This is a genomic window from Chitinivibrio alkaliphilus ACht1 (genome assembly GCF_000474745.1).
Lineage (GTDB): Bacteria > Fibrobacterota > Chitinivibrionia > Chitinivibrionales > Chitinivibrionaceae > Chitinivibrio > Chitinivibrio alkaliphilus.
Map to the genome: position 1 here is coordinate 57,672 of NZ_ASJR01000008.1, position 57,671 is coordinate 115,342.

The window sequence follows — 57,671 nt, forward strand, 5'->3', positions numbered from 1 at the left end:
ATATCCAACAAGTGAAGTCTTTTCTGCCGCACGAATAACCAGTACGGATATTCGTAAATTTATCCGATGGATATTTAAAAACCTCACACGATATCCTGAAAATATTCCCCGCGAGTTAGAAAAGAAATACACCCTTCCTCCCTTGGCCGACGCTCTCTACTTCTCTCATTTTCCAAAAGACCTTGCGGAACGAAAAAACAAATGGTTTTTCCGTATTCAATTTGAAGAATTATATCAAACAGCCGTGCAACTGCATTGGAATCGTCGGGAATACACCTTGCCGGGGAGGTCTTTCACAGCGGGGGATGATCTTCAAAAAAGGTTTATCGACACACTTCCCTTTGCCCTTACAGCGGGGCAAGGCCATGCGGTGGAAACCTTACGCCGGCTCAGTGCCTCTGAAACAAAAATGCACATTCTTCTACAGGGAGACGTGGGATGTGGAAAAACAGTGGTCGCCTTTATCGCCGCGTTAAAAGCCCTTGCCGCAGGATTTCAAGTGGCATGGCTTACTCCAACAACCGTCCTTGCAGATCAATCATACCGCACAATAGCCGCATGGCTCTCCAGTGTGGGATATACAGCCCACTGCCTTACGGCCCATACCCCTGCAACAGAAAAGCGCAACATACTCCGCGAAACACGGTTGGGAAACGTTTCATGGCTTGTGGGAACCCATGCACTCCTTAACAACTCCCTCGAATTTTCATCCCTTGGCATGATTATTATTGATGAACAGCATCGATTCGGCAGTGCACAACGCCTTACCCTGCAAAATAAAAACCCACAGGCAGATCTTCTCATGATGTCTGCCACACCAATCCCAAAGAGTCTTGCGGCAACACTCTACAGCGACTTAGAAATTCTTTCCATACCAGATCTTCCTAAACATCGTCGTCCCGTTCAAACCCATCTTGTGCCACCTCAAAAAGTTCTTCCTATGTATGGATTTCTGGAAGAGCGTATTAGCCAGGGTGAGAAGGTGTTTTGGATTATTCCCCGCATTGATGAAGACATACGCTCTTCACGCATGGATCTTGAAAAACGCAAGGCAATTCTACAAGAACAGCTTCCTCAGCAAAGGGTATCTTGGCTCCATGGAAAAATGCCGCCCCGTGAAAAGGAGGCCATTCTACAGGATTTTGCCACAGGCCCCGCGGGAATACTTCTGGCAACAACAGTCATTGAAGTGGGAGTTGATATTCCAGAAGCAACCGTTATGGTGATTGAAAATAGTGAATGCTTCGGCCTTGCCCAGCTCCACCAACTTAGGGGACGCGTGGGACGATCTTCACTAAAATCATGGTGCTTTCTCCTCTGCGGTGCAGAGACTTCTCCCACAAGTGTGGAGCGACTTCACACCTTTTGTTCCACCCATGACGGATTTACCGTGGCAGAGCAAGACCTTATGCTTCGCGGTACCGGTGAGGTGCTTGGCCACCGACAAAGTGGCTTTTCCGATATTATCTATTCAGATATCCTCACCCAGGCCCCTCTCTTTCAGGCCCTCCAAAAAGATATCGAAACCTTACTTATTCCTGAATGAGATCATCCTTCTGCAAGATCCGTACGAACTCATAAGCCGGCTCTTCATAGGGATGGCTCTCAAAAAGCGCCTCCATAACCGTAGCAACATGCTCTTGAGCAACCAAGGTCTCCACCCGATACTCTTCAACCACTTCCAGACGATCCGTTTCCCCTAAAAAAGGAGCGCTTCCCGAACCAGGACGAAACTGACCACATCCCCGTACTTCCCAACTACAACAGTCATAATTTCCCAATACACCGGCACCGGCAGAAAAGAGTGCCTCCTTCACGCGTTCCTTATATTCTGTTGGGACATAGACATACAGTTTATACATACATACTCCAAAAAAAGCGTTTTTTTACGTATGGCATACTCCTTGCTAATAAAATAGTACTTTAAAAAAGGAGTGTCCATGAAACATATCGTATCTCTACTTTTTCTTCTTCTATTAAGTACAATCACCTTGGGAGAACCCCATGAGCCAAAAGGTGCCCTTCTGTTTTTTATTAACCCCACGGGCCGTCCCTGTATCATTCAGGATAAGGAGATTCAAGAAAATCTCACCCTCCCGGAGCAATTTGACCTTTCCTATATCAGTACTGACGTTCCCGCAGATAGATCTTCTTTCATGCAGTATGGCGTGCGCGCCTTGCCACAGCTTATATTAGTAGATTCAGAAGGAGATATCCTGCATCGCTTTCCACCGGGGATACAATCTGCGGCACAAATAGAAACAGCCCTTGCCAACAGCGCGAAAGGAGATTCCCAATGACCCCTCTTGATATATCCCTTGTATCCATACTCCTTGTTTTTTTTGCAGGCGTTGCAAGTGTTGCGTCTCCCTGTGTGTTTCCCCTACTTCCCATCATTATGACAGGAACTGAGCAAGACAGTAAATACCGCCCCCTTCTTATTGTCCTTGGTATCACTCTTTCCTTTGTTCTTATGGGGGTGATTACTTCTGCCTTTAGCTCTCTCATACTGGGTCGCATGCGTTACATAGAAATTGGCGCTGGCATATTAATAATTATCTTTGGAGCTCTCCTTGCTGCAAATATCAACCTCTTTAAGCATATAACAATTCTACAAAAAATACCCACTCCAAAAGGAGGGGGCATTTCTGGTTTTTTCCTCGGGGTAACCCTTGGCATTGTATGGATCCCCTGCATTGGTCCAATGCTCTCTGGAGTGCTTGCCATGGTAGCCACGGAAGGAACCATGGCCGCTGGCATTCTGCTTCTATTCATATACTCCTTTGGACTTGCTATCCCCCTGCTTCTCGCGGGATACGCAACACAGGTCTTTCGAAAAAAGGTGGGGGCTTTTCAACAGCGCGGCACCATAATTCGAATTATAAGCGCGCTCATACTCATAGGGTTTGGCGTATATATCGCCCTGTAAATCAGGGCGATCCAAGGGGGGTCAAAGCGGTAGTCCTATGGATGTATATCATGCCATCATATCTATGTGGAACAAGACTGGGAACATAGTTTCCCTGCTCGTTATGCGGTTGATATACCACCCCAACAGCACGATGATTGATGGGGCTCATGAGGGGGCTCTCCTCGGAGATAGGGTGAGTAAAGTCAAGAAAGAAGAGGGAGTCTTCCTTCTGAGAAAAGAGGTTTTCAAGGCTTCCTTCCATGGGTTCAGGCATGGTCATCTCTTCCCAGGGAGCACCCCACTGCCTCCCCGCGATAACCTCTCCTTCACTGGTGGCAAAACCGAGAATACGAACCGCGGAATCTCCTAAACGCTCCCGGGCAACACTGCCAATATTCACCTGTCCCACCTGCGCCATAATAGTCGCTCGGGCATCTCCAACATGCGTATTATGTGCCCAAACAATACCACGAGACTCACTTCCGTGAAAATCTCGTAATTGTTCTGTGGTAGAAAAGAAGTGTTTTGCCCGACTGTTCCAAGATTCTGGGCCCTGTTTTGTCGAAAGACGGAAAAATCGCTCAGCCCCGTGTATTGCGCGAGCTTTCTGCACCGCTGAAAAATAGGCGGGATCGCTTTTACCCGCCTCTCTCCGTGCTTTTTTGACACACGCCACAAGGCTATCCATGGCGGAAGCACAGGAAGCACCCTGCTGAAAAACAGCACGGGCATAGGCTCGCTCATCGCGGTTATAGGGAGCAAAGCACCCCACATATTCAGCAACCTTATCGGATTTATCCGGGATATGTATATCAACAAAATCTTGCAGAGCATCCATGGCCTCCCACTGCCCGTACACATCTACCCCGTAGAGCCCAACGTGCTCTTGAATAGGGCGAGATTCATTATACTCCCGCAGCCACTTGACAAAAGAAAGGAATTCTTCATTTGCCCACATCCATTGGGGCCATCGTTCAAAATCAGCTATAATATCCCGGGCTGAACTATCGGTCTTTCCCCGGACAAATCGATTCAAGCGATGGAGAGGAACCCAATCACCCTCTACAGCTACAAAGGATATATCTCCAGATTCAATCAAACGTTTTGAAATTCCCGCACGCATGGTATAAAACTCCGCCGTTCCATGGCTTGCTTCTCCGAGAAGAATGAGTTGCTCATCTTCAAAAAAAGTATCTACAAAGGAAAAATCATCCTCTCCTTCAAGGGGAACCACGGGAAAAAAGTCTTCTGACTTTCCTAAGGTACAGGAAAGACATACTAAAACGAGAAAAGAAACAAGACAAATACTCTTCATAGGCCCATCCTTACTAGGGTATACCTGCAAGATATATGGAAAACACCGATGTATGCAAGGGATCACCCCAAACGGAAGTGTTCCACCATCCCCTTCAGAACATGCGTTTGCGATGCAAGCTCTTCAGCGGTAGCAGCAGCTTCCTCTGAAGCGGCAGCACTGCTTTGAACAACCTCATCGATAGATTCAATTTCTTCCGAAATATGACGCACCGATTCCACCTGTTTCATACTTTCCGTATCAACCTCAGAGAGTGTGTCAGCAATATCTGATACAGCAGTGGAAATCTTTTGAAACTGTTGTACCGTTGTATCGGTAAAGCTCCGCCCCTCATGTACAGAATCGATGGTTGTCTGAATTAGTTCTTCCGTCTGCCCTACTGCTTTTGCACTACGCCGGGCCAAATTACGAACCTCTTCAGCGACAACGGCAAAGCCTTTTCCATGTTTTCCTGCACGAGCAGCCTCTACACTGGCATTTAAGGCAAGAAGATTTGTCTGAAACGCAATATCCTGTATCATTTGAATAACTGACCCAATCCGATTTGAAGCCTCTTCAATTCGCCCCATGGCAGAAACGAGTTCCTCTACCCGCTGTTCTCCCTGCTCTGCGGTATCAGATGTGGCAAGAGCGCTCTGCGAAGCAGAACGTACCTTTCCCGCAGTGGCATCAGACTGATCACGAAAATCGGTTATATTTTCTGTAATACGAACAAGAGACTCCGCTTGTTCAGACGACCCTGCTGCTAGGGATTGACTCAGCTCTGAAAGCTGATCTGCACCGGCATGTACCTGCACGGAAGAGTCGTTGATTCCATGAAGTGTCTCCAAGAGAGATTTCTGCATTTGCTGCAAGGAATTTCCCAGAGCATCCACCTCTGAATCACAGGTAATAGGCTCCGTAAGATCTCCCTCAGCAATACGCTGCAATGATTCCCCCTTGCCTCGTAAGGAGTCAACCATACGTGAAAGGGCCCGTACCAGCAACCCTATTTCATCTTCACTGGTGGCTGTAATTGATACAGATAAATCTCCAGCTGAAACCCCGTCGGCAAGGGTCACCGCAGAGGAAATACTTTTTATGAGAGGACGAAGAAGAAATTGTGTCAAAAGCAAGGCGACACCAATTGCAATAGCCCCCATCAACAGAGAAATACGAAGCCCTCGTTGTAGGGGAGCCAAAAGCTCTGTTCTACTTGCAGTGGTAATCAGAATCCAGTCAACCCCGTCTATGGCTTGACTCTGAACATAATACTCATCTTCCTCCGTTGACAAAAGAAAAGAGTGTTGATCTGCAGACAGTAAAGATGCGAGTTCAGCATCCCACCCAAGGGAATCACGTAATGATCCCTCTTCCAGAAGTTCCGGGTTGGAGTGAACAACAATATCACCGGTACTGTTTATCACAAAGGTTTCTCCAGAAGAGCCAATTGTATTGGAGGTCACCCGTTCTACGAGGTCTGCCAAGGGAATACTTACAGAAAAAAGGCCGAGAAATTCTCCATCAGCATCAACTCGATAGTTAATAAAGGCAATTTCCCCGTAAAGATGGTGGGTTGTATACACATTAATATTAAAATCATCACCGCTTTCTGCAAACTCAGTAAACCATTGATCATCCTCTGTAAGACGTCGTAACTCATACTCTCCACCAACAACATTGTAATAGTTTTCCGTGTGTGCTGAAACAAAATTAGCACCACTGGTGGAAAATTGATTTGATACGCGGGATAATTTGTCAACCAGATCGGGAATACGCTCTTCATTCTCACCACGAAGAATCCACTCTTTGAAAAAGGGGTCTTCTGCCATCGATCGGAGGCCAATCACGGCATTAAACAGGGATTGATGAATATCGTCTGTAATCGTGGCTACAGTAAGAGGAATCTCCCGCTCAAGGAGACTCTCCTCCATACTATGCCATGATGTACGAGTTATTACGGCCGTAACCGCTCCCACAGAAAGAAAAAGAATAGAACCAAAAAGAACCAAAAGTTTTGTTGATATACGCGACTGAATACGCACAGAACCCCCCTGAATAAAGACATATTTCAGTCTATCTTCATGGACGTATCCCGTCAAGATTTTATTTGTCTAATAGCCCAATTTGGACAAGTACTTCACGCCCCAAGGGACGCTTTTTTTCCCAGAAAGGGATAGCAATGTATATGTATAGCCGGATTGAAATTTGCTTCAATGATGGTATAATTATCCCGGTTCGCCGGAAGCGATATTCCCTGAATAATCATATCAATACCGCATATTTTTGCACCCAATGCGTGGGAACCCCGCAAGGCGATTTCCTTGTATGAATCATGTACCTCATCGGTATAATCAATACTATCTCCCCCCGTTGAGATATTTGAATTCTCCCGCAAAAAAAACTGTGTTCCCTGCGGAAGAATCGTATCTTTATTGTAACCCTGCCGTGCCAAAAAAGCCTGTTCTATCTCACCGAGAGTAATTTCTTCTAAGGGAGTAACGTACCCCTTTGAACGAAGGGGATCACGGTTTTTCTCTACCACTAACTCTGCAATGGTACTCTTTCCATCTCCCGTAACATTTGCAGGAATACGATGCAGTATTCCTGCAACGGTTCCGTTTATGATAAAAAAGCGATACTCTTTTCCCTCAAAAAATGGTTCAGCCAAGACAGTACTATCCTCTCGAAACGCTCGTGTAACCGCCGCATCATACTCACTTCGCGAAGGGCCTGTAGTAAAAATCTCAACGGCCGTACCAAAATTTGTACGATTCGGCTTTATTACCAAGGGGGTGTTCTTTACGGTTTCATAGGCAACTGCCGCCTCTGCAGAGGTTGAAAAAGCGTGCCCCCCAGGAACAGAGAGAGAGGCCTCTCGCAGAATTTTTTTTGTGACAACCTTATTCTCCATAAGCAGAGTGGAGATATAGGTGTCGGCAGATGTTTTTGTAGCCTGTTTTACATATTCCCACCCGGTTTTTCCCCGCAAGGCGATAATATTATCCTCCCTGTCCATAATGCGATAGGGAATTCCTGCTACAATGGCCTCTTTTAACACAATTTTTGTTGAGAGTTCCAAAGATTCTGCACCAAAAAAAGTAAAGAAATGCTGCGTATAATACTCTTGGGTTGCCGTCGATTGTGCAGAGGAAAAATCACGAAATCCCTTTGCCAAAATCTCCTCGCGACACCGCCATGCCAAGGTTTTTTCAGGGTGTTCAAACACGGCCTTCATATTGCGTATAGAGTCTGCGTAGACCGAAGAGGGGCAAATACGGGAAAAGACCTCCTCCATTTCAGAAAAAATGTCCATGGCGTATTCACGAAGAGGCACCTCCTTGCCCGTTGCTGTTGCAAGGCGAAGGGAAGGATCTAGGCCATGGAGACACACCCGATCATAATTTACGGCATCTGCGGAAGAAGGGGTTTTATCAGGACAAACGAGTAAATAGTGCATGAAGAGGTTTATCCACTCTGCCTGTTCAAGATCCAGTCCGTTATGAGAAAAGGGATTTATGTCAATACAGCGAATCTCAAGATATTCAATCCCCTTTTCTGCAAGTTCACGGGGAGAACGGGCTGTACTGTTTTTAAGACGAAGGGCCGTGTAGAGCTCATCGGGAAAACGAATTTTCCCCGTAGAAATAAAGGATTCTACTTGTGCAACATAGCCTGAAAGAGTGTCGAAGGAGAGCTCATCAGGAAAATCATTTCGATATCCGCACGGTCCGTTTCGCAAAGACATGGCATATTCACTCGAGTAGGAACAAGCTCCCTTACACGAACAAAAATCCTGAGAAACCACATCCCGTACCGGAGTTGCACCCGTGAGATACACAAGCATCCATCGAAGCACAGAAAAATTTCGTGCCACCCGCATATACACCTCGTCTTGAAACACACGAAAGCTTTTTTCCGTCCCCTCCGCTTCATACAGATGAGTAAGGAGTTCCGGGGCGTAGGAAAAATTATAATGAAACCCTGAGATAAGCATTCGTGCAGACCCATACCGCTGTGCCAAATGCTCACGATATGTCTCCAAACGAATCCCCTCTTTTGAGGTATCAAAACGGGAAATCGGAATTGGTTCTGTCACAGCAGGAGGCATACTTTGATTCCATAGAACATCTGCAGAATCCTGTATAACAGCCATAATATTTTTTAGCTCATCATAGGCAGCAGCAACACCTCTTTTCGGTGTACTAATCAGTTCAAGCTGGATATCAGAAAAGTCTGTTTTAATGTATGGATGAGATATTTTATTTACGTAGGGATGTTTTTTCTTTGACGGTTCGAGAGTATCCGTAAGACGGAGAATTTCACGCTCAAAGCCAATGGTTGCTTCTGTAAGATACGTGTGCGGAATTGAGGAAAATCTATCCATGGTCTGTCCCGTTTTTTCTATAAAATATACAGAGGAGCACATAAAACCAGCATTTCTCTGTGAAAAATATAAAAAACTTTAGTGTTCTGATTGCCTATTTCTCCTATAGATACAAAGTGCATTCCGCGCAGAAGAGCGTATTCTTTGTTATGGAAAGAAAAAGAGAGGTTCTTATTTTGTATCAAGTTCTTAGGAACGCCCCATCATTCCAGATCCATCTGTGAAAAGTATTATTACGGCGTTAATCTCTTTTCTGCTTGTAATAAACGTAATATATTTTAAAATTTTGTCGTATACCATACTTCTATACGAGGAGTTTTTTCCGTGAAAACCTATGTCATACTTTCCTGCATTCTTGTTCTTTCCGTGTTTCTATCTGCTGCTGAAGAAGCCGGGCAATATACGCGAAGATCCGTGACACACATGAACACCCTGTGGCTTATGGATAACTCCGTACAGCAGCTTTCTGCAGCACAGGTCAACATGGTTCTTTCGGCAGTAAAAAAGGAAATTGCCATTCCCCGTTTTGATTTCAACCCCATTCCTGAACCTCTCAAAAGAGAGTTTATTGCCGAGGCAAACCGTTCCCTTGTCGGGTTTGACGGAGATGAGGATGAAGCCATGAATGCTATTTCAGAGGTAATGAACAAAACCGTGGTGCCTGCGGTGGTTGAGGTAGTGAAAACGGAAAGTGAAATGCGGGCAAAAAATCTCCGCACCGAGCAGGAGCGAAACTCCTTTATCACAAATAAGGCCCGAGAACTCGGTATTACGGCAGAACATATTGAAGAGGTGATGAACTCCGCCTATCTCTACATTCCCTTTGCCATGAATTATACCCAGCATACTGATGGTACCCGATACCGCGAAACCATAGACCTTGGCATTATCTGGTGGCAAATAACCACCACAGAGGATACCGCTTTTGCGGAAGTGGTACATAAGGATGTACGAAGATCCATGGGTAACGGACGGGTCGGAAATAGATACAGCGTTAATGATCAACGCTTAAATCATCAGGAATATGCCTTTCACTCCATGGCAGAAAACGGTGCCCGAAACCTTGGCGTGGCAACGCGGGAAATAGAAGATTTTGTTTTATCAGGGCAGGTTATTTCTGGAAACCCCATGCGCATGACCTTTAATCTTGGCGACGAAGAGGGGCTAACCGTGGATGATACATATCTTATCATCCGTGATATTATTCACGCCGATGGCAGTCGTGAAAGCCGTCGTGCCGGCTGGGGTATTGTAAAGAATGTCGGCGACAGCCTTGGCGATCGGGGCTATCAATCGCGGGCGCAGGTGATATCGGGAAACCCCCGTATTGGTTCGGTGGTGCGCGAATACCCTCGCCTCCCAATCGATGTGAGTTTTGGGTATCGCTACTTTCCCTATTCCGCGGAAGCAGAAGGAGCGAGAGACTTTTCTGTTGACGGAGGACATGGCTTTGAAGCACGCGCCAGCTATAATATCGGCCGTCACGCAGGCATCTCTCAACTCTATTTCGATTTTGGCTTTGCCATGGGATGGGGCGGAGCAGATGGAGTTATTAATTTTCCAAGGCATGGAACACATGAAGTTAATTTTGTCGAAAACCACTCCTTCGATTTTGCCCTCATGAAAAAATTCTATATCCGCCGCCTGGGTCTTGTGTTTACAGGGGGAGCTACAAACTCCACCATTCGCTCAGGAACTCCCAGTCACACCTTTAGAATAGAAGATCTCTTTTATGATCGTCTTGCCGTGGAAAACAGCCAGTGGGGGGGCTTTGCTTCCGCCGGGGTGGAACTGGCCCTCTCGCCCGCTCTGAATCTTGGGGTGAAGGGACAGTATCTTTTTATGAATGAAACCGATCGCTGGGACTATGTGGGAGAACGCAATGATGACTGGCATTATCTGGGAAGCTATCGCGATGCTACGGTGGATCACTCCGACGGAATCTCCATTCAGGGGTATTTTACCTGGTCTCCCCCCAGCCTTCCCTTCGACCCTATTTCTTGGATACGGGGAAATATGTAATATGAATACAACTATATTTTTTACAGGGAGCATTCTATGAAAAAAAATGCGATCATTTCCATTGTATGTGTTCTGGGCTTATATATAAGCCTTTCAGCGTCAAATCTCCCCCTTTCAAAACAGGCAAGTTTTGTGGAGAATTACTCATCCTCAGAGGTCACAGTCCAGGCAACCGGCATGGGTCGGCGAGACCGGCACGCCTTGGTGGATCTGCGCAAAGCGGCGGTACATTTTGTCCTCTACGGAGGAACCGATCCGCTTCTCAGTTCACCGGAAGCACAACTGAAGTTTCAAGAAATTGAGGAATCCTTTTTTGAAGACAGTAATGTAGCCTCTTACATCACGTGGGAAGCAGACCGTGTTATCTCCTCTGCTGATACACGACTTCCCGATGGTGGACGTGGTGTATCTATTACAAAAAATGTACGGGTACATCGACAGCAACTATATGAATACCTGGTAAGCCAAGATATTATTCTATCCAGACAAGATCTGGTAGAACAGATTGGACTTCCCATGATAATGGTTCTTCCTGAGGTTCCACAAGGACAAACCCCCTTAGAAGTATTTGATAAGAACCCCCTTGCCCGTCAAGCTGCCGGTGCTATCGAAAGCCATCTTACTGCCCAGCGATACGATGTTGTTGTCCCCCGAGCACAGGAACAGCTCAGCGATCTTGCCACGGTGCAGGGAGCTCTTCAAGGAAGTGATGAAGATATAAGTTACCAGCTTGCCCTTTCCTTGGGAGCCGATGTATACATTGTCTTTTCCGGAGAAGTAGAAAATGATCGGGCTACCGTTGTACTTCGCGCATATGAAACAACCACAGCACGTCTTTTGGGTACCGAAACAGGATATAGTGAACGACGTCCAGGAGCATCACAACAAGCTCTTACAGAAGAAGCGGTAAACTCTGCTCTCAGTAATGTTCTCAGCCGTGTTCAAAACTACTGGCGCGATGATATTGAACGCGGATTGCAGTATAAAATTATCTTCCAATTTCAAGACGGCTTTGATGAGTACGACAAGGAAGATGTTCAGTTTGCAATCATGGACGCCATGGAAGATATGTTCACTCGCTTCAATGAGAACATTGTGGCAGATAACACCATGGACTACTTGGTTTGGGCAACAAAAGATGAGTACAGCAGAGCTTCATCTATTTATCGGGATTTTCGTAATACTCTTCGTGACTATGCCCGTGTAACCAGAATCACTCTCAATAGGAAATTTATTGTTATGGGCATTGAACCCCTACAGTTCTAATCACCCGGGGGGAGTAGTACTCCCCCTTTTTTTATAAGGAGCATTTGCATGAAACGCATTTATATCACCATACTCGTTTCTCTATCTCTTGTTTACGGCGGTATTGGACAGAGCGATTGGATGGAAACTGGACAAATAATTCGCTACCCTGCAAGTCGGTACTTCTATGCTGTTGGATCAGGATCATCACCGGAAGGAGCACGAACCTCCGCTATTGCCGAAGTTCGCAAACAGATTTCTTCCACCATATCCACAGAAGAAATTTCCGCCATATCAGATATGTACGGTACCGATGGGCATACCCATGAAACACGATATCAACAACGCACCCGCATTACCTCTCATGGTGATATTCAGGGTGTAAATATTATTGCTACGGATGAACGTGATGGACTCTACTACGCCTTTGGAGTACTTGAAAAAGAAAATTTCAAAGAAACAACTCGGGCAAAAATTCAAGAACAACAAGAGAAGTTACGCGATGTATACTCCCGCGCACAAAGCGCCATGGATCGTTCTAATTTTCCTACGGGATTACGTTACGTAGGTACTGCCCGAGATATCTACTCTCGCCTCGAGGCAAATCGTGTACTTCTTACGGCAGTTACCCCACTTACCGATGCAGAACGACTTGACATAGCTCTTCACGATATCGAAAGCCTCTATGCAAATGCCCTTGAATCACTACGAACAAAGAAAATAAGCGGTGATCGACAGGAAATAAGTACGGGTAACACCTTGGAAGAACCCTTTGGTATTGTCGTGTCAGCAGATGGGCAGGGCGTTGCGAATATCCCCTTTGCTCTGGTCGATCGAGAGGGAAAAGAAGTGATGCGAGCTTATTCTGATGATGAAGGAGAGGTGCTTTTCTTCCTTTCTGATCGTGCAAAAATGCGCCGGGGTGTACATCGATATCGGGTACAACCGGCACTCCGTGGCGTATCAAGAGACATGGTGGAACGACTTGAAGAATCCTTCGCATATCGTGTTATTGAAGCACCAGCCTATGCGAGTATCACCGTTGAACCCATGGAGGGAATCTCTCCGGAACAGCTCTCAAAACGCGTACAATCACTCTTAGGAGAATATGATATTCGTCATGAAGAGTGTAATTGCTATCATTTTAATATTGAGCTTTCTGCCAAAAAGGGTGAGTATATTCAAGGAGTATCCCGACAACGTACATTCCAGCAGGTAGAGGTTGATGCCACATTCATCCTGCGAGATGCAGAAAAAGAACGGGAAATCACGCGATTTTCTCGTTCTGCCTCAGGCATGGGAAACGACTTGGAAAGCGGTGTCTTTGCAGCTCTTGAATCCATGCGACTCGGTGATGATATGAGACTTTTAAAAGAGGATCTTGAACCTACAGAAGACACCCATAGTGAAACAGAGCTTCCGCGGGTTATTGTATTCCCCTTTACGAACAGTGAATATATATCAAACTGGCGCAATATCTCAGAATCTCTCTACAATATGATTGTTACCCAGCTTATTAATTCTGGCGGGGTAACCGTCTTAGAACGACAAGAAATCAGCCGCCTTATCGAGGAACAGCAATTCAGTTCTGAATCTATTGACATGGCACAGTATTTGGGCGCTGATCTTGCCATATTTGGAGCAGCATCACTCACAGGTGGAACCATTGAAATAGATGCAAGAATTGTTGATGTGGAAACAGCAGTATCCCGCGGTGCTGTCTCTGCAAGCGGCAGAAACCTTGCGGAACTTCGAACCATTGCAAATAGCCTTGTTGAAGAGATGGAAATAGACGGTCGTTCTCTTTCTGGCTCTTCCCGAAAACGTTCCTGCTGTCGCTAACCCGTAGTATGTACATAGGAAAAGGGGTGATAGATAAATATCTATCACCCCTTTTATTTTAAGAATATACTGGAAATAATTATTTATTGAATATTTACCCGATGCGGTGTTCCATTTATCTGTAATATATAGGCTCCCGGTGTAAGGGAGATATCTGGATTCCACATAAAAGAACCACTCTGAACATCGACAACATCTTGAGTTATCCGTCGACCCTGTACCGTATACAAGGATATATTGATTCGTGTAGTAGGTAGAGATGCGCCGTGATTAATATGGAACCCTTCAGAAACAACCTCTGCAGAAATAGATCCACTTTCACGGAAAGACTCCTGTGAAACCGATGTTTCAAAATCACCTTCTAATGGTACAGGATTCCGCATCCATGATATAATATCTATGGGGCGCACAACTCGCACTTCAGGATGGCTTAAAGCATATTCAAGAAAATCTTCAAACACTTTTTGTCTTCCCCGTGTATCGGAAGCATTCTCACATGAACCGTCCTTATCATGATGAAAGTACTCAGAGTGTGCACCAATCATCAAAGGAGCCCTATTACCTTCCATACGTCTATCGAAGGTAAATTTCATAATAGCAAGAACTTCTTCATTGTTTAATCCCGCCTGTGCCCAAAGATTATAGTCAAACATGGTAATTTTTTCAGTATCAGGGCTCACCCAGCTAATATTATCAGCAATAACTTCTGAAATAGAGTAATCAATACCATATTTTTTCGCTTCTTCCGCAGAAGGTATCATGGCAACATGGTTTGGTAGCTGCCAAAAACCGGGCACCGCAGGAACCTCAAAAAAATCAGGATTATCAGGGTTTCCACTCCACCCTTCTTCATGTCCTGGACTTCCATAATCAAGAGTATAGGGCCAGCGGAAATTGCGTCCATCATGTTCCCAATAATTTCCTTCTTCAATGGTACAATCATAAATTAAACCCTCTTCTTTTAGGGTTGGAAATAGGGGACCTCCATAGGCAAGAAAGGGAGTTCTAAATCCTATAATATGTTCTTGAGGTATACCCGAACCAAACTCATCACTTTCTGCCTGTTGCCAGAGTGCTAAACTATCCGGTGCCAAGGGTTTTGTCATCCACTCATTACACGTTTGTACCTCTTCTCGCCACTGTGCCGCATCAGCACTCTGCAAGTTTTCACTGTGAGTATGGGTGTGATTTCCAATTTCATGCCCATCTTCATAGAGTTCATTCCAAATTCTCCGAATCAAAGCCGGATTATCACCATTGTACCCAGATGCATAATAAGATGTGTTATAAAAGGCTACACGGACAGGAGTACCGTCATAGGTCGCTGCATTTCCTTCTCCTTCAGGGTTAGTAAGGGTTCTAAAATATTTGAGCGCCCATAACATTCCCTCAGGATAGTCATATTCAGTAGGTCGAGAACCAACCGTATCTATACCGGAACGAGAGTTATCATCAAATCCAATGGTAATAAACATGGGAACTTCCTCAGGAGATAATCCTCCCGGTGGATCCTGTGAGGGGGGGAGATAATCGGAATAATCATAGTCATAAATCCACTCATGCCCATAGGCAAAAACAGAATTAATTCCCAAGAAAAGCAAAATAATCATGGCATATTTCATAATAACTCCTATTTGTTTTTAGTATAAAAGATATACGTAATTCTTTTTTTTCTGTTTTTTTTGTAAATTTAAGGTTATTATCAATACTATCCATACATAAAGAAAAGGAGTACTATGCATAGAAGAGTTATGGCTGCAGCCGGTGGTGGCGCAAAGGGTATTGCACAAGTTCAAGTACTTAAAGCCCTTGAGAAAGAAGCGCAATGTCCCTTGTATACACAGTACGATTTACTCATTGGCTCTTCAGTGGGAGCAATTGATATGGCGGTCTTGGCAGCAGGAAAAATAAGTATGGAAGAATACGCCAAGAATTACCGAAGATATCTCACCACCATTTTTAAAAAACGGCGACTCCCCTTTTTCGGACCCAAATACTCAAAGAAAAATTTTATATCTCTGTGGAATGAAATAATTGGAGATGATATTCCCTTTGGCGCAGTTAAAACAAAACTAATGATAAGCAGTGTAGACCTTATCGAAAACAAAAACTACTATTTTAAATCGTGGAAAAGGGAGCATGCGAAACTCTCACTCTGTGATATTGTAGTTAAAAGTTTTTCCGCGCCCTATTACTTTGGCTATACCATTGATAAAAAAGAGAAGAAAATATGGGCTGATGGAGGGACAGGATCAGCAAATTATCCCATTGGTGAGTTAAAAAATCAGATAGAAGCATTAAAATGGTACCATACAGCTGAGTGTAAAAAAGGAGTAAATACCTGTCATATTGACATTGTAGGAGCCCTTTTTCCTGAAAATACAAATACCTTTAAAAAAATGAAACGATATCGAACTCTCCGGCAAACCCTTCACTTCTTCAATATCCCCGAAGGAGGCCTCGCACGGGCGCAAAGTAGAAACAACCAACTTGGTAAATTACTTCACATAGTTGAGAAAAACCCTACTCTTTCTCTCAAATATTGGGATAAATCTATTCCTGCTAAAATGGAGGGCATTGACAAATTACGGTATGTAGACACTTATATCCGTGCCGGACAGGAGATGGCAAAAAAACCCCTTATCGCACTGCATAGGAAAGAAACATAAATTATTTTACCTATATTATATAGTTCTACGTAAGGGATACAAATGAGTTCATACAATGCTCGGGAAATAATCCGTATGGGAGTTGAGATAGAAAAAAACGGCGAACAATTTTATCGTGAAGCAGCGCAAAAGCATTCAAACAGCACTATTCATGACATACTTCTTAATCTTGCGAATTGGGAAGTTAATCATGCACAGCTTTTTGAAAAACTTGCTGAAAAACTTCCTGCCGAACCAGAACGAGCTGATCATATATTTGATACTGAAGACCTAAGTTTTAAGTATGTGAAGGCTGCTGCGGATTCTCATATTTTTATCAAAAATTCAAATATGACAACTCTTGTAGAGACCTGTAATACCCCTGCGGATGTACTTTCCATGGCTCTTACCTTTGAAAAAGATTCTGTTGTTCTGTATCAATCAATGTTGGATAATATGAAACATTCAGATTATGAAGGAAAATCATATATCAAGGAAATAGCTCAGGAAGAGCTGAAACATGTTGCAATTATTCAAGAAAGCCTTGAACAATATACTACTTAACTAATACGGGTGTATTCAGAAATAACGAGGGTCATCCCCGTTGTTTCTGAAACTGTTCCCCGGATCATTTTTCCGTATAAATCATCTGTAGACTGAATAAATACTCGTTTTGCACCCATATCCTGTCCAATCCATCCACGGGATGATTTATAGGTTATCAATGCTTCAACTGTCTTACCCTTCATGGCAGCATACTTTCCCTTTGTTATCTCAGTTTGCAGGGATATTAATTCCTGCAGTCGCTCTTTTTTCACCTTCTCTGGCACCTGCTCAGGAAAATCAACTGCTGGAGTACCTGTACGGGGAGAATAGGCAAACATAAAGGCTGTAGTATATCCTACGTCTGAAAAGAGAGAGAGAGTATCCGCAAAATCAGATTCACTCTCTCCGGGAAATCCAACCATAACATCCGTGGTTATATCAATGGGAGAACAAGCCCTGCGTATTTTATCTATTGTCTCTAAATACATGGCTCGCGTATACTTTCGATTCATACGTTTCAAAACAGCATCAGCACCGGATTGTACCGGAAGATGAATATGCTTTGCAACCTTTGAAAGAGATGCCACTGCAGAAATAAGCTCATCACTAATATCCTTTGGATGAGAGGTAGTAAAGCGTATTCTATCTATACCAGGTACATCATTCACACGGCGAAGAAGTTCTGCAAAAGTAGTTTTTTCTGTTCCATAGGAATTTACATTTTGTCCCAAAAGGGTTATTTCACGAACTCCCCGGGCTACTTTTTTCTGAATATCATTGAGAATTTCTTCTACAGAAAGGGAGTGTTCGTCTCCCCGAACATATGGAACAATACAGTATGAGCAATAGTTATTACACCCACGCATAACCGGTATAAAGGCTGAACACTCCCCGTAGCTCCGCCCTTTTCCAGATACGGTATTGGCAGACTCCACAGTTTCAAGAAGAGTATCAATCTGTGTATGAATATACTCCATATCCATGGCACCAATAACGGCAGTCACCGAAGGAATCTCACGGCGTAAGGATTCGCCAACCCGCTGCGACATACATCCAACAACCCATAAAGCAGCATTTTTTTTCTTAATAGAACCATACTCTTTTATTTTATTTTTAGCAGTACGTTCTGCCTTTTCTCGAACAGAGCAGGTATTTACAATTAGTAAATCAGCCATGGATGGTTCATCCGCAGGGGTGCCACCACGGTCTATGAGCAGTTCTTGAAGGGTATTCGAATCTGAAACATTCATTTGACACCCAAAGGTTTTTATAAAAAATCGCATACTTAATCCAATTTATCTACAAGTAATGCCAGCGATACAGCTGATGTCATAATCCCAAGAAGAGATTGAGTAAGACGCATAATATCAACTCCACTCAACCCCTCTGTATCATCTTTTTTACTTACCACAATTCGTGACCCAGGATTAACATACCCACTTCGTCGTCGTACCCTGCGTACTTCTCCATTGGCACGGATAATATAAATAGAACGTCTATCTCCTTGTGGAGTCATTCCACCAGCACCGTCTATGTAGTGACGCACACTTCTTCCCGGTTCATACTTGACGGCTGAAGGATAAAACACAGCACCTTCAACCTGTACAGTACGAGGTCGAGTTGGGATATACAGACTATCTCCATCTTCAAGAACAATATCTTCTCGTTCGTTCTTATCACTTAGCAATGAATTAATATCTATGGATACAACACCAATACTATCTTTTCTTCTAATAAAACGAGCACCTTCAAGATATGCACTATTACGTACTCCCCCTGATCGATCTATCAGAGAAAGGAGCGTCTCATCTTGGGAAAGTTTTGCATACTTACCGGGATAAATAAATTCTCCCGAAAGAGTTATAACCTCCTGATCACGAAGGTATGAATTTTCACGCACAAAAATATAGTCTAAATGTTCTAGAACAAGTCCGTCATTTTTAAAGAAATCATCATCAACAGGTATTTTCTTGGGCGTACTTTTATTTCCCCCACGATGATTTCTCTCTGATATGCGGGAAACCTCTATGGTGTCTTTGTACGCTTTTTGAGAAAACCCCCCAGCCAATAATATCACATCCTGCACGGTCATATTATCCCGTAAAAAATATCTCCCTGGTCGCTGAACCTCACCCTTTACCACGATATAATCACGATATTCAACATCCCACCTTGAATAAAAACGAACCACATCCCACTCTTGTAACTCTACATCATAGGCTTCATTTCCCGAGAGAAGTTCTCCAATATTTGTAGCCAATACCTCTTTCGAAAAGTCTTTATTAGTTCGGAGAATTTCAATACGATGGTCAAAGAGATACTCCTCAACCCCACCGGCAAGATCAATAAGATCAGAAAGATGCATTCCCTCGTAGTATGAATATTTTCCAGGACGTTGTACCGGCCCCGATATTTCTATCGTATTATCATATTCACGTAAATACCCAACATGAATACTGTCACTTTTATGAAGTTGTACCGTATCAATCATATCCAAGGGTACAGTAAATACTCGCCGTCCTTCTCCCGGAATAGTACGGTATATGGTACAACTCCCTCGATACGCTTCGGGTAAAAAACCACCCGCATACTGAATAAGGTCTGCGAGATTTTCTTCATCGTAAAGTTCATATATCGCAGGACGATGAACAGCTCCACTCAAGGCAATAGTATTTTGCACAGGAGCAACTTCAATAATATCATAGTCGGCAAGACTTGCCAGGGGCTTTTCCTGAATTGCTGCGGTATCCAAAAAATAGCTATAAAGGTCTACCGTATCAACAATTTCTCCATCTCTACGAATATATATTGCCCGTAAAGATCCCTTATCCCGTACTCCTCCCGCATAGGATAAGGCACCCCAAATACCAGAAAGAGAGGGAATATTATATACTCCCGGATTTTGCACATCCCCAATGATAAACACCTGTTTTTTTCTCAAAGATCCCATGGATACATCAAAATGCGTACGTGCATTCGGTCTCCCATAATTTACCCCTGAATATACCCGTGAAAACTGACGTGTTAATTTTTCTTCAAGTTGGCGTAAACTCAAGCCTGCAACGGTAATACTCCCAATACCACGAGGAGAAATAGTACCCCCACGAGAAACCTCATAGGTCTCTTTAAATGTTACTTCCCCCCACATAGAAATAACCACTTCATCCCCCACACCAAGACGATAATCAGGATTTACAGGACCAAAAGAAAGCTCTTCCTCGCGCAGTGAAAAGGAGTAATTTCGAATAAAATCTATGCCAAAACGCCGGAGAGGACGTGTTTCATCGTCAGAAGGAGCAAGAGATACAACAAACTCCCGAATATCCTCAAGTTCATTATAAAAATCGATAGTATCTTTTTCTTCTTTCTCGCGTTCACTATCTTTTTTTGTTACCGTATCGGTAAAGTCCCGAAACTCTCTCTCCCTATCTTTGATTTCTTCACCCTCTTTTCGGCGACGTTCAAAAAGCTCACCTTCACGACGAGCTGTGTCAAACTTTTGTTGTGTATGTTCCTGAAAAAGGCTATCCATATCTTGAGAAGCAGAAACCGTTGATAGAAAAAAGAAGACTATAAGAATACCGAAGGCCATACACCCTCCTACAGGGATATAAGAAACGTGATTACTATTATTACGGGAATAAGCATTTTTAAAAGAAATACCATCCCGGAGTGATACTCTATATCATGTTGCATACTATTATACTCAGCAGCTCGTTTTACTTTTCGATACAGTTTATCCGAATAAATTGGCATGGTAAGGAGATCATCAACCCCTTCAGTTAGATAGGATAATACCTGGTCAGATCGCTCATTTCTATTAATAAGCAGGAAAACCGGTTTTTTTCGAGCTTCCTTAAAAACAGAAATAAACGTTTGCGGAACATCGGGGAGTAAATCAACATCAGCAATTAAAATAGAGTGCTTATAATTTACAAAAAGCTCTTTTGCCTCTTCTTCTGTATCTGCAAGATCAACAAGATACTCATGGGCTGAGAGAAGCATGAGGATATCATTGGTTACGTTTTTATTTTGGGAAAGGAGGAGAACCCTATGTCTATTTTTAACTTTTTTAACCATTTTCGTCACAACTTTCTATAGAAAGGGTACCTTCTATTATTCGTGAGCAATCAGCATCATACATTTTTTTCCCGATAATTTCCATATCATGAATTAAGTAGGGTATATCAACAGGTTTTTTAATAATGTACACTGTTGAGTAAAGAGATACAAGAGAATTCAATTCATCCCCCGAATCAATAATAAAAACCGGCTTATCATATTTCTTTGCGATATATGAAACACTCTTCTGTATGCTTTCCTTATTCATTGATTCATCGCGATAAATAATAAAAAAATCAAAATATTTTCGTTTAATATCTTTCACGGAAGTGTAATTTGCAACCCAATACCTATTCTCGGTGTAAAAACGGAGGGAATTTTCAAAATACGTGTTCGTACTTATTACGGCAATATTCTTCCGTACGGACGAGCTATCTCCGGGATCAAAAGAAAAAAGACTTTTTCCATATTCAAGACGTTTTAAAACCATAAAAAAGATGTACAGAAAGTATCCCATAAATAAAATTTTTATTCCCACAGATGGGCTAAATACAAGAATAAAGGATATTGAAGAAAGACAAAAACCAAAAAAACAAGGAAACGAAGAGCTTGTTCATGGGTCAAACCACGGAAAATAAGACGATGATGCATATGGAGATTATCAGGACTAACTACTTTTTTAAAACTATGTTTTAACCCCCTATTTTCATTTAATCCATACCAAAAACGCCGTATCATAGATACAAACACCTCAAGAACGGGGAGCCCCACTACAAGAAAGGCTGCAAAGGTTTCAACCCCTTTCCCGTTATGATACATATTGGCTACCTGAATGGAGTAGAGTGCTGCAATAAATCCAAAAAAGAGTGATCCTGAATCTCCTGCAAAAATGCGGGCTGGTGGATAATTATGAAATAAAAACCCCATAATAACAGCACATACGGGAATTGTTACCCAGAGGATTGTCGGGTCTCCTGCAAAAAAAAGTATTGTGGAAGCAATACATATTGATAAGAGAGAAAGGCTTGCCGAAAGCCCATCTATTCCATCAATAATATTAAAGGAATTAGTTACACCAATTATCCATAACACACTTATCACTGGACCAAGATACCCTAACTCCAAAGACGAACCGAGAAAATAAAGGGTATCTATATACATGTCATACCCGTATACTGAAACAAGGGCAACAAGGAGTTGTACAGAAAATTTTGCTCCAACTCCAACATTTATAAAGGTTGAATCATCTAAAAAACCAATAAAGAATATAATAGCGCTCCCTGCCACAAGAGGAGCAAATATAGCACTTTCACGCATATATAAAAGTACATTCCCATCGGTAATTCGAGAAAAAAATGCAACCACGCCCAAGGATATGAAAAAGGATATAATAAAAGCAAATCCACCAATTCGGGGAATGAGAAGCTGATGAATTTTTCGTTTATCCGGTATATCTACAAAAAAATGTTTTAGATTTGAGCGATACATGAGATATACTAATGAGGCACTTGCTGAAAAGAAAAGAAGGAAAAGAAGCAAGGCTGTTTTTATTTCATACATGTAATTCTCTCATACTGTTAAATTATCTGAAAATAATATTTTCTACCATCCCCTCCCCAATATTTTCCTCGATCCTCCCTAATATATTTTTTTCATAAAAAACAGTTCCATTTTCCACGTAGAATTTGTAACTTCAACGGTGAGAATGTTCCCTTTTAAAAAAACAGGAGTACTGACGTGGGATATATTTGATCCAACAATAGAACTCCACTCTCTCTGCAAATAGGCAAGATCATAGACATTCCTGTTCTTATTATTTTTTCTCATAGAAGTAAGGACATCGTCTAAGATATCACCAATTTTATATAGGGGAGGCCGTGGTTTAGGAGTATAATTCATACCACGCGTCCTTCTTCGACAGAGAAAACCGGGAGATCGTAATACTCTTTTTCCGCAGTCGTATGAATAGCCATAAAAAGCTGCCCTTTATTTTGAAGATACGAGAAACACTGCTTTTTTCGATATGCATCAAGATCAGAAAACGCATCATCAACAGCAATAATAGGAGAAGCTTCAGAGGTTTTTAAAAAAGATAGAGTGGCAAGCTTTAGAGAAAGTGCAACAGAACGAGCCTGTCCCTGTGAGGCATACTCCACTATCTTTTTACCATCACCATACAGGATAAGATCATCACGATGTATTCCTTGCAGCGTAAATCCGATACGATGCTCTTTTTTCCTATTTTGCACTAAACAGTTATAGATATCTTCGGAAGAGTCAACATCACGGAAAGATGATTTATACCGCATGGATACACAAATATCCTTGGTACTTATATCTTCATAAATATCTTGAAAAAACACCGCTATGGAAGATATAAATTTTTCTCGCTCCTGTATAACTTCATAGCTAGCGGTACTTATTTTTCTATCATAAATATCAAGGAATACCGAATCTGTAGACATACCTAAAAGAGCATTTCTTTCTGAAAGCATTTTTTTTAAGGAAATTAGGTTTGAAAAATACGAACGATTATATTGGCTAATAATCTGATCGATAAAACGACGTCGTTCTTGTGGTGCCCCTTGAACAAGTAATATATCCTCAGGACCAAAGTAAATAAACCGTTTTTTTTTGTCCCTATACAAAGCCCCAAGGGATGTATACATTTTTCCATCCATGGAAATATAAACAGAGCCATCACTATTAAACCCAACTGACTGCTCACTTGAGTTTGAAAAAAAACCATGTACATAGGCTTCACTTTTACCCTCTGTTATGAGACTTCGCACCTTATGCGTTCGAGGAGATTTACCCAAGAGAAGAAAAGAGAATGCCTCAAGGAGATTTGTTTTCCCCGCCCCGTTTTTACCGGAAAAAAGAGCTCCCTCCTGGGGAAGCTCCAAATCAAGGTAGGGATAATTTCTAAAATTAATCAACCGTATCTGACGAAAAACCATCTATTCAAATATTTTCAAAGGCATAATTAAGAAAATATCCTCACTCGTATCCCCCTCTTCAGTATCAGAAGAATTATGAGGAAGAAGAGTTACTGCCTTCAAATGATTATTCATATTCACAATAATTTCACGTGATTCCATAACAGAAAGAATATCTTGAAGATATCTACTATTAAAGCCTATATTTAAATCCTCATCCCCCGTATATGTGATTGGGATATTCTGCTCAGCAAACCCACCTATTTCCCGGTTTTGGGCAGAAATATTTAGATTTCCTTCAGTAAAAATCATTTTAATTAACTGATTTTTGCTGTTTGATACAGTAGAAACCCGTTTTATAGCTTCCAAGAGAATAGCTCTTTCCACCTGGGCACGCTTGGAAAACTCATGGGGAATACCCTTTTCATAATCGGGATAGGGTCCTTGAATCATTTTGGTACTTAAGCGAAAATGATCCATATAAAAAACAACATACTTGTCTTGTATAACAAATTCTAAATCTTCGGCATCTTCCAGTTCTGCAATTTTTAATACATTCCCAATACTTTTTGGTGAAAGAATGATAGAAGCATTTGTAGAAAAAGATATATCCGTAAAACTTGCTCCTAAGCGATGTCCATCTGTAGCTACCATACCTGTTCTCTTTTCCTGTATATCCCAAAAAAGACCGCACAGACACCCGCGAGATTCATCTCGAGATACAGCAAAAGATGATTTTGTAAAGAGAGATTTAAATAGCTTCGTGGAAATGGTATTTTTATCGATAAACTCTGTCTCAGGAAAAAGAGGAAATTCACGAAGACCAACCCCCGTTATGGAACAATTAAATCCGCTACCATTTTCTAAATAGAGAACATTGTTTTCAATTGTAAGAGAAATATCATCGTTTCCCATTTCCCTAATAATATCTGTAAATTTTCGAGCATCAACTGCAATCTCAATATCTTCGGTGGTAGAAACAGTTAAAGAAGCCTGAACGAAGTTATCCAAATCAGACGCATAAATAGTTAAAAGCCCTTGTGTCACAGATAGTTTCAGATTGGTTAAAACCTGTAGGGAGGTTCTACTGGGTACAATGGGAAATACCTTTTGTAGGACATCGTAGAGTTTTTTTTGTTTGACTGTCACATTCATAACACCCCCGCTGTAAAATATAATAGTGTATAAAAATATACTTTTACATCTTCTAAAACGGTATAAAGCTGTTCTTTTTCCACGGCCCTTAGTTTTATTTCTTTTTTTGTATTTAAATGTATAATAAATATAAGCATGTTTATACACATGTAAAACCATGTACTTCCGGCATCTATCCTCTTGTTTGAATGGGGAATCTTTTGTTTATGCCTTGTTAATAGACAGTTATTATTTATGTTTTTTTACTTATACACGTTTATACACAATCTCTTTTCATCATTTTGTTGACAAGTCTCTTCTCTTATTTTTTTTACAGTCCTTTCGATGGGAATGCCCACTTTTATATATAATAAGGGTGTGAATACGTATTAATAAACCTTGTATTCACCTGTATATAGTCTTTTTGAAGTTTGTATAACCATGTTTGTAATAATGTATATTAGCATATCAAATTCACATACCGACGGAGCAATTACTCATGCATACTGTAATGTTAGTACTTGCGAATAATGTACTCAGCGGAGATAAAAAAAAGTATCTTTCTCTTTATTTCGAAAGGGTTAGTAAGATAGTATCGCTATTTAAAGTGAGGACTTATGAAAAAATGTTCTGTTGTAATGAGTATTTTGCTTCTTATTCAAGGTGGTATTTTCGGCAATGATGTGGCCGATTTTCTTGGAATGTGGCGAGTTGAAGGTGAAGGGGTCTATTTAACGTTTTTAGATGAAGAACGGGTTGCCTATGATTCTGATGACGAAAGTTTTGCGGGAGAAGGTACCTATTCTTTTACAGATTCAACCCTTACAGCAGCTGTGAATATTGATGATATGGACATGGTAATTATGTATAATTACCGTTTTTCCTCAGACTCGGTTATGAAAGTTCAAACAATTTCTCAAGTAATGAACGGAGATACTATTCAGCATGATGATGAATGGTATCGAGTTGTACATATCGATGAAAAGGATGATGATAATGAGTAAAAAAGTTATTGTGACCGGTGGTTCTCGCGGGATTGGGAAGGCTATCGTTGAAAAATTAACAGACCTCTCATATTCTGTAGTTTTTAATTATAATGCAAGTAGTTCAGCTGCAGAAGAAATAGTTGAATCATGCAGTAAAAAGGGAGTAAAGGTACGTGCACTTCAAGCAGATCTTTCCGATTTTAATGCTGCTCAAACCTTTGTTCAGGAAGCACTTGATTTTTTTGAAGGCAGTCTTGACGGGGTTGTTAATAATGCGGGAATCACCCAAGATCAGAATCTTGCCATGATGAGCCCAGAGGAATGGAATAGGGTTATTAATATTAATTTAACTGGCTATTTTAATGTGCTCCGTGGTGCAGCCCTCGAATTAGTTAAGAGTCAAGGGGCAGTAGTTAACATATCCTCTGTAAGTGGTCTTACCGGAATAAAGGGCCAATCGAATTATTGTGCAAGTAAACATGGTATTATTGGTTTAACCCGGGCCTTTGCCAAGGAGATGCGTAAGGTAAATGTGAATGCCGTTGCTCCTGGGTTTATTGAGTCTGATATGACCGAAAAACTGGATAAAGCATATTTAAAGGAAATGAAAAAACAAATACCCCTTCGCCGTTTAGGAAAACCGGAAGAGGTTGCTGACTTAGTTGAATTTCTTCTTTCTGATAAGGCGAACTATATCACGGGGCAGGTATTTACTATTGATGGTGGTATGACAGCATGAAAATTGTATATATGAAAAGGAGAATGATATGCCGAAAGTAGGCTTTATTGGTTGGAGAGGAATGGTTGGATCTGTTCTTATGGATCGTATGCACCGTGAGGGTGATTTTTTGAAATCCTTTGATCCAGTATTTTTTTCTACATCGCAGGTTGGTGAAAAAGCTCCTGATATTGGCAAGGATATTCCCCTTCTACAAGATGCATACTCCTTAGATGAATTGGCAAAGCAGGATATTATTGTATCGTGTCAAGGTGGTGGGTATACGGAAAAGATACATGGGAGATTGCGTAAAACAGGATGGAAGGGGTATTGGATTGATGCAGCTTCGACCTTACGCATGAAGGATACTTCCCTTATTGTTCTTGATCCGGTAAACCGAAAAGGTATTGATGAAGCCTTGGATTCGGGGGTAAAAGACTTTATTGGAGGTAATTGTACTGTTTCTCTTATGCTTATGGGGCTTGGCGGGTTATTTCAACATGATCTCGTGGAGTGGCTTACTTCCATGACATATCAAGCGGCTAGTGGGTCAGGTGCACAAAATATGCGTGAACTACTAAAGCAGATGCAATTATTAGGACATGTCTCAGAGCCCTTTTTAGATGATCCTCGATCCTCTATTCTTGAACTTGATAAGAAAGTAAGTGAGTTTAGCCTTTCATCAAATATGCCCCGGGAGCATTTTGGCGGAGTCCCCTTGGCCGGAAGTCTTATTCCATGGATTGATAAACCAATGGATAATGGTCAGTCAAAGGAAGAGTGGAAAGGGATTAGTGAGACAAATAAAATTTTAGGTCGTTCCGATACTCCTATTCCGATTGACGGCACTTGTGTTCGTATTGGAACCCTTCGGTGTCATAGTCAAGCTTTTACCATAAAACTTAAGAAAGACGTTCCCCTTGATGAGATCGAAGATATTATTTCATCTCATAACGAGTGGGTGAACTATGTACCGAATCTTCAAGAAGAGACCATGAATACTCTTTCTCCTGCTGCAGTTACGGGTACTCTTTCAATTCCTGTTGGTCGGGTACGAAAAATGAGTATGGGAGGAGAATTTTTAAATGCCTTTTCTGTAGGTGATCAGCTTCTTTGGGGAGCTGCTGAACCAATTAGAAGAATGTTGGTAATTGCCTTAGATCACCTCTCGTAATAAATTCGGGCTTGGGAAAAACGATCTTTTTCCCAAGCTTGTATCATTCTAAAAAGAATTATTTTAAAGTGAAGAGTGTGTTAGTATGGACAACACCATGTATAAAGAAAGGGAGGATATTCCTCCGGGTATGTTTTTAGATATATTAAGGTGTTATTCGGTATATCTTTTTTGAAAAGTGTCACTGCATCCTTTTAAAAATGTATACCGAAAAAATGAACGGTAGTATTTTCCTAAAAGGAGCAGGTTTATGAATATAGATGTATTACACAGTAAAATAGCAGATGTTCTTCGGGGAGAAAAATCTCGTGAAGTACGAGATTTGCTAAATAGTCTTCACCCATCGGTGACGTACGAAGCACTTCGCGGTTTTTCTATTGATGAAATGTATGAAATTCTTGAATTAATGGATTTTGAGCCGCGTATTGACCTCTTTTGCTATCTTTCAATTGATGAGCAAACTGTTCTTATAGAACGGTTTGATAAGAATGAATCGGTTCGGGTTCTTAAAAAACTTCCTGATGATGAACGAACTGATATTCTACAGAAGCTTCCCCCGGAAGCTCATGATCGGTTACTTTTTTATCTTTCTGAAGAAGAACGTGAAGAGGTTATTTTATTGGAGTCATACCCTAATGAGTCGGTTGGTTCCATCATGACTTCAGCTTTTATTCGATTGGATGAAGGTATTACCGCCGGGGAAGCTTTGGAAGAGATTCGAAAACAGGAAGTAGACGCCGAGAGTATTTATTATCTCTATGTATGTAATGACCTCGATCATCTTTTAGGGGTTATTTCCTTACGGCAGCTGGTAACGACAGATCCATCGGTTGGGGTACAGGATCTATTGCAAGATAAGGTTATTACAGTGTCAGCCCTTGATACCAAGTGGTCTGCAGTGATTACCATGAGAAAAACGGATTTGGTAGTGCTTCCCGTGTTAAATAATGTGGGAAAAATGGTAGGAATTGTAACGCATGATGATCTGGAAGATGCTGCTGAAGAAGAAGTTACAGATGATTTTCATCGTATGGCAGGTGCTCCCGGGTTTAAAACGATGAATTTACGAACAGCTCATATCCCCCATATGGTAGTAAAACGGTTGCCGTGGCTACTTATTCTTGTTTTTATGAATGTTTTTTCCGGTGCTGGTATTGCCTATTTTGAAGAAACAATTGAAGCAATGGTTTCCCTCGTATTTTTTCTCCCACTTTTGATAGACAGTGGTGGTAATGCGGGTTCACAAGCGGCGACACTTATGGTACGTTCCCTTGCCTTGGGTGATGTACGAATGAAAGACTGGCTCATGCTTTTTTCAAAGGAAATTGTTATATCCCTTCTTATGGGAGTAGGTATGGCCTTTGCTGTGGGTGCGGTTGCCTACTTTCGGGCCCCTGAGATTATTCCTGTGGTAACTCTTACCATGGTGTTAACGGTTATGATGGGGAGCCTGATGGGAATGCTTCTTCCTTTTATATTTACACGGTTTAAAATGGATGCAGCCACTGCCAGTGCCCCTTTAATTACTTCCATTGCAGATATTTGTGGGGTATTGATATACTTTTCTATTGCCACTCGATTTCTTGGATTATAGTAACTACTCTCTATTTTTCATGTAAGAGAGAGGAGGGTATATGCCTGCATCTGAATTTTTACTCCGAATCGCAACGGCTTTTATTCTTGGATGTTTTGTTGGGTTTGAACGACAGTATCGGCAAAAATTTGCGGGATTGCGCACGCACACCCTTGTATCTCTGGGCTCAGCTGCCTTTGTTCTTCTTTCTGCATCTCTTGCAGCACAAGAGGGAGGAGATCCCGCTCGAATTGCTGCTCAAATTGTGAGTGGTATTGGTTTTCTCGGTGCAGGGGTGATATTAAAGGATGGACAGTCGGTACGGGGGTTAAATACGGCAGCATCTTTGTGGTGTTCAGCTTCTGTGGGAGCTTTAGCAGGCGCAGGTTTATATCTATATGCTGTGGTAGTTGCTATTGCTATTATTCTCACTCATACCCTATTGCGTCCTCTCTCTCTCTTTATCCACGGGCTTCCCTTTTCCTCATCCCGTTCAGGTTTTTGCGAATATACCTACACGATTAGGTCTGATGCAGAAAGTTAAAAGGATATTCGACTACGTTTTTTCTCTCTCATGCGGGGGAGAAAAATGGCGCGTCTTCGATCCTTTAAATCAAAAACTGATAGTGATAATAAAATTTGTTTTATGACGGTAGCCGTGGAAACACAGGGAGAATTGGAGAGTCTTGTAGAACAGATTGCGGAACGTATCTCTTTAGAATCGGGAGTGCGTGATCTTCGGTGGAATTTAACGAATACAGAGGAAGATTAGGGTATATAGAATTGTTCGTGCCATGTTTCAAAAATCTCTCTTGCCCGTATACCGTAACGTGAGACTTCATATCGTACGCGCTCTATAGATTTTGGTGTGGTAAGGTAGGCGGGGCGTTTTGAGAAAAAAAGATCACCATAGGCAATAATTTTCTCTTCCAGGGTTGTGGGGGTCATATCCTGCTGTGGAAGAGGAAGATTTTGATCGATAATATCTTGTACAGATATGGAAACTCCCACATGAGTGAGGGCTATCTTTGCTTCATAAAAGATCCCTTCCTGTTCCAGTAGTTTTTGTCCTTCTACCCCGTGTTGTATGTATGGGCGTGTACCAAAGCATCCCATGGAGGGGGCATCACAGAATATAGCCCCAATATCATGAAGGAAAGATCCTGATTCTACGAGTGATACTTCAGCACCATGAGCATGGGCTATGGGAATACAAAAATCACAAACAGCTTTACTGTGAAGGGTTACATAGTGATATGCCTTTGAGTGGGTGTTATAATATTTTTCGAATATCTTTTGTATGCGGGTATTCATAGATGCCTCTTCAATGTATTTTACTCAATAAAATACATAAAAAGGATACTGTTTTGGGTAAATCAATATTGGTAACCGGGGGCGCCGGTTTTTTAGGGTCTCATCTTTGTGAGAAGCTGCTGAAAGAAGGTAATGACGTCCTCTGTCTTGATAATTTTTTCACGGGTAGCAAAAGTAATATTTTACACCTTATTTCAAATCCCCGTTTTGAAGTAATTCGTCATGATGTAACCCATCCTCTATTTTTTGAAGTTGATCAGATTTATAATCTTGCCTGCCCTGCTTCGCCCATACATTATCAATATAATCCGGTAAAAACAACAAAAACATCCGTAATGGGAGCAATACACTGTCTTGGATTAGCTAAGCGAGTAAAGGCGCGAGTATTACAAGCTTCTACTTCTGAGATATATGGCGACCCTACCGTGCATCCTCAACCGGAAAGTTACTGGGGCAATGTTAATACCACGGGTATTCGATCATGTTATGATGAAGGCAAGCGTGTTGCAGAGACTCTTTTCTTTGATTATCATCGACAAAACAATGTGGATATACGTGTAATGCGAATATTTAATACCTATGGTCCGCGCATGCACCCTCAGGATGGACGCGTTGTTTCAAATTTTATTGTTCAAGCCTTGCTTGGAAAAGATATTACCATATACGGAGCGGGAAACCAGACCCGTTCTTTCTGCTATGTTGATGATCTTATTGAAGGTATGTACCGTTGTATGAATCGGGATAATTTTATTGGTCCGGTAAATATTGGAAATCCTTCTGAATTTACGATTCGTGAGCTTGCTGAAAAAATTGTTGTACTGAGTAATTCATCTTCAAAATTGGTGTATAAGGATCTACCGCAAGATGATCCTAAACAGCGACAGCCTGATATTACCTTGGCTCGGGAGAAGTTAGATTGGACTCCCCAGGTTTCCCTTGAAGATGGGTTATACAAGACAATCGCCTATTTTGATACGCTCTTACGTGAAAAACCGGAATATGCGGGGGAATAATGCAGTACAAAACTGACGATGTTAATATTGCTGAAATTAAGGAGTTATTACCTCCCATTGCTCTCTTAGAACGCTATGAAGAGACTGAAAAAACAGAGGAGTTAATCTATAAAACACGAAAGAGTATATGTAATATTATAGAAAATCGTGATTCGCGCCTCCTTGTAATTGTCGGTCCGTGCTCAATTCATGATCCTGTAGCAGCCCTTGTGTATGCAGAAAAACTGTGCAGTATGCGTGAGGAACTGAAGGATACTCTGGAAATTGTGATGCGTGTATATTTTGAAAAACCCCGTACAACCGTGGGGTGGAAAGGGTTGATTAATGATCCCTTTCTTGATAACAGTTTTCAGATTAATCATGGTCTTCGTACAGCTCGAAAGCTTCTTTTAGATATTAATACACTGGGGCTTCCCTGTGCTGTGGAATATCTCGATATGATTACTCCCCAGTATATTGCTGATCTAATCAGCTGGGGTGCTATTGGTGCACGAACAACGGAGTCACAGGTACATCGTGAATTAGCATCGGGTCTTTCTTGTCCCGTGGGTTTTAAAAACGGTACCAATGGATCTATTGATATTGCTATTGAAGCCATGAAGGCAGCAGCGGCTCCGCATCATTTTCTTTCTGTCACCAAGTATGGACATTCTGCAATTGTTGCGACTACGGGGAATAAGGATTCTCATATTATTCTCCGAGGTGGCAAGGGTACCCCTAATTATACAATGGAGTATATTTCAAAATACCGAGAAAAGCTCGCTACAGCGGGGCTTCCTGAAAAAATAATGATAGATTGCAGCCATGCCAATAGTAATAAAGTGTATACACAGCAACTTGTTGTTGGTGACTACGTGGGACGTGCGATTGCTCAGGGTGAAGAGTCTATTCTGGGAGTTATGATAGAAAGTAATCTTGTTGAGGGACGACAAAACCTCATCCCAGGAGAAGACGGGGTTTTTGGACAGAGCATTACTGATCCTTGTTTAGGGTGGAAAGATACAACTGACCTTCTCTACTCTCTTTCCGATTCGGTAAAAAGGGGACGAATACACACTGAGGTGTGATGCAACTGTTTTGTGTGCATTATATGAAACATTATGCATCATGCGTGGCGGTGCCATTCGCCTATAAGCGGGAATATATTTGGCATTCTCTTTGCTTAAGTGAGGAATTTAGCAAAGGGGAAGTTCATGGTCTACGGCGGAGTTGTTCTTTTTATTTTTGTGTTTATTGCCCACGCACGCGATGTAGATATTACTCGAAACCATATATGGCCACGTCTTACGGTTCGGCAGGAATATGAGCATGGTTTTGGGGCGCTCATATCTACGGGGTTTCGTCATAATCGGTTACGTGTTTTGGACCGCCAGGGAGAACCTCAGGATACCTTGGATACGCAAGAAATGTGGCTTCGGGAGGTATGGGGTGGTCCTACATGGAGGACACCCTTGGGCGAGCGTTCCCGCTATGGTACGTCTTTTCTATATCGACCACAATTCCAGTATGTCGCAGATGCACCACAATCTCCCTTGGTACGACATACCTTGCAAAGTAGTCACTCCTTAGTTACGTCTCTTACGTCCTTAGTTGCTATTCATCAGCGAATTATTCTTTGGGGATTATGGGATAATAGCAATCATGGAAAAGAGGTGGTTCTTCGGTATCTCTTGGGGCCCGAGTTTCATGTATCCCCTTTCTTTTCTTTGCATGTAAAGGGTGAATCCTTTTTTCGTATCTATCACACTGATGATGCCTTGGATGATGCAGGGATACTTCATCGTGTTATACTGTGGAGCGGAGTCACTCTTCGTCCCTTTGATTCAGTATCTCTATCTGTTGAATATGTTCGCAGTATAACTCTTCCCGATGATATCAGACGGATTCAAGATAACTATTTCCATATCCATACAACCTTTACACTATAATATCAGATTGGAGCATTATATGAAGAATACATTACTTCGCAAATCATCATGGATGGAGTGGTCGTGGGTGTTTATTATTGCCTTTTTTGTTCTTTCTATCTATAATCCTATTTTTGGAATTTTGGGAATTATCTGTATGGCAACTCCACTCTATTTTTCACTCCGTGGATATGGGAAAATTCATTGTTCTCATTATTGCCCTCGTGGGTCTTTTCTTGGTACATTTCTGAATGTGTTTTCATTTAAAAAATCTTTACCTCCCTTTTTCCGAAAGCAATATACGCGACACGTTATATTTGGAGCAATGATGGGATCTTTTATTTTTTCTCTATCTCAGAGCGGTGGAGATGTGCGTATAATTTCCTTTATACTACTTCGGATGATGACGGCCTCTTTTATTATGGCTATTTTTCTCGGAATATTTTTTAAGCCCCGCGCATGGTGTCAGGTATGTCCCATGGGTCATGCAACGGGACTTATTGAAACAATGCAGAAAAAGGAGAACCGATGAAACCTCTATCCATTGATATTAATCGTGATACCTGCATAGAATGTGGTTTTTGTGAGAAAATTTGCCCGAGAAATGCCATAGCCCCTCACCCTGAGTATGGGTTTGTAATCGGTGATGCTTGTGTTGGGTGTGGCCTCTGTGTCAAAAAATGTCCTGTTATGGCTATTTCTAAAAAATAAAATCTAAGTAATCTCAATAGTAATTATATTGTATTATAACCGTGGAGGTATATATGAATAAACGATATGTTGAAGAAGGCTTGTTGCTCATGCGTGTGTTGCTTGGTCTTGCTATGATAGCTCATGGTGTTCCAAAGCTTGCTGGTGGTGTTGAGCAGTGGGCTGGTTTAGGAAGTATGGGTATGGGAAGTGTGGGAATTCATTTTGCTCCGGCATTTTGGGGATTCCTAGCTGCACTGGCAGAAGTGGGGGGTGGTTTTTTTCTTGTTGTAGGAAAATATGTCCGTCCTGCCGCATTTTTTCTCTTTCTTACCATGGGTTTTGCTGCTCTGTTTCATCTTACAGAAGGACATGGGTTTAAGGGGGCTGCTCACGCCCTTGAGCTTACGGCAGTATTTCTTGCCTTAACCCTTATCGGAGAGCCCAAAAACGACACTATTTCTTTTATACGGAGGCGGCCATAGCTACGTTAAAAATTTGGGGTGCAGCGGTGAGAGCATACTCTTTCCCTGCCTCCCTCTTCCCACTCAGTATAGGAATACTATTTTCCATGCCCATCACTGATGAAGAAGTATATTTTCTTCCCTTTCTTATATTCAGTATGCTTTGTCTTCATGGTGGCACGAATTTAATAAACGACTATGTTGATTATTCCAAGGGACTTGATGGGAAACATCACCCTGGGGCAAGTGCTTTTATAGATCGAAAAATACTACAAAAAGGGCAGGTGCGAAAGGTGGCACTTTTTTTATTTGGTATAGCCTTTCTATGCGCGCTTCCTCTTTTTTATTATGGAGGAATACCAGTTGTTATTCTCGGGAGTATTGGCATTATGGGGGGATATTTTTACACAGCTCCCCCCGTTTCATATAAATATCGTGCGTTGGGTGATATCTTTGTATTTCTTTTAATGGGTGTAGGGCCTGCTGCGGGGGTGCTTTTTCTCTTTGATTCTTTTCAAATTTCATCTCTGTTCTCTGTGTTACCCCTTGCGTTTTATATAACAGCAATTCTTCATGGTAATAATATTCGTGATGCGCGCCATGATTCACAATACGGAGTACATACCTTTGCACAATTTCTTGGTCCCGTGAAAGCTCGATGGGTTTTTGTTATGGAGATTTTTGCTGCCTATGCTATAGTACTGTTTCTGTATTTTTACTATGGAAATATCTATATTTTTCTTCCCTATCTTACACTTCCCCTTGCTATTCGTGTGGCTATGACTGTATTGAAAAGCTCTGATACAGATACGACTCTTATGTATATTGATAAAGATGTTGCCAAGGTATACACTCTTTTTAGTATTCTCTACTGTACGGGTATCCTCTTTTTTACAGGACCTTTTCTACAATGATGAACTTAGATAGGCAGTTGGAAATTCAGCATGAGGCGTTACGGAATGAACGGGATCTTTTTATTGCGACCTTAGAAAAAAACCCTCGCTATTCCTCTCTCTCACGAGCCTATCGTGACAGCTTTTCTTCGTATCTTCGTAACCCAGGAAAGCAGTTTCGCTCCCTCTTTTTCATACTATCCTGTTCGTCTTTTTTACCTGGTGAAAATGGTTCTTTCCCCTATTATTCAGCTGCTTTAGCAATAGATATGATGCATGATTTTATACTCATTCATGATGATCTTGTAGATGGAGCTCATCGTCGCCGTGGAGAGCCTACGGTTGATTCAAAAATTTATGAGCTACAAGCAGGAAAAAAAGAGCAGGCCCGCCATGGTGCATTAATTTTGGGTGATTTACTGTACTCTCTCTCCCTCCATCTTTTTACCTCAGGGGTACGAAGCTCTGCCCGTGGTATAGATGCGGTTTCTCGTATTTGTGAAGCTGCGGTAGAAACAGCTCGGGGACAGCTTCGGGAATTTACCCTGCAGGAGTGTACATGGAAAGATGTTGAGGAAGAGTCTATTTATGAGGTCTATGATTTAAAAACAGGTTATTACTCCTTCGCTGCTCCCATGGCTGTTGGTGCTCTCCTTGGTGGAGCAGAAGAACAGGTTGTATCTTCTTTGGAAGAGGCTGGTCTTTATTTAAGCCGTGCCTTTCAAATTCGCGATGATTATCTTGATATTGTTTCTTCCTGCAAAGTTGCGGGTAAACGCCCTCATGGGGATATTGTACGAGGGGTAAAAACAATTCCTCTTCTCTATCTGTACAACAATGTATCTGGTACTGATCGCCCTTTTATTCATCAAATATTAGAAGAAAAGAAACTGTGTGAAGGTACGGTAGATCGTTTTTTATGTATTGTAGAGGATAGCAAGTTACGAGAGTACGTACATGAGTGTGAGGAGATATATCTACAACACGCTTTTGCTCTTTTTACTTCTCATATTCCTGAGTGCCTCGAAAAAAAACAGCTTTTTCATCTTTGTGAAACCCTTTTTACTCGGGAGTGATCTCATGAGAATCGTTATACTCGGCGCAAATTTTGCTGGGCTTCAAGCTCTTAAAAAACTACGAAAGATACAAAAAAAACATGAGATTGTTGTGATTGACAAGCATGACCACGCCACCATGATTCCCGCCCTGCCTGATAGAGCAGCGGGAATAGTCTCCTCTTTACCCTTACGGGAATCGTACAATTCACTTCTTCCTTCGGGGGTTTCTTTTGTGCAGGCGACCGTGGAGTCGGTGGACTTTTCTCATCGTTCTATTTCCACTTGTGATGGTGTTGTTACCTATGATGTACTCCTGTGTTGTGCAGGAGCAGCGGCGCGCCCCTTTCCTGTTGATACCGGATCTATTCCTGTGTATTCTCTTATGGATCTTGGTGATGCAGAGAAAATATATGAATCACTTTCTCGTTACGTAAACGAGAAAAAAGGCAGGGATGTTCTTATTGTGGGTGGTGGGTATACGGGGTGTGAGCTTGCAGGAGCAATAGCTCTTTCATCTTTTTCACCACATCTGCATATCACCATTCTCACCCTTGATGACTCAATTATACCTTTTTTAACAGATTCAGAACGGGCTCTTTTAGAACAAGAGCTTTCTCAGTGCGGGGTTACTGTTTTATGCAATACCTCCATAGCCTCTGTGACGGGAGAAACTGTGGTAACACAGAAAGGAGAAAAATTTACAAATCCTTTTATTTGTAGTGCCATAGGAGCCGTATCATCTATTTCTCACTTTTCCGGGTTAGATGAGTATTCTCACGGTGCACCTCTTCCGGTTACATCCACGTTACAGCTTGCTAATCATCCTGAAGTATTTGTTGCCGGCGATATGGCCCTTCTGAAAAATAGGGATGGTACAGTTGTACGAAAGGCGGTTAATTTTTCTAAAATGTCAGGAGCAACAGCGGGAAAAAATTGTCTCCGTTTTATAGAAAATCGACCATTGCTCTCCTTTGTTCCCATCGATTTAGGGTGGGTTATTCCCGTGGGAAGAACCAGTGTGGGGCGTCTGTTTTCTAAAATCCCTATTCGTGGTAAGGCAGGGCTTTTTCTACACTATTTTATGTCGGGAGTACAAAATTTCAGCATGAAGAACTTCTTTGCCTTTGTAAAGATATCTTTTCGGGAAATTTTTCGATAATCTTTTTATTACGGGTATTCCATGTGTATATTGTAATATACACAGGGTTGAACATCTATCACATTTTCAGGAGTGTTTTATGAAAGGAATAGGGGTATTTCTAATTTTCATTCTTCTTCTTTCCTGTAGCAGTGAATTTATTACCGAATCTACTGGATCAACAGTGCAGGTAGCGGTTTCTCTTGAGGGGGTAAACCAAAATCAAAATCTACGGTATACCACATACTCCAATTTACATATCCGCGTTAAAGATGCAGGGGGTGACCCTATTGCAGATACAACTATTCAAACAAGCGGTGATATTGAATTGGTAAATTTTGAACATATTGTAGAAGGTGAGTATGATCTTACGGCATGGACAACCGATGAGGAGGGAGACACCATACACGCTCCGCAGGAAGAGTCTATTACCATCGCTAAAGAACGCATTGAAACAGTGCAGCTTCGTTTGATTCCTCTTGTTGGGTCCATGATTGCCCAGTTGTATGAGCTCCCCATGGAGACTGATTCCGTGGTGTTTGCCTTCTCTTCAGACTCTGGTTTTTTCGAAGCACGGCAGGAAAGAAGTCTGCGTATGGTTTTATCTCTGGATAAAATACCCTTTGATGCTCTTGGTACCGTTTCTTTGACTACTCTTCGGGACGGGGGTGATACCATAAGTCATTGGGATACACTCTATACGTTCACCCGGGAAAATCATTCCATGGAAGTAAACTTGATGAATAATGGAGACCTCGCAATTGATATCTCAACGGAGTCGGCTCCAATTACTCTTTTCTCTGCATCGGGAGATACAACGGAAGTGCTTGCTGAAGAAGTTGACCGTGGGGTCTTAATCACAGAGTTTTGTGCAACCGGTGGCGGTACGGGAGGCCGTGAATTTTTAGAAATTCAAAATCGTGGCGATACAGCGCAAACTATCAAGGATCTTCGATTTATTCATAATTCACGGGAATATAGCTTGGGTGAAGTGGTGCTTGCCCCGTCTGACTTCTTTGTTATTGGTACCTTGAATGCTCGCGATGTATGGGAGGTTGACACGGTGGTTAATATGAGTCTTGCTTCCACCTCCGGGGCGCTTTTTATATTAGATGGGGAGGAACTTTTAGACTATCTTATTTATTTTAATGATTATGATGCCGCCGGTTGGCCTGCCCTTTCTGCATCAGCCAGAAGAAGCTGGGTACTGCGTGAGGATGTTCATACTCCTCAGGGAAATAATTTTGGAACTGCGTGGAAAATTTCCCGTCACGTGTATGCAGAATTTGATGGAGATACATGGTATGGGAATCCGGGAGATTCTGGAAGATAAAAAGAACTTTCTTTTTAGACGGTTATACCCTATTTTAAGAAAACCCTTTTACGGAGTTTTCTTTTGATGGATATTCATGAAAATCCTGTCTATGGCGACTGTTATTTCACCTCTCCCGAAGAGGGGGTACAGGAGTCTCGATATGTATTTATAGAAGGTTCAGGGGTTCTTTCCCACCTGTCAGAAGAAAAGCGAGAGCTACAGGTGGGAGAAACCGGTTTTGGTACCACCTTAAATCTTCTTGTGTTACTGCATGCCTTGAAGGATCTCTCCTTTCCCTGGGAGCTTACCTACTATACGGTCGATAAATATCCTCTTTCTGTAGCAGAGTGCAGAACAATTTTGTCGCGATGTATCTCCTCTGTATCGAGGGAAGCGGAGACTTTTTTCTCCCATTGGGAGGGGCTTTACAATGCCAGAAAAAACGGCTATAATAGCTGTAAATTTATCTATTACGGGGGCGTTGTACGGCTTCATTTTTATTATGGTGATGTGATCGATTTTATGAATACCCTTCCTGCTTCTATGGATACATGGTTTTTTGATGGGCATAGTCCTGAGAAAAATCCTGATATGTGGAGCAGGGATGTTTTACAGAGTGCAGGAGAAAAAACCCGTATTGGTGGGACCTTTGCCACCTATACCGCTGCGGGGGAGGTAAAGCGTGGGTTGCGTAATGCAGGGTTTTGTGTACGTCGTAAAAAAGGATTTGGAAAAAAACATCATATGATATACGGATATCGGGAGGCTTGATGAAACGGCAGTTCCATCTTTTTAGTATACGGGAGCGTATTGAATCATTTCGGTATGCCCTTGCGGGGCTGCGTTCGCTCATATCTACTCAACACAATGCATGGATTCATGCGCTGTGTACCCTTATTGCTTTGGGGGCAGGTACACTACTCCCTATCTCACGTTTTGAATGGCTTATCCTTATTATGGGTATAACTCTTGTATGGGTTGCAGAAGCATTAAACACAGCCATGGAATTTCTTTGTGATGCGGCAATCCCCGATTTTCATCCCCTTGTGGAGAAAGCAAAAGATGTGGCCGCAGGAGCTGTTTTTATTAGTGCTATTGCAGCTCTTTGTATTGGTATTCTTATCTTTACTCCACACCTTTTTGGGGGCTAAGCATGGTTGTCAGGAAGGCGCTCTCCACGGTGAGTGTGTAGATGGGGTGTGTGGAAATGCGATGTTGTGCAGAGAAGGCTATGGCAGGAACCCATACTATGGTATTATCCTCAGTTGTTATCACGGGGTAGTTGTTCCGTATTATACGGGGAACGCCTGCTTTTTTAAGTAATTCTTCTACGGTATACTCACGAGTCTTTCCAAAGGGAGTGATACGATCTCCTTTTTCTGTAGATCGTACTAAGAGAGGAAAGTTCTGGATATTAATATATACTCTATTGTTTGTTTTATCAAAGGTCAGGGTAGTGTCTCCACGGGCTATGTGAATTTGTATGCCGCCACCCATGGAGAGGGTTTTCTTTTGGGGTCGGATAACTTCTTTTTTATCACAGAGTCGGAAGCTCTTTTTGCGGGAAAGAAGGAGTATGTTTTGAAACATATGTAATCTTGTATCTTCGGGAAAAGGGTATGAGCGTACTCCTGGTATATTCCACGCACGGTGTATGATCTGTAGATGCCGTTCTTCTATGGCAGTACCAAATTCACGAAAGAGACGGCATAGGAAGGGGTTATAGGGTTTCTCGTTTCTTTGTATAATGAGAGCCCTCGCCGGTTCAAAAAAAAGACAGTGCGTATTCTTCCAGTGGTGGTACTCTTGTTCTTCATACTGGCGATATTCTTGGAGAGATTTTCCAAAACGGGCTATATTTTCTACTGCTCGTGGATTTATTTCCTGCAGAAGGGGCACTACCTTGTGGCGTAGGGCATTTCTGCTATATTTTGTATCTTGGTTTGAGGTATCTTCCCGCCACGGTATAGAGTTGGTGTGTAGATACTCCAGTATCGCAGTGCGTGAAACTGAAATAAGCGGTCTTATATAGGGAGGAGCATAGGAATCGATACCTCGCGCGCCGTACAGACCAGTGCCTCGCAGGAGTCGAAAGAGGATCGTTTCCACAGTATCGTTTTGTGTATGTCCCACAGCAATGAATGAGATATCTTTTTCATGGGACATTTCTTTGAAAAAGGCATACCGAAGGGTGCGCGCTTTTTCTTCTATGGCAGTATCATTATATGAAAGATGTGTATATTCGCGGTAGAGGAATTGCAGAGAGAGTTTTTCCGTTAGATCCTTGAGAAACAGCAGATCTTCACGGGAATCATCACCTCTTAAATTATAATTTACATGGAGCGGAAAGAGGGTCAGGCCGAATTCCTTTTGGAGAGACCATAATCCGTGAAGAAGAGCCGTTGAATCAGCACCACTGCTGACAGCAACACCAAGCCCAGTGTTGTATATCTTGTAACGGGTGAGGAATTCAGAAATAGTTGAGAGGATCATGGCGGTCCGTAGAGTGAAAATGGTAGCAGCTCAGGGATTCGAACCCCGGACCCATGGATTATGATTCCATTGCTCTAACCAGCTGAGCTAAGCTGCCACACATATTACGCCCAAATATATGTGAAAAAAAAGTAGGTGTCAATGTTTTTAATAAAATTGCAATCATATATTTACAAGGGTCTCCTTAGAAAGGTGTGCCATGGTTTGCAAGATTATCCTTATGTCTGTTTGTTTTTTTGTCTATTGTATAGCGGCTGATGAGCCCTATGATACCGCCCGTGTACCTGAAGGGTATGTTAAGGTGGAGGAACCTCTATTTAAACCCTTTATTGAACGCTATATTCTCGATGAGATTCGCGATATGCGTAATGATCAGGAACGGTTTAAGGCTGAGGTATCTCACCAGGTTGCACAAGCCAGAATAGAGGCAACTGATCGATCTGTACGGTATACCACGGACACTGTGAATAATATCTTTTTTATTATCACTGCAGCAGGATCTCTTTTGGTCATTGTTGGATGGCGCTCTCTGAGTGATATTAAGGAAAAGGTGGAAGGTATTGTGGAGAGCAAGATTGCCGGCATTACCGATACGTATCAAGAACGACTGAATATTCTTGAAGCGAAGGCGCAAAAACGGGCTGATCAGATAATTGATGCACAAGAGGAAATCTCCCGTACCAATACTATTCACTCACTGTGGATGCGTGCTAATCTTGATACAAACCTACAGAACAAGATTGCTATTCTTGATAAGATATTAGAGTTTAATCCCAATGATATTGAAGCAACAACCCATAAAGCGGATGCTGTTCTTGAGTTGGGTGAGAGCGAATGGGCTTTAAACTTAAGCAATACTGCCATTAAAAAGGATGGGAATTATGGATACGCCTATTGGCAGCGCGGGTGTGCCTATGCAGAATTGGGTGATAAGGAACACGCCCTGGCAGATATTAAGACAGCCCTTGAAAAATCTCCCGACCTTCGCACTGAATTGCTGAATGAACAATCTTTTACTCTTCTCCGCGATGAAGAGGAGTTTCAAGATTTGGTTGGTTCGTACGATTCTGATAATAGTATTTCCTAAGGATATACTGACCGTACGGAGCACAAAAAGAGAGGATAATGAAAAAAAAAGTTAGCCTCTCCTAATCTGTGTTATATATTCCAGTCAATGTGAGGCTCTTATAGTGAATGTGTGATGATTCATAGACGGAACAACAGGTTGATACTTCTATTGTTACTCGTCTACTCTACAACTATTTCGGCAGATTGGTTCCTGTATTGTCCTGATCACACGCCGCTCATTGTATCTCAAGAATGTCAGGAAGATTATTGTGATAGTGATGACGAAACGGGGCATCTTGAGTTATTCTGTACGATTTGTGTTGTAAGTACTTCCCATGGATCGTATGTCGGGGAATCAGTATTTTCTCTGTTTCTCGTGTGGACGACCAGAGTGCTGTATATAGAAACGTCTATTGTAAGAGGTTTCTATACGGTGCTTACTGCAGGGCGTTCTCCTCCTGCGTCGGTGTTTTTTTGTTGAATAGATACTGACATAAATTCGTCCATAATTAGAAGGAGAAAAAAATGAGAAAAAGTATAATCCTATTTCTTTTTGTATTGGGTCGACTTTCAATACCAGCCTTTGCTGAGATGACTCCGGCCATGAATATCGGCCTTGGGGTTGATATGGTGATGGAAGCCCCCCTTGAGGAGCCCCGCGACGGTGAGTTTAAGGTGCGAGCCTTTGAGCTGAATTTTGGAGCACCCGTAGACCCGTACTTTGACGCCCTTGTGACTGTTGGGTGGCATGATGATGAATTTGACCTTGAGGAAGCATGGGTTTCGTCTAACCTTCCTTTTAATACAAAGGTGCAGTTTGGACGGGAGTTTCTTCCCTTCGGCTACCTGAACCGCGTGCATGAACACGATTTTCCCCAGATTGATCATCCCTATGTTATTGAGGGGTTGACCACAGACCATGGGATGATCGGTGATGGGGGACATCTTGAATACCTGTTTCCCTTTATAAATCCCACCCTTACTTTGAATCTTGGGGTGTATCAGCAGATTCACCACAGTGTGGGGCGTCGTATGAATGGAACTCCCCTTATGGGGCGTTTACAGTCGTATATGCAGTCCATGGACGGAAGACACGAGATTCTGTACGGTGCATCCTATCTGGGAACCACGGGAGACCGAGATTTTCTTTCCGGTCGTGATGGCGATCGGCGTGGTATTGGCCGAATAGACAATATGTTTAGCCTGGATGCGAAGTATAAGTTCTCTCCCGGGGGGGCCACCTATCGCGGTCTGACCATTGGTGCGGAGTATCTTATGATTGACTATTCTGCCAATGAGGACAATGACCATTATGATTTACTTGATGGTAACGGTCTTGATGGTGATGAGGGCTTTTATGTATACGCCGGATGGAATTTCAACCGCTTCTGGGGTGTGGGATATCGCTTTGACAATAGCGACCCGCTACTTGACGGCCTGGGTGATCGCGGAATGGCCCGGAAAGAGACTACCAGTGATAAAATTATTGCTCACTCGGTGTATGGAGAGTGGCGTGCCACGGAATTTTCCCGCCTGCGTCTGCAGTATAAGGCCGTGGATGAGCCCGGTAAGGATGTTGAACATATTGCAATGCTCCAAGGTGTATTTTTCCTCGGTTGGCACCCCCCTCACAGATTCTAACTCATATTGAAAGGATAGTCTTATGAATTTAAAAAAAACAGCGACCCTTGTATGTATAAGCGCCTTGTCTGTTCTGGCAACGGTACGGGTCACCACGACCACCACAGATTTAAAATGTCTTGTGGAAAAAATCGGCGGAGATAAGGTGGAGGTAACCTCCCTTGTGCGTCCTCTTCAGGATGCCCATTACCTGGACGCCACCCCAGGGATGGTTATGCGTATCAGCCGGAGTGATCTTTTTGTGGAAAACGGCTTTGAGCTTGAAATGGGCTGGGTGCCGGAAGTATTGCGGGAAACCCGCAACCGTGATGTTCGCCGTGGCGGAAAGGGTCATGTGAATGCGTCACGGGGGATTCAGGCCATACAGGTACCCGATTCTCCCTCACGGGATCAGGGGGATGTTCATCCTTCGGGAAACCCCCACTACACCCTTGAGCCGGTGGTGACTCAGCAGGCGGCCCGCAATATTGCTGACGGGCTGATCCGGGTGGATGAGGCCAATGCTGCCTTTTACCTGGCCAATCTTGATGCGTATATTGAAGAAAGTAACGCCCTTGTGGAAAAATGGCAGGAGAAATTTTCAGAGCTGGAAGGCACCGGGGTGATTAAATTTCACAGCCATTTTGACTATATGCTCAAAAAGCTGGGACTTCGTATAGTAGACGCCATTGAACCGTTGCCCGGTCTTGCTCCTTCGGCGGGACATGTGGCGCGTCTTATTTCACGGTATGATGAAAACTCCGTGGGTGTTGTTATTATGGAGCCCTGGCATGATGAGCGGGTGGCCCGGCAAGTGGCAGAGGGTATCGGCGTGGAGCTTCTTGTCCTTGATCCTGCCGTGGGAGCCAGTGAGGATACTCCCTGTATTCTTGCCCTTTTTGAACACAATGCACATCGAGTATATCGTGCCCTTGGAGGTGAGTAATGGCACTGCTTTCATATACAGATGTTACCCTGGGATATGGTGCGCGCACCATTCTTGAGAAGGTGAATCTCTGTGTTGAACAGGGTGATTTCTTTGGACTTGTCGGCCCGAATGGGGCCGGCAAGTCCACTTTGATAAAATCTATGCTGGGTCTTTTAAAGGCACAATCCGGGAAAATCCTTTGGAATCCGGAAACGGTGCAGAAAGGCTATGTTCCCCAGCGGGAGAATATCGACCCCATCTGGCCCATGCGGGTGCGGGACATATTGCGTTTAACCCACTGTTCTCTTCGGGGGCCCTTTCATAGGCATCGCGGTGAGGACTCCCGGGTAATGGAGGAGATGGAGCGTATTGGAATAGCTCATCTTGCCAACCAAACCCTGGATACCTTATCGGGAGGGGAGCTTCAGCGACTGCTCCTTGCCCGGGCCCTTATTACAGACCCGCAGGTCCTTATCCTTGACGAGCCCACGGCGGCCATGGATCTGGTTTCATCAAACCGCTTTCTTTCTCTCATTAACACCCTCCACGAAGAACGGAACATGACCGTGATTATTGTCACCCACGATCTTCCCTCCCTCGTACACCGGGCTCATCGTATTGGAATTATTCAGGATGGACAGCTGCATAGCGGTACTACCCGTGAGATGATTACCTCAGAAAAGCTGAGTGAAATTTATCAGGAAAACCTTGCGGTTTCCACCATTGACGGACGGACAATTATTTATTCGCAGGAAGAAACACAAGGAGTGGTGTCATGATTGCTGAACTTATTGAAATGTTTTCATACCCCTTTATGCGTCACTCCCTTCTTGTAGGGGTTTTTGGCGGAGGACTCCTTGCATTTTTGGGTATTTTTGTGCACCTGCGGCGCATAGTCTTTCTCGGTGCTGCCCTTCCCCAGATTATTGCCATGGGTATAGCCGCGGCGGTTTTTGTTTCTGTGCCGCCCATAATAGGCGCTTTTGTTGGTGGTGGACTGGGTATTCTTCTCCTCTCCCGCGTGCGTAGTGATAGCCATATCTCAAATGACGGTTGGATTGGTATCGCCTTTGCCGCGGGTGCCTCAGTTGCCATTGTCCTTATTGCCGTATCCCCCGTGCCCGATGGACATGCCCTGCGTATTTTTGAGGGCAAGGATATTCTCGGAACCTCCTTTGGCGACGCACTGGCGGCCATGATTGCTGCGGGAAGTGTTGCCCTTATTTTTGCACTTTTCTGGAGTCGACTGGTGATTACCGGCTTTGATTCCACCATGTCGTCAACCCTGGGGATTCGGGTTAATTTCTGGAACGGCCTCTTTTTTCTCTGCCTCGGGGCAGCCCTTGCCGTGGTAATGAATACTGCGGGAAGCATGTTAGCCTTTAGTATGCTCGTGGGGCCTTCGGCGGCAGCACTATTGTTGTTTCGGAACTTCCCCTGTATTGTGATAACAGCAGTTGTTCTTGGAGTTGTAAGTGCGGTTACGGGGCTTACGGCGTCCTATTTTCTTGAGATATATCATGATATATCCCTTCCCGGCGGACCAGCCATGGCAACGGCGGCACTTTCAACGGTGATATTCGCGTGGCCCGTGAGTGCCTATATGCGCACAAGGGCTGTAAAAAAGCAAAAAAGTGATGCCGCTGCATAGACGGGGATGGCCTTATTTTCCCTGTGTTTTTTGCAAAAGCTCAGCTGTACTTTCGTAGCGGGTGAGCTTTTGCTGTATTTCCTGAGGAAGAGTGGTCTCCTTGTTTTGTATACAGAGAAGAATACCTCCCCCTAATTGGCTAAGGGAGCTATGAATTTTCTCAAGTAAGGATATTACCGCAGGGTGGACTTGTTCAGCAGTGGAAAAATCTACGGCGATATGGCGTGTTTTTTTGAGGAGCATGGCCATAATTTTTTTTATTTCTTCGCGATTTTCCTTTTCAGCAGTTCCCCCTATCCGCATAAGAACCATGGAAGACTCGATAACCTCTGCAGAAAACTGAAATGCACGGGTTTCTCGAATTGGTGTATACTCTTCCTTCGGTATCTCTTGCGGAATGAAAGAGAAGGGGTGGCCCATGGCCAGGCTTTCCACGGCAAAAATAAATACACGGAGATCTATTGATTCGGGAAGGTATGAGATGGAGTCTTTCTGCGGCAGATCAGCGGAGTGTTTGTGAAGAATAACCATGGGGATAGGGTCTTCTTGTTTGGTTATATGGGATATATAGTGGAGTATTTCCTCTTTTGTACGGGGATGGAGAACAATACACTGTATTGGTGGATCAAAATCACGACATTCTTCCGGAGTGCTGAGTAGGTGTACTCTATATCCTTGGGTAATCAAGTAGTTTTCATGGGGTGAATATAGAGAGGCGTGCGAATCAACAAAGGCGATAGATATTTCTTCTTCTGGCGAGTATTCTGCGACGACATTTTTTATCGAAAGATAGGTACTAAAAAGATCTATTTCATCCGTGATACTCTGGAAAAACGATTCCGTTATTTTTACCGGAATTTTCAAGGATTCTAATATCTCATTCGGTACGGAAGATACGAATTCATCACACTCTCTTCCAAAGGCTTTGCTTTTGGCTATGACTTCAGAAATCCCAATAATTTGAACAAGGTGTGTGTTCGCAGGAGCACCCTTCTTTTCATAGGATGCAAAATGTTCCGCATATTTTATGGTCTCAATAATCTCCTCGGGAAGATTCCACGAATGAAACAGTTGTACGACCACATCGATGTGCGACATGCCCCAGAGGGCATTTTGAACTGCAATAAAGCTATCACCCTGTTGATTTGTTACTTCAAGACTGTACAGCAGATAGGCGGGAAAAAACTCATCGAGAAGAATTATGCCAAAATCGTGCATCAACCCGGCGATAAATGCCGTATCAGGAGGAGAAAGCCCGCTTTTCCTCGCAATTTTTGCCGCAATAATTGCCGTGGCTAAGGAGTGGAACCAGAAGTGCTCGCGACTAAAGCCGATACTGCGATCTTCATCGGAAAAGAGGTTCATGACGGAAAGAGAAATGGCAATATGTTTTGTCTCATCAAAACCAAGGCGTACAATGGCATCTCTGATACTGCTGATCCTTCTTCCAGAGCGGCCATAGGCAACTGAGTTTGATACTTTGAGAATATTTGAAACAACCACAGGATCTGCTTCTATTGCCTTTGCAAGATCCTTTGCACCGGTGGTTTCACTTTGGGTTACCTGCATAACCTTTGCAATTGTAAAGGGAAAGGCAAGGAGGTCTCCAATTCGTTTTACCATGATCTCAATGCGTTGTACCGGTGGTGTTGCACGATTCATGATTCGTGTATTATCTTCCAGTTCACCCTTATATTTTTCCTGTGCTTCCACGGAGTGTCCATCAAGATGGGAATGGGAAATAATACCTTTTAATATATCCGTCGTGAGTGGCCGCTGATAGTAGTTCTTTACGCCGGAGTTTCGAATAAGGTTGAGAGTTATTTCATCGGCATGATCTCCATAGCAGATGATTGGTATTTGACGGGTTCGGCGATTTTCTGTCACTTGTCGTATGAGATTAATCTGATCGTTAAGGTACTCCGTAAGCTCAAAAATAAGTGCATGTGGCATTTGTTGAGTAATTGATACGTAGGCGGTCTTAAGGTTTTTTACCTCCCGAAAGGTGTACCCGTATGTTTCAAAAATGACTGACAACACTTTTTTTTCATGTGCATCGCTGATATATGCTGAGATCATTGGGTTTTTTGCCATCAGAGTATTCCTATGAGTTGAGGAGTTCAGCAATGTAGCGATAGATATATTTGAGAGAATCTTGCGACGTATCAACAAATTCCATGCAAATTCGTCCCGGAGGGAGGGCGACAATATGTGTTGTCACCACAACCTTAAAATGACGAATGCGTACTTCTATATTCCGAACAACCTTGTGTATCTCTAGGGCAACGGCAGTATTGGGTATCTTCGGTGGGAGCAACAGTGCCATACCTCCAGCGGAAATATCTGCGATGGGGAGACGAAGATTTTGGTTTCGAACGGCTCCGTGAAGAATTGCTGTTGCTCGATCGGTAGGGCTTGGTGTAACTCGAGGGTGAACCCGCTTATTGTTTTTAAAACTATTTTTTTCAAGCCATTGAAAGAATGTTTTTTCAAAAAGTTCTTCGCTGAAAGGCTTTTTGATAAACCCATTTATGCCAAGGCGAATCATACGTTGCAGGGTATTTTTGTCTGGTTGGGGCGTGCTGATAAAAATACGGATATGGGCACGTTTTTTGTTGAGCTTAATGTTAAAAATAATATCATCAATAAGCTCGCGATCTGCAGAGTAGTCGGTGAGATAGTATTCATAGGAGCCAGAAAAAAGAAGGGGTTGTACCATGGGGAGATTTCCAACAATTTTTGGTACTAACCCTTGACTGATAGTATAATTTTTAAGATACCCGCATAAGGCACTGTTTGGTTCGTAGATAAGTATTTTCATGGACATACGCCTCCGTGGCGAGTATACCATGGATCTTTTCTTTTTTCAAGGAGAAACAGGGTGTATATTTCTCTTTGGGGAAAACAAACAGGTAATATGCGTGAAGAAAGTTCATATATTAGTCCCCGTAGTCGTAGATTTGGTAAAGAAAGGAATGTTCTATGAAGCATCTTGTTTTCGTAGTATTTGTCATGTTTTTTGCATGTACCCAGAGTGTTGAGTATGAAGATCTTGAACATCGCGAGAGAATCGCCTATGTGCAGGGTGAAGATACGCCCTTTTCAGGTCGTGCCGTTGATTATTTTCCCGATGGATCTGTTCGTGAAGAGGCCTACTATAAAGACGGGGTGCTCCACGGAACATGGAAAGCTTTTTCACCTGACGGGACACCGGTCCGGCGTCTCTATTTTAAAGAGGGGGCTCAACATGGTGAGCAGATTTTTTATAATGAATCGGGGGATATCTCCTCACGGGCTCATTTTGATCGGGGAGAACTGCAGGATGTTCAAAGTGAAGAGTAGTTATGCCGTTGCACGAATCAGGCTCAATTCGTTGGTGTTTCACGGAGGTGTAGAACGAAGATAGATTGTTCCGGTGGTCCAGCTTCTTCCCCTGCCAACCCGATGAGTACCGTCCAGAGGGTCGGTGAGGTTTTCATCCCCGCCATTATGTCGGCTGTATCGCTGTACCAGTTAGGACTTCTCAGATATTTTCCGCCCGAAAAGCATACTCCCCCTCTGCTTTTGCAGAAAGGCCATACGCTTCTTTGAGAACTCTGGTTTCCCCGTTGAGATACTCAGGATGTACACCTCGAGAAGTATCTTTTGTGACGGGGTCGCCTTGAAAATGATATGTTGGCTCAGTTCTTCATGGATACTGCGAAGGTGGTAATAGAGAGGAGCATCATACCAGCGTACCATCTTACGAGATTTACTCTCTGTGTGTAGGAAAAGTTTACCACTTCCTCTGATCCCACGGTGAAGCGTCTCGCGGAATATGGTGAATTCTTTGGGTGCAGAGGGATTCGGTGTGCACGAAGCCCGAGAAGAGTGTGCGTATAAAATAAAAGAGTTGTTTCAATTGAAAATGCGTATACATAACCGTATCCTTGTAAAGGATGTGTCATTGTATGTTACTACCAAAATAGAAATTTTTCTGCGGTTGTAAGAAAGGATGGTGTGTATGGGGTGTGATTGTCGGGTTCGTCGCGGGCTACTTTCTAAAACGTACACGCTCCAGAAAGGTGATGTTTACTTTGATCATGCTGCCGCATCTCAAGTGACCCCGGAAGTTATTGGTGTGTATGAACGTGCCCTTCGTTCTCTCTGGGCAAATCCGTCAAGTCAGCATGGGGCAGGCGTGCTTGTATATAAGGCCCTGGATGATGTGTGTACCACCCTCTCCCGTTTATTTTCTCGTGGTCGACGGTGGTATTTCGGAGAGAGCTCTTCCCGGCTTATGCATCTTTTTATGCAGTACTGTTCCGTAGACTCCCTGATCGTTCCTGTGACAGGACATCGCTCATTTCAACAGGCAGGCCAAAAGGTACATACCGTGGGGGTATTACCCACAGGTGAGATTGATCTTGTTTTGCTTGAAGAGCTTCTCAGCCGCACCACTTCAGCGCTTTTGCTCTATGCTCCGGTACATCATGAGACCGGCGTTGTACAGCCGGTACGCAAGATTTACGCCCTTGCTCAGAAATATGACTGCCTCATATGTCTTGATGCGGTGCAGACAGTCACTCGGCTTGGCCATCATGAGTGGGAGCCCTACGGCCACGCTTTTTTTTGCTCATCCTATAAGGTGGGGGCTCCTCCCGGTGCAGCGCTTCTCGGGGTTGATCCGACCCTTGCGTTTTCACCTCCCCTCCACGATGCATCCCTTGAGTGGTCTCTTTTCTCAGGAAGTGTGAATGCACCGGCCGTATGTGCCTTTGCAAAGGCACTCTCCCTCCATATGTCCCAGGAAGAACGGGTGCTCCAGGAATTAGGCACTCTCACTCGCGAAGCACGCTCAATTTTATCTGATTTGGGTCCATGCATGGTGTTTGAAACGCCCAAAAAATGTATAACGGGGATTCTCTGTATTACCCTGCCGGATATAGATGATGTGGAGGATCTGCTTCTTTTTTTATCATCGCGACGCATATATCTCAGTCGGTTTTCGGCATGTGATTGGGATTTATCCAAACCATCCCGGGTACTGACTGCCATGGGGGTCCCTCCAGAGCGAGCAAAGAAATCTCTTCGCTTGTCTCTTTCGAGGAACAACCAACGGAGTGATTTTTTTATTCTTAAAAAAGCACTTCGTGAAGCCTTTTCACAAGGCCTATAAGAAGAATTGGCAAATATCTCATCATCCTATGGAGAATATTCTGTATATTATTTTTTTTCATGGAGGATCGTGTGGTCTATGAAATTGTTCCTGTAAAAAAAGAAGAGCTTCATTCCGTGGCACAGCTTCTTGCGGAGGTGTTTTCCGGAGAAGCAATTACGTCTCAACTCTTCGATTTCTCCCGGGAAGATACGAAGGATCGCTTTGCCCGCATGACCCATCTTCGCGGAGCTTACTACCTTCGGGCGGGGCATCTTCTCTTGAGCGTATTCCACCAAGGTACTCCTCTCGGGGTTGCCATAGTAAAACGTACCGGAAATGCGATTTCAGTACGGGAGCGACTATTTCGATGGTATGGGCCGTTGTTGCGTGGCATGTTTTCCCTCGTACCGGTCATGCGTTTGCGGACATATCTCAGTTTGTGGCCACATTTTCTGCATCCACGACATCTTACCAAGCCTTATTGGTATCTTGAAGCCCTCGCGGTAGATCCGTCGTGGCAGGGAAAAGGTGTTGGAAGCGCTCTTTTGGAGGATATTCGTGAGCGTATGCACAGTGATGCCTCCGTGTCGGGAATATTTTTGGAGACCGGTACAGAGGAAAATAGCGCTCTGTATGAAAAACGGGGATATATCTGTATTGAAAAAAAGGGGACCGCTCGTGTCCCCGTGTATCGTCATTTTTTGGTAAATCCCTCTTTTCGTCCGGAGGGGTGACTATCGCCGCTGCTGTGCACGCAGTATGTAGTACAAGAGGGTGAGCAGCGATGTAAGAGCCGAAGCTACGTAGGTAAGAAATGCCGCGTTGAGCACTTTCCCCGATGCGACGGCTTCTTTTTCAGGGACAACCCCCGTGGATACCATGAGTTTCTTTGCCCGTGCCGAGGCATCCCATTCAACGGGAAGCGTAACAATGGAAAAGACTACCGCTGCAGAAAAGAGGATGATTCCCACGGAGAGGAGACCGGGAAAATTAAGAATGAAGCCCAACATAAGTAGAATGTAGGAAAAGTTTGAAGAAAACTGCACCACCGGTACCATGTTGGAGCGTAAACCAAGCCAGAAGTAGGCATCGGCATGTTGTAAAGCATGCCCTGCTTCGTGGCAGGCAACACCAATGGCGGAAAGAGAACGGGAGTTATATACGTCTGGAGAAAGACGTAGGGTTTTATTTCGGGGGTCGTAATGGTCGGATAAAAAACCCTGCACCGGTTCTATGGATACATCGTGTACACCGGCATTACTCAAAAGGCGTTGGGCTGCTTGAGAACCGGTGATTCCCGTAGAGCTTGCTACTTCAGAATATTTCGCGAAGGTTGATTTTGTAATCATGGTTGCGTAGGCGGCAAGAAGAAGCCCCGGGGCAAGTATTATAAAATAGAGGGGGTCGAAGAGGTACATCATACTACACTCCTTTGTTGTGTTCACGGCATAAATATACATCGTGCTGGCAATTTGTACCAGCATGATGCTTGATCAATCGCCCGATTCTTATTTCTGATTGTGTATATATGATATTAACAGATCAGTATAGGCCTGTGTACCTAAGGTTCCACCTAAATCTACGGTTCGTGTGGATGCTTGAGAGGTTGTTTCTTCAATGGCGCGACGTATTCGTATTGCCTGATGCGGCATGCCGATATGATCCAGCAGTAGGGCAGCTGCCAAGAGGAGGGCCGAGGGGTTGGCCAGGTCTTTTCCCGCAATATCCGGGGCAGAGCCGTGAACAGCCTCAAAAATGGCTGTATCAGCACCGATATTTGCACCGGGTGCCATGCCCAGTCCTCCCACGAGGCCTGCGCAGAGATCTGATATGATATCTCCCAGAAGATTCGTCGTTACGAGCATATCAAACTGCTCCGGTGCTTTCACAAGGTTCATGGCTGCTGCATCAACAATCATCTCTCCATACTCAAGGTCGGGAAACTCTTTCTTTACAGACCGTCCTACGGAAAGAAACAGACCGGAGGTTGATTTAAGAATATTGGCCTTATGCAGTAGGGTGAGACGTGTCCGCCCCATGGATCGTGCCAGTTGAAAGGCATAGCGGAGAAATTCCTCCGACCCTGCTCGGGTAATAACTGATTTTGCTTCTGCACGCGACCCATCGTCGCTCAGAAACTGCCCCTCCCCTGCATACATTCCCTCTGTGTTTTGGCGGAGGGTGATAAGGTCAATGGAATCATAGCGGGTTGAGATTCCCGGGTACGACCGTACGGGGCGTACATTTGCAAAGAGGTTGAAATGCTGTCGTAACTGTACGTTAACCGAGGTAAACCCCTCTCCCACGGGGGTTGTAATGGGGCCTTTGAGAGCAACTTTTGTTTCACCTATCGATTGTAATGTTTTTTCGGGAAGCAATGCCCCTTCTTCACGCAGCGCTGTTTCTCCGGCGGTACAGAAGGCGAATTCAAGGTCGCATTCAAGAGCAGAAAGTACACGGATGGTTGCATCGGTAATGGCCGGGCCGATACCATCTCCCGGTATTACGGTGATTTTCATAGGATGTCCTTTGTAAAACGATTTATCTTCTAATATAGTGTAGGTTGAGCATGAAAAGAAGGGCAAAAAAGCTCCTCGCGTCAAAGTTTTCCCAAGGATGAGCTCCGTGTACTATTTTATGGTACAGGTGGCATATGAAACGAACAAAAAAACAGATTGCCGAATATTATCGGAACATGACCATAGAAACTGCTTCCAAAAGAAAGCAGCTTGTTTTGTTGCATGAAAAACTGGGTAAACTGATTCGGCGCGCCGTAAGGGCAGAGAAGAAAGGGCGTATTCTTCGTCTAGAGCTTACCCAGGGCCAGAATATTATTTCTCAACTACAAATAGCCCTTCGGGAAGATGCCCGCGAAGCAGCAGAAAGCCTTTTTTTACTCTACGATTATATCTATACAAAATTGGAGAGTCAGTCCCCGGACGATTGGCACCAAGCCTTAGAGATAACAGACACTCTTACAGAAACCTTTCAGGAACTCTTAAAAAGAAAGTAACCCATGGCAAAATTATCAGATATGCTCTCACAAGATAGTGCACAGAAGCTTCAGGAGTATCAAAAAAAACAGGGGGGCGCACGGAAGAAGCACCGAAAACCCCCGCAGAAGGGCCGTGCTGTGCGAATTCCCGATTTTGTTTCCATTGATTTGGAAACAACAGGGTTAGATAAAAATCGAGATCGTATTACCGAGATTGGTCTGGTAAAATATGTGCAGGGAAGAGAGGTCGACTCCTTTTCCAGCTTGGTGAATCCCGGCATTCCTATTCCCCCGGATATTGTGGAACTTACGGGTATTACAGACACCATGGTTGCGCAGGCGCCGCCCTTTGCAGAGATTATGGATCAGGTCTATCGATTTATTGGTCGTATGGCCCTTTGTGCACATAAGGTTGACTTTGATTTTTATTTCTTAAATGAAGCGTTTCAGCGTAATGGGGGCAAACGGATTCGTAACTGGCGTATTGACACCTTGGCAACGGCGCGACTTCTTCTTGATCTTCATGAAGGGTATGCCCTAGGAAAGGTGGCGCGAGCCTTGGGTGTTTCCTTAGAGCATGCACACCGTGCGCTTGATGATGCTCGCGCCGGTGGTGAGGTTGCCCTTAAGCTACTTCCCATGATCGATGATATTCCCGTAGAAACACGGGTAAAACTTGCTCGGTTTGCCCCTTTTTCCTTTGTGAAAAAGATGCTGGAGTATTCTGTACAGGGCTATGGTGCAGAGAAGAGCATGCAGTTGCAAAGAAAGAAATTTGTGGTTTCTCCTCGGGCGCAGGGAGATCCGGCGGAACTGGTTTCTCCCCAAGAAGTGGCCGAGCTACTCCAGGAGAAGAGCCCCTTGGCAGAAAAAATCCCCGGTTTCTATTCTCGACCTGCTCAGCAGGAGTATGCCCAGGAGATTGCCAAAAGTCTCAATACTGGCGGGGTTGCTGTTATGGAGGCGGGTACGGGCACGGGAAAAACCCTTGGGTATCTTGTTCCTGCGGCTCTTTGGGCTTTTCGTCGCGGTGCATGTGTTATGATTTCCACAAATACCAAGAATTTACAGGAACAACTCATCCAGCGGGAGCTCCCCAAGGTTGCAACACTGTTGGGAGATACCTTTTCCTACACCCTGTTGAAGGGGAAGGGTAATTATGTTTGTATCAAGGCATGGAATAGCTTTGTATCCGGCGAGACGGGGTCCCTTGCCCCCCATGAAAGAGATGCCGTACTTCCCCTTATAAAGTGGATGGATGAGACCGAGACTGGAGATATTGAAGAACAGAGCTTTTTCAACCATCACCGAATGACTCATATTTGGCAATTAATCTCTGCGGAAAATCGTAGTTGTGCAGGTTGCCCCTCCTATGATGCTTGTTTTATGCAGCAGGCACGTCTTCGGGCGGCACACTCCCATGTGGTGGTAATTAATCATGCTCTTTTTTATCATGATGTTATGGCACACTCATCTTTTACAGATGGGGCAGATGCTCTTATTTTCGATGAGGCCCATCAATTGGTGCCCACGGGGTATCACTCCCTTGTTACGGAAATTGACAGCCGGCGAACTGCTGCGTTAGTAGAGTATTTGCAAGAGATTGTAAACACTTTGAAGGGATATAAGACTGATGGGGTCGGTCGTTCCTTTGAAGAGCGATTTTCAGCCTTGACTCGGGCCGTAAAGGCCTTACGTAAAAATAGTACCAATTTTCTCAGTGAGGTGTCACTCTGGCTTCGCAAAAATCGTTCCCATGCAGATGATATGAGTCGGGGTATTCTTCAGATACGGTATGAGCCTGCAACCTTTGCTCGGTGCGAAGCAGGGGCGGGGCTTATCCTTGCCCTTACGGAGAGTATTCACTGTGTGGAGTCCTTTGTCCGCTCAGGAATACCTGCTTTGGAACGGGGTATTGCCCTGAATGAACTGCGTGTTGGGCTTGATCGTCTTCGCCAGTATCGAGCAGATGTGCACTATTTGGCCTCGGCTGATACGGCGGGCCATCTTTTTTGGGCGCAGGGGCCGGAAGACGGTAAGTGGGTAAAACTGACTGGTACGCCCTTGGCGGTTGACTCCTTCTTAGGAGATTTCTGGAAGCACTTTGCTGGGCCAGTGGTGTGTACGTCGGCCACCCTCTCTCCCGATACAACCTTGGACTACTTCGTACACCGTGCGGGCCTGGCAGAGTATACACCGAAAATACAACGGTATGAATCCCATTTTGCACCAGAGTCAATTCTCCCCCTCGTGGTGAAAGACGCCGTGGATGTGCGTGATACCTCTTCCGTTGACTATATTCTGACGGTGCTTGCCGATATTAAAGAAAATACCGGGAAAAACACGGTGGTTTTGTTTACCAATAATGCCCTTCTTGAAGATGTATATCATCTGTTTATCCAACGGTATCCGCAGTATAAGGGGGCTGTTTTTGCTCAGCGTATCAGTGGAAATCGAACATGGATACAGAATCAAATGGAGGAAGTAGAAGGGGCTATTCTTT

At 43.4% G+C, this 57,671-nt stretch carries 56 protein-coding genes, 1 tRNA gene and 1 pseudogene (2 of these 58 cut by a window edge); 37 read left to right on the plus strand and 21 right to left on the minus strand.

Annotated features, from left to right (window positions below; genetic code table 11):
• Both CALK_RS13355 and CALK_RS13360 read left to right on the plus strand, forming a co-directional pair.
• Positions 1-823, plus strand: a pseudogene (locus CALK_RS13355) (DEAD/DEAH box helicase); its annotated part reaches 368 nt to the left of the window's first position; the annotation flags it as partial.
• Between the two features lie 117 nt (positions 824-940).
• Positions 941-1,546 (plus strand): helicase-related protein, encoded by a 606-nt coding sequence (locus CALK_RS13360; protein ID WP_275574368.1) that lies wholly within the window; start codon positions 941-943, stop codon positions 1,544-1,546.
• Here the strand turns inward: CALK_RS13360 and CALK_RS05210 are convergent.
• On the minus strand, positions 1,533-1,862 hold the full coding sequence (locus CALK_RS05210) for a YqfO family protein (protein WP_022636614.1): 330 nt from the start codon (positions 1,860-1,862) through the stop codon (positions 1,533-1,535). The two genes, CALK_RS13360 and CALK_RS05210, sit on opposite strands and share 14 nt — an antisense overlap.
• 78 nt (positions 1,863-1,940) lie before the next feature.
• Between CALK_RS05210 and CALK_RS05215 the strand changes: the two genes are divergently transcribed.
• Positions 1,941-2,300 carry a thioredoxin domain-containing protein gene (locus CALK_RS05215; RefSeq protein WP_022636615.1) on the plus strand — a complete coding sequence of 120 codons (360 nt, stop codon included), beginning with the start codon at positions 1,941-1,943 and terminating at the stop codon, positions 2,298-2,300.
• Positions 2,297-2,929, plus strand: coding sequence for a cytochrome c biogenesis CcdA family protein (locus CALK_RS05220; protein WP_022636616.1), 633 nt, complete (start codon positions 2,297-2,299; stop codon positions 2,927-2,929). Before CALK_RS05215 ends, CALK_RS05220 begins: the two co-directional genes overlap by 4 nt.
• A gap of 1 nt (position 2,930) precedes the next feature.
• Here CALK_RS05220 and CALK_RS05225 read toward each other — a convergent pair whose 3' ends face one another.
• From CALK_RS05225 to gshAB, 3 genes are all read right to left on the minus strand, one after another.
• On the minus strand, positions 2,931-4,226 hold the full coding sequence (locus CALK_RS05225) for an erythromycin esterase family protein (RefSeq protein ID WP_022636617.1): 1,296 nt from the start codon (positions 4,224-4,226) through the stop codon (positions 2,931-2,933).
• A gap of 62 nt (positions 4,227-4,288) precedes the next feature.
• Positions 4,289-6,250: a methyl-accepting chemotaxis protein gene (locus CALK_RS12105; protein ID WP_022636618.1), complete on the minus strand. Its 1,962-nt coding sequence runs from the start codon at positions 6,248-6,250 to the stop codon at positions 4,289-4,291.
• Between the two features lie 95 nt (positions 6,251-6,345).
• Positions 6,346-8,592: a bifunctional glutamate--cysteine ligase GshA/glutathione synthetase GshB gene (gene gshAB, locus CALK_RS05235; RefSeq protein ID WP_022636619.1), complete on the minus strand. Its 2,247-nt coding sequence runs from the start codon at positions 8,590-8,592 to the stop codon at positions 6,346-6,348.
• 324 nt (positions 8,593-8,916) lie between these two features.
• On the opposite strand from gshAB, the gene CALK_RS05240 reads away from it, so the two are divergent.
• The 3 genes from CALK_RS05240 to CALK_RS05250 are packed head-to-tail and all read left to right on the plus strand — an operon-like array spanning position 8,917 to position 13,701.
• Entirely contained in the window at positions 8,917-10,614 is a 1,698-nt protein-coding gene (locus CALK_RS05240; protein ID WP_022636621.1) for a hypothetical protein, read from the plus strand.
• 36 nt (positions 10,615-10,650) lie between these two features.
• Complete coding sequence (locus CALK_RS05245) at positions 10,651-11,880, plus strand: DUF6175 family protein (RefSeq protein ID WP_022636622.1); 1,230 nt, start codon at positions 10,651-10,653, stop codon at positions 11,878-11,880.
• 48 nt (positions 11,881-11,928) lie between these two features.
• Positions 11,929-13,701 (plus strand): CsgG/HfaB family protein, encoded by a 1,773-nt coding sequence (locus tag CALK_RS05250; protein WP_022636624.1) that lies wholly within the window; start codon positions 11,929-11,931, stop codon positions 13,699-13,701.
• Between the two features lie 83 nt (positions 13,702-13,784).
• On the opposite strand, the gene CALK_RS05255 is transcribed toward CALK_RS05250, so the two are convergent.
• Complete coding sequence (locus CALK_RS05255) at positions 13,785-15,323, minus strand: polysaccharide deacetylase family protein (protein ID WP_022636625.1); 1,539 nt, start codon at positions 15,321-15,323, stop codon at positions 13,785-13,787.
• Positions 15,324-15,437: 114 nt separating this feature from the next.
• Here CALK_RS05255 and CALK_RS05260 point away from each other — a divergent pair, with 114 nt between their 5' ends.
• Both CALK_RS05260 and CALK_RS05265 read left to right on the plus strand, forming a co-directional pair.
• Positions 15,438-16,370, plus strand: coding sequence for a patatin-like phospholipase family protein (locus tag CALK_RS05260; RefSeq protein ID WP_081698010.1), 933 nt, complete (start codon positions 15,438-15,440; stop codon positions 16,368-16,370).
• A gap of 42 nt (positions 16,371-16,412) precedes the next feature.
• A complete protein-coding gene (locus tag CALK_RS05265; protein ID WP_022636627.1) occupies positions 16,413-16,913 on the plus strand; it encodes a ferritin family protein in 501 nt (166 codons plus the stop codon).
• Here CALK_RS05265 and miaB read toward each other — a convergent pair.
• From miaB to dnaN, 8 genes are all read right to left on the minus strand, one after another.
• Positions 16,910-18,178: a tRNA (N6-isopentenyl adenosine(37)-C2)-methylthiotransferase MiaB gene (gene miaB / locus CALK_RS05270; protein WP_022636628.1), complete on the minus strand. Its 1,269-nt coding sequence runs from the start codon at positions 18,176-18,178 to the stop codon at positions 16,910-16,912. The genes CALK_RS05265 and miaB overlap by 4 nt on opposite strands.
• Positions 18,179-18,180: 2 nt before the next feature.
• Positions 18,181-20,487 carry an SLBB domain-containing protein gene (locus CALK_RS05275; RefSeq protein WP_022636629.1) on the minus strand — a complete coding sequence of 769 codons (2,307 nt, stop codon included), beginning with the start codon at positions 20,485-20,487 and terminating at the stop codon, positions 18,181-18,183.
• 8 nt (positions 20,488-20,495) lie between these two features.
• Complete coding sequence (locus CALK_RS05280) at positions 20,496-20,975, minus strand: DNA-binding transcriptional response regulator (protein ID WP_022636630.1); 480 nt, start codon at positions 20,973-20,975, stop codon at positions 20,496-20,498.
• Positions 20,968-21,474 (minus strand): hypothetical protein, encoded by a 507-nt coding sequence (locus CALK_RS05285; RefSeq protein WP_022636631.1) that lies wholly within the window; start codon positions 21,472-21,474, stop codon positions 20,968-20,970. The genes CALK_RS05280 and CALK_RS05285 overlap by 8 nt, the downstream gene beginning before the upstream one ends.
• An 11-nt stretch (positions 21,475-21,485) precedes the next feature.
• Positions 21,486-22,517 (minus strand): glycosyltransferase family 4 protein, encoded by a 1,032-nt coding sequence (locus CALK_RS05290; protein ID WP_022636632.1) that lies wholly within the window; start codon positions 22,515-22,517, stop codon positions 21,486-21,488.
• A gap of 78 nt (positions 22,518-22,595) precedes the next feature.
• Complete coding sequence (locus tag CALK_RS13410) at positions 22,596-22,856, minus strand: DciA family protein (RefSeq protein WP_022636633.1); 261 nt, start codon at positions 22,854-22,856, stop codon at positions 22,596-22,598.
• Positions 22,853-23,917: a DNA replication/repair protein RecF gene (gene recF / locus CALK_RS05300; RefSeq protein WP_022636634.1), complete on the minus strand. Its 1,065-nt coding sequence runs from the start codon at positions 23,915-23,917 to the stop codon at positions 22,853-22,855. Before recF ends, CALK_RS13410 begins: the two co-directional genes overlap by 4 nt.
• Positions 23,918-25,210, minus strand: a complete 1,293-nt coding sequence (dnaN, locus tag CALK_RS05305) for a DNA polymerase III subunit beta (protein WP_081698011.1) — start codon at positions 25,208-25,210, stop codon at positions 23,918-23,920.
• A 437-nt stretch (positions 25,211-25,647) separates the two neighbouring features.
• On the opposite strand from dnaN, the gene CALK_RS05310 reads away from it, so the two are divergent.
• From CALK_RS05310 to CALK_RS12110, 6 genes are all read left to right on the plus strand, one after another.
• Complete coding sequence (locus CALK_RS05310) at positions 25,648-26,034, plus strand: hypothetical protein (protein ID WP_022636637.1); 387 nt, start codon at positions 25,648-25,650, stop codon at positions 26,032-26,034.
• Positions 26,027-26,755 carry a 3-oxoacyl-ACP reductase family protein gene (locus CALK_RS05315; protein ID WP_022636638.1) on the plus strand — a complete coding sequence of 243 codons (729 nt, stop codon included), beginning with the start codon at positions 26,027-26,029 and terminating at the stop codon, positions 26,753-26,755. Before CALK_RS05310 ends, CALK_RS05315 begins: the two co-directional genes overlap by 8 nt.
• A 28-nt stretch (positions 26,756-26,783) precedes the next feature.
• Entirely contained in the window at positions 26,784-27,908 is a 1,125-nt protein-coding gene (asd, locus tag CALK_RS05320; protein ID WP_022636639.1) for an aspartate-semialdehyde dehydrogenase, read from the plus strand.
• Positions 27,909-28,158: 250 nt separating this feature from the next.
• Positions 28,159-29,502 carry a magnesium transporter gene (gene mgtE, locus CALK_RS05325; protein ID WP_022636640.1) on the plus strand — a complete coding sequence of 448 codons (1,344 nt, stop codon included), beginning with the start codon at positions 28,159-28,161 and terminating at the stop codon, positions 29,500-29,502.
• A gap of 40 nt (positions 29,503-29,542) precedes the next feature.
• The gene (locus CALK_RS05330; protein ID WP_022636641.1) at positions 29,543-30,025 is read left to right on the plus strand and encodes an MgtC/SapB family protein; all 483 of its coding nucleotides are present in this window, start codon (positions 29,543-29,545) and stop codon (positions 30,023-30,025) included.
• A gap of 6 nt (positions 30,026-30,031) precedes the next feature.
• Positions 30,032-30,253 carry a hypothetical protein gene (locus CALK_RS12110; RefSeq protein ID WP_338031003.1) on the plus strand — a complete coding sequence of 74 codons (222 nt, stop codon included), beginning with the start codon at positions 30,032-30,034 and terminating at the stop codon, positions 30,251-30,253.
• Here CALK_RS12110 and CALK_RS05335 read toward each other — a convergent pair.
• On the minus strand, positions 30,250-30,795 hold the full coding sequence (locus tag CALK_RS05335; RefSeq protein WP_022636643.1) for a metal-dependent phosphohydrolase: 546 nt from the start codon (positions 30,793-30,795) through the stop codon (positions 30,250-30,252). The genes CALK_RS12110 and CALK_RS05335 overlap by 4 nt on opposite strands.
• 2 nt (positions 30,796-30,797) lie before the next feature.
• On the opposite strand from CALK_RS05335, the gene CALK_RS05340 reads away from it, so the two are divergent.
• From CALK_RS05340 to CALK_RS05395, 12 genes are all read left to right on the plus strand, one after another.
• A complete protein-coding gene (locus tag CALK_RS05340) occupies positions 30,798-31,808 on the plus strand; it encodes a UDP-glucuronic acid decarboxylase family protein (RefSeq protein ID WP_022636644.1) in 1,011 nt (336 codons plus the stop codon).
• A complete protein-coding gene (gene aroG / locus CALK_RS05345; protein WP_022636645.1) occupies positions 31,808-32,875 on the plus strand; it encodes a 3-deoxy-7-phosphoheptulonate synthase AroG in 1,068 nt (355 codons plus the stop codon). Before CALK_RS05340 ends, aroG begins: the two co-directional genes overlap by 1 nt.
• Before the next feature lie 126 nt (positions 32,876-33,001).
• A complete protein-coding gene (locus CALK_RS05350) occupies positions 33,002-33,736 on the plus strand; it encodes a hypothetical protein (RefSeq protein WP_022636646.1) in 735 nt (244 codons plus the stop codon).
• 19 nt (positions 33,737-33,755) lie between these two features.
• A complete protein-coding gene (locus tag CALK_RS05355) occupies positions 33,756-34,247 on the plus strand; it encodes a 4Fe-4S binding protein (RefSeq protein ID WP_034636895.1) in 492 nt (163 codons plus the stop codon).
• Complete coding sequence (locus tag CALK_RS05360) at positions 34,244-34,426, plus strand: 4Fe-4S binding protein (protein WP_022636648.1); 183 nt, start codon at positions 34,244-34,246, stop codon at positions 34,424-34,426. The genes CALK_RS05355 and CALK_RS05360 overlap by 4 nt, the downstream gene beginning before the upstream one ends.
• Before the next feature lie 53 nt (positions 34,427-34,479).
• Entirely contained in the window at positions 34,480-34,890 is a 411-nt protein-coding gene (locus tag CALK_RS05365; RefSeq protein ID WP_022636649.1) for a DoxX family protein, read from the plus strand.
• Positions 34,891-34,916: 26 nt separating this feature from the next.
• Positions 34,917-35,783 carry a prenyltransferase gene (locus CALK_RS05370; protein WP_275574366.1) on the plus strand — a complete coding sequence of 289 codons (867 nt, stop codon included), beginning with the start codon at positions 34,917-34,919 and terminating at the stop codon, positions 35,781-35,783.
• Positions 35,780-36,838, plus strand: coding sequence for a polyprenyl synthetase family protein (locus CALK_RS05375; protein ID WP_022636651.1), 1,059 nt, complete (start codon positions 35,780-35,782; stop codon positions 36,836-36,838). Before CALK_RS05370 ends, CALK_RS05375 begins: the two co-directional genes overlap by 4 nt.
• 4 nt (positions 36,839-36,842) lie before the next feature.
• Positions 36,843-37,979 carry an NAD(P)/FAD-dependent oxidoreductase gene (locus CALK_RS05380; protein ID WP_022636652.1) on the plus strand — a complete coding sequence of 379 codons (1,137 nt, stop codon included), beginning with the start codon at positions 36,843-36,845 and terminating at the stop codon, positions 37,977-37,979.
• A 79-nt stretch (positions 37,980-38,058) separates the two neighbouring features.
• Positions 38,059-39,291, plus strand: coding sequence for a hypothetical protein (locus tag CALK_RS05385; RefSeq protein ID WP_022636653.1), 1,233 nt, complete (start codon positions 38,059-38,061; stop codon positions 39,289-39,291).
• Between the two features lie 66 nt (positions 39,292-39,357).
• Positions 39,358-40,044 carry a tRNA (5-methylaminomethyl-2-thiouridine)(34)-methyltransferase MnmC2 gene (gene mnmC2 / locus CALK_RS05390; protein WP_022636654.1) on the plus strand — a complete coding sequence of 229 codons (687 nt, stop codon included), beginning with the start codon at positions 39,358-39,360 and terminating at the stop codon, positions 40,042-40,044.
• Entirely contained in the window at positions 40,044-40,424 is a 381-nt protein-coding gene (locus CALK_RS05395) for a diacylglycerol kinase family protein (protein ID WP_022636655.1), read from the plus strand. The genes mnmC2 and CALK_RS05395 overlap by 1 nt, the downstream gene beginning before the upstream one ends.
• Here CALK_RS05395 and tilS read toward each other — a convergent pair.
• Positions 40,399-41,766, minus strand: coding sequence for a tRNA lysidine(34) synthetase TilS (gene tilS / locus CALK_RS12535; RefSeq protein ID WP_022636656.1), 1,368 nt, complete (start codon positions 41,764-41,766; stop codon positions 40,399-40,401). The two genes, CALK_RS05395 and tilS, sit on opposite strands and share 26 nt — an antisense overlap.
• Positions 41,767-41,786: 20 nt before the next feature.
• A tRNA-Met gene (locus CALK_RS05405) sits at positions 41,787-41,863 on the minus strand.
• Between the two features lie 102 nt (positions 41,864-41,965).
• Between CALK_RS05405 and CALK_RS05410 the strand changes: the two genes are divergently transcribed.
• The 5 genes from CALK_RS05410 (at position 41,966) to CALK_RS05430 (ending at position 47,033) form a co-directional block, all read left to right on the plus strand.
• The gene (locus CALK_RS05410) at positions 41,966-42,853 is read left to right on the plus strand and encodes a tetratricopeptide repeat protein (RefSeq protein WP_022636657.1); all 888 of its coding nucleotides are present in this window, start codon (positions 41,966-41,968) and stop codon (positions 42,851-42,853) included.
• 506 nt (positions 42,854-43,359) lie between these two features.
• On the plus strand, positions 43,360-44,475 hold the full coding sequence (locus tag CALK_RS05415; RefSeq protein ID WP_022636658.1) for a hypothetical protein: 1,116 nt from the start codon (positions 43,360-43,362) through the stop codon (positions 44,473-44,475).
• 22 nt (positions 44,476-44,497) lie between these two features.
• Positions 44,498-45,400 (plus strand): metal ABC transporter substrate-binding protein, encoded by a 903-nt coding sequence (locus CALK_RS05420; RefSeq protein WP_022636659.1) that lies wholly within the window; start codon positions 44,498-44,500, stop codon positions 45,398-45,400.
• Positions 45,400-46,161: a metal ABC transporter ATP-binding protein gene (locus CALK_RS05425; protein ID WP_022636660.1), complete on the plus strand. Its 762-nt coding sequence runs from the start codon at positions 45,400-45,402 to the stop codon at positions 46,159-46,161. Before CALK_RS05420 ends, CALK_RS05425 begins: the two co-directional genes overlap by 1 nt.
• Complete coding sequence (locus CALK_RS05430; RefSeq protein WP_022636661.1) at positions 46,158-47,033, plus strand: metal ABC transporter permease; 876 nt, start codon at positions 46,158-46,160, stop codon at positions 47,031-47,033. The genes CALK_RS05425 and CALK_RS05430 overlap by 4 nt, the downstream gene beginning before the upstream one ends.
• A gap of 12 nt (positions 47,034-47,045) precedes the next feature.
• On the opposite strand, the gene CALK_RS12115 is transcribed toward CALK_RS05430, so the two are convergent.
• Entirely contained in the window at positions 47,046-49,127 is a 2,082-nt protein-coding gene (locus CALK_RS12115) for an HDOD domain-containing protein (RefSeq protein ID WP_022636662.1), read from the minus strand.
• A gap of 10 nt (positions 49,128-49,137) precedes the next feature.
• Positions 49,138-49,860, minus strand: a complete 723-nt coding sequence (locus CALK_RS05440) for a PilZ domain-containing protein (protein ID WP_022636663.1) — start codon at positions 49,858-49,860, stop codon at positions 49,138-49,140.
• Positions 49,861-50,015: 155 nt separating this feature from the next.
• Here CALK_RS05440 and CALK_RS05445 point away from each other — a divergent pair, with 155 nt between their 5' ends.
• On the plus strand, positions 50,016-50,375 hold the full coding sequence (locus tag CALK_RS05445; RefSeq protein WP_022636664.1) for a toxin-antitoxin system YwqK family antitoxin: 360 nt from the start codon (positions 50,016-50,018) through the stop codon (positions 50,373-50,375).
• 171 nt (positions 50,376-50,546) lie between these two features.
• On the opposite strand, the gene CALK_RS05450 is transcribed toward CALK_RS05445, so the two are convergent.
• Positions 50,547-50,774, minus strand: a complete 228-nt coding sequence (locus CALK_RS05450) for a hypothetical protein (protein WP_022636665.1) — start codon at positions 50,772-50,774, stop codon at positions 50,547-50,549.
• 262 nt (positions 50,775-51,036) lie between these two features.
• On the opposite strand from CALK_RS05450, the gene CALK_RS05455 reads away from it, so the two are divergent.
• Positions 51,037-52,191: an aminotransferase class V-fold PLP-dependent enzyme gene (locus CALK_RS05455; RefSeq protein WP_022636666.1), complete on the plus strand. Its 1,155-nt coding sequence runs from the start codon at positions 51,037-51,039 to the stop codon at positions 52,189-52,191.
• Positions 52,192-52,262: 71 nt separating this feature from the next.
• Positions 52,263-52,907: a GNAT family N-acetyltransferase gene (locus CALK_RS05460; protein ID WP_022636667.1), complete on the plus strand. Its 645-nt coding sequence runs from the start codon at positions 52,263-52,265 to the stop codon at positions 52,905-52,907.
• On the opposite strand, the gene CALK_RS05465 is transcribed toward CALK_RS05460, so the two are convergent.
• Positions 52,908-53,594, minus strand: coding sequence for a zinc metallopeptidase (locus tag CALK_RS05465; protein ID WP_022636668.1), 687 nt, complete (start codon positions 53,592-53,594; stop codon positions 52,908-52,910).
• An 87-nt stretch (positions 53,595-53,681) separates the two neighbouring features.
• Entirely contained in the window at positions 53,682-54,692 is a 1,011-nt protein-coding gene (locus CALK_RS05470) for an isocitrate dehydrogenase (RefSeq protein ID WP_022636669.1), read from the minus strand.
• Between the two features lie 134 nt (positions 54,693-54,826).
• Between CALK_RS05470 and CALK_RS05475 the strand changes: the two genes are divergently transcribed.
• Entirely contained in the window at positions 54,827-55,186 is a 360-nt protein-coding gene (locus CALK_RS05475; protein ID WP_022636670.1) for a flagellar protein FliS, read from the plus strand.
• 3 nt (positions 55,187-55,189) lie between these two features.
• Positions 55,190-57,671, plus strand: partial view of a helicase C-terminal domain-containing protein gene (locus CALK_RS05480; RefSeq protein WP_022636671.1) — the 5' portion only. Its footprint extends 368 nt past the window's final position; only the first 2,482 of its 2,850 coding nucleotides appear in the window; its start codon is at positions 55,190-55,192; its stop codon lies off the right edge, out of view.

Bases quoted from the DNA above. Each gene is read 5' to 3' on its own strand.
- CALK_RS05465 (WP_022636668.1), bottom strand. From the start codon at position 53,594: ATGATGTACCTCTTCGACCCCCTCTATTTTATAATACTTGCCCCGGGG.
- CALK_RS05315 (WP_022636638.1), top strand. From the start codon at position 26,027: ATGAGTAAAAAAGTTATTGTGACCGGTGGTTCTCGCGGGATTGGGAAG.
- tilS (WP_022636656.1), bottom strand. From the start codon at position 41,766: ATGATCCTCTCAACTATTTCTGAATTCCTCACCCGTTACAAGATATAC.
- CALK_RS05420 (WP_022636659.1), top strand. From the start codon at position 44,498: ATGAATTTAAAAAAAACAGCGACCCTTGTATGTATAAGCGCCTTGTCT.
- CALK_RS05340 (WP_022636644.1), top strand. From the start codon at position 30,798: ATGCCTCTTCAATGTATTTTACTCAATAAAATACATAAAAAGGATACT.
- CALK_RS05360 (WP_022636648.1), top strand. From the start codon at position 34,244: ATGAAACCTCTATCCATTGATATTAATCGTGATACCTGCATAGAATGT.
- CALK_RS05355 (WP_034636895.1), top strand. From the start codon at position 33,756: ATGAAGAATACATTACTTCGCAAATCATCATGGATGGAGTGGTCGTGG.
- CALK_RS05220 (WP_022636616.1), top strand. From the start codon at position 2,297: ATGACCCCTCTTGATATATCCCTTGTATCCATACTCCTTGTTTTTTTT.
- aroG (WP_022636645.1), top strand. From the start codon at position 31,808: ATGCAGTACAAAACTGACGATGTTAATATTGCTGAAATTAAGGAGTTA.
- CALK_RS05310 (WP_022636637.1), top strand. From the start codon at position 25,648: ATGAAAAAATGTTCTGTTGTAATGAGTATTTTGCTTCTTATTCAAGGT.
- mgtE (WP_022636640.1), top strand. From the start codon at position 28,159: ATGAATATAGATGTATTACACAGTAAAATAGCAGATGTTCTTCGGGGA.
- CALK_RS12115 (WP_022636662.1), bottom strand. From the start codon at position 49,127: ATGGCAAAAAACCCAATGATCTCAGCATATATCAGCGATGCACATGAA.
- CALK_RS05210 (WP_022636614.1), bottom strand. From the start codon at position 1,862: ATGTATAAACTGTATGTCTATGTCCCAACAGAATATAAGGAACGCGTG.
- CALK_RS05410 (WP_022636657.1), top strand. From the start codon at position 41,966: ATGGTTTGCAAGATTATCCTTATGTCTGTTTGTTTTTTTGTCTATTGT.
- CALK_RS05385 (WP_022636653.1), top strand. From the start codon at position 38,059: ATGAAAGGAATAGGGGTATTTCTAATTTTCATTCTTCTTCTTTCCTGT.
- mnmC2 (WP_022636654.1), top strand. From the start codon at position 39,358: ATGGATATTCATGAAAATCCTGTCTATGGCGACTGTTATTTCACCTCT.
- asd (WP_022636639.1), top strand. From the start codon at position 26,784: ATGCCGAAAGTAGGCTTTATTGGTTGGAGAGGAATGGTTGGATCTGTT.
- CALK_RS05225 (WP_022636617.1), bottom strand. From the start codon at position 4,226: ATGAAGAGTATTTGTCTTGTTTCTTTTCTCGTTTTAGTATGTCTTTCC.
- CALK_RS13360 (WP_275574368.1), top strand. From the start codon at position 941: ATGTATGGATTTCTGGAAGAGCGTATTAGCCAGGGTGAGAAGGTGTTT.
- CALK_RS05285 (WP_022636631.1), bottom strand. From the start codon at position 21,474: ATGGGATACTTTCTGTACATCTTTTTTATGGTTTTAAAACGTCTTGAA.
- CALK_RS13410 (WP_022636633.1), bottom strand. From the start codon at position 22,856: ATGAATTATACTCCTAAACCACGGCCTCCCCTATATAAAATTGGTGAT.
- CALK_RS05415 (WP_022636658.1), top strand. From the start codon at position 43,360: ATGAGAAAAAGTATAATCCTATTTCTTTTTGTATTGGGTCGACTTTCA.
- CALK_RS05215 (WP_022636615.1), top strand. From the start codon at position 1,941: ATGAAACATATCGTATCTCTACTTTTTCTTCTTCTATTAAGTACAATC.
- CALK_RS05250 (WP_022636624.1), top strand. From the start codon at position 11,929: ATGAAACGCATTTATATCACCATACTCGTTTCTCTATCTCTTGTTTAC.
- CALK_RS05365 (WP_022636649.1), top strand. From the start codon at position 34,480: ATGAATAAACGATATGTTGAAGAAGGCTTGTTGCTCATGCGTGTGTTG.
- CALK_RS05395 (WP_022636655.1), top strand. From the start codon at position 40,044: ATGAAACGGCAGTTCCATCTTTTTAGTATACGGGAGCGTATTGAATCA.
- CALK_RS05290 (WP_022636632.1), bottom strand. From the start codon at position 22,517: ATGTATGAAATAAAAACAGCCTTGCTTCTTTTCCTTCTTTTCTTTTCA.
- CALK_RS05425 (WP_022636660.1), top strand. From the start codon at position 45,400: ATGGCACTGCTTTCATATACAGATGTTACCCTGGGATATGGTGCGCGC.
- CALK_RS05475 (WP_022636670.1), top strand. From the start codon at position 54,827: ATGAAACGAACAAAAAAACAGATTGCCGAATATTATCGGAACATGACC.
- CALK_RS05455 (WP_022636666.1), top strand. From the start codon at position 51,037: ATGGGGTGTGATTGTCGGGTTCGTCGCGGGCTACTTTCTAAAACGTAC.
- CALK_RS05440 (WP_022636663.1), bottom strand. From the start codon at position 49,860: ATGTCCATGAAAATACTTATCTACGAACCAAACAGTGCCTTATGCGGG.
- CALK_RS05335 (WP_022636643.1), bottom strand. From the start codon at position 30,795: ATGAATACCCGCATACAAAAGATATTCGAAAAATATTATAACACCCAC.
- CALK_RS05375 (WP_022636651.1), top strand. From the start codon at position 35,780: ATGATGAACTTAGATAGGCAGTTGGAAATTCAGCATGAGGCGTTACGG.
- CALK_RS05255 (WP_022636625.1), bottom strand. From the start codon at position 15,323: ATGAAATATGCCATGATTATTTTGCTTTTCTTGGGAATTAATTCTGTT.
- CALK_RS05245 (WP_022636622.1), top strand. From the start codon at position 10,651: ATGAAAAAAAATGCGATCATTTCCATTGTATGTGTTCTGGGCTTATAT.
- CALK_RS05265 (WP_022636627.1), top strand. From the start codon at position 16,413: ATGAGTTCATACAATGCTCGGGAAATAATCCGTATGGGAGTTGAGATA.
- CALK_RS05380 (WP_022636652.1), top strand. From the start codon at position 36,843: ATGAGAATCGTTATACTCGGCGCAAATTTTGCTGGGCTTCAAGCTCTT.
- CALK_RS05445 (WP_022636664.1), top strand. From the start codon at position 50,016: ATGAAGCATCTTGTTTTCGTAGTATTTGTCATGTTTTTTGCATGTACC.
- CALK_RS05430 (WP_022636661.1), top strand. From the start codon at position 46,158: ATGATTGCTGAACTTATTGAAATGTTTTCATACCCCTTTATGCGTCAC.
- CALK_RS05260 (WP_081698010.1), top strand. From the start codon at position 15,438: ATGCATAGAAGAGTTATGGCTGCAGCCGGTGGTGGCGCAAAGGGTATT.
- CALK_RS05470 (WP_022636669.1), bottom strand. From the start codon at position 54,692: ATGAAAATCACCGTAATACCGGGAGATGGTATCGGCCCGGCCATTACC.
- miaB (WP_022636628.1), bottom strand. From the start codon at position 18,178: ATGCGATTTTTTATAAAAACCTTTGGGTGTCAAATGAATGTTTCAGAT.
- CALK_RS05275 (WP_022636629.1), bottom strand. From the start codon at position 20,487: ATGGCCTTCGGTATTCTTATAGTCTTCTTTTTTCTATCAACGGTTTCT.
- CALK_RS05350 (WP_022636646.1), top strand. From the start codon at position 33,002: ATGGTCTACGGCGGAGTTGTTCTTTTTATTTTTGTGTTTATTGCCCAC.
- gshAB (WP_022636619.1), bottom strand. From the start codon at position 8,592: ATGGATAGATTTTCCTCAATTCCGCACACGTATCTTACAGAAGCAACC.
- CALK_RS05450 (WP_022636665.1), bottom strand. From the start codon at position 50,774: ATGGTACGCTGGTATGATGCTCCTCTCTATTACCACCTTCGCAGTATC.
- recF (WP_022636634.1), bottom strand. From the start codon at position 23,917: ATGGTTTTTCGTCAGATACGGTTGATTAATTTTAGAAATTATCCCTAC.
- CALK_RS05280 (WP_022636630.1), bottom strand. From the start codon at position 20,975: ATGGTTAAAAAAGTTAAAAATAGACATAGGGTTCTCCTCCTTTCCCAA.
- CALK_RS05330 (WP_022636641.1), top strand. From the start codon at position 29,543: ATGCCTGCATCTGAATTTTTACTCCGAATCGCAACGGCTTTTATTCTT.
- dnaN (WP_081698011.1), bottom strand. From the start codon at position 25,210: ATGGTTTTACATGTGTATAAACATGCTTATATTTATTATACATTTAAA.